This is a genomic window from Pseudomonas sp. IT-P258, from assembly GCF_949767825.1.
Classification (GTDB): Bacteria; Pseudomonadota; Gammaproteobacteria; order Pseudomonadales; family Pseudomonadaceae; genus Aquipseudomonas; species Aquipseudomonas monachiensis.
Genome location: NZ_CATKPU010000013.1, coordinates 168,711 through 226,381, shown reverse-complemented (window position 1 = coordinate 226,381; position 57,671 = coordinate 168,711). Strand labels below are relative to the sequence as shown.

Here is a 57,671-nt window from a genome sequence, read left to right as displayed (position 1 = left end):
TGGCTGCATATGAGCTGCCATGGCCCATGCATTGAATACTTCCGAGCCATGGGTACGCGCGGCGATCTTGGGGAGCCCGGTGGTGCCGCCCGTGCAGATGTAGGAGGAGCACTCATCCTGGCGGATTTGCCGTCCACTCTTGAGGTGTGTGTGCGGCTGAGTATTCATCAGCGATTGCCAATCGTGGATCGCGATACCCTTGTGCAAGTCTCGCTCCTTCAGTGCCACGGCCTTTAGAGCCCCACGCACAGGTTCGGCGACATAGGGCTCCATGCTGACCCAAACGACAGACCTGACCGTAGGCAACTGATCCAGCTGCGAAGCCAGTTTGGGCCAAAGATCGCTGCCCGCCGTCGGCGCGAGCGTCACCACCACGGATGCCTTCGCGGCATTCATCAAGCCGGCCATCTGCCTGGCCTCGAGCAGAGGATTGATCGCCATGACGATGCCCGCCGCCTCCCCGCCCCATATCGTGAAATGGGTTTCCGGAAGATTAGGCAAGACAAAGGCAAGCACCTCGCCCGGTTTTATGCCCAGGTCATCGAAGGCATTCGCTGCGCGGGTGATATCCCCGAAGAGCTGGGAGTAGTTCCACTTGTAGGTGCGCCTGAAATCCGCGGCATCGGCGAAGAAGCTGAGCGCCGGTGCCTGGGGGGAGCACCGGGCCGCCTGTCGCAGTGCTTCATAAGTACTGGAAGCCAGGCCACGTGCCGACAGCGGGACTTGTTCGAGGCTTTCAATGTCACTCAGGGTCTGCACAACCATCAGGCTTCCCCCACGACTCGGTTGCGTTGCACGCCGAGGTCGATCACGCCATCAGCACTGCGAATGCGCGCCTCGACTACGTCGCCGGGCTTGAGATATTGCGTCCGACCTTCCTGCGCCTTGAGGAAAAGCTTCCACTTGGTCGCTTCTGGCATCAGGGCCGCAATGCGCTGTTTGGCAGGCGACGGTACCGTCAGAGCGCAGCCGGCAGGCGTACCGGTGGCGATCAAGTCTCCAGCGGCGAAATCTTGCAGGGCGCAAAGTTCGGTAAGGGTTTCAGCGGGGCCATAAACCAGGTTGGCCGTGCTGTCGTTCTGTCGCACCTGGTCGTTGACGGTCAGGCGCAGTTGCAGCTCCTTCAGGTAATGAATGCTCGTGGCATCCAGTAGGCAGAGGTACGGGCCGACCGGACCGAAAGTGCGGAAGCTCTTGCCCTTGTAGAACTGCATCTGGGGAATCTGAATGTCACGAGCCGAGTAGTCATTGACGATGACGACGCCTGCAATGAACTCATGCAGATTGGCGTCGGTGACAGCAACAGCGCCGGTAATCGCGCGTTTCATCACCAGCCCCAATTCAATTTCGTAGTCGAGGAAGCGCACAGTGCGCGGCTTGATCAGGTCGCTGTCAGCCGCCACCAGGCAACTCGTCGCCTTGGTGAAGATCATGTTGAATTTCTTCGCATCCGGGTCCATGCCCGACTCGATCATGTGCTGACGGTAATTGGCGCCCTGGCAGACGAACTGCTGGTTACGGGTCACCGGCGACAGCAGTTTCACTTCGCCCTCGGCAAGCTCCGTACCTTTCAATTGAGCGAGGTCGTCGATACTGTTCTGGCGAATGAAATCACCGGTGGTTTCAAAAGCACCGGGAACCACCGTGATACGGCCCTGGCGTAGCACGCCCCAGTGGATACCGTTCTGAAATTCGAAGCGGACTACGTGTACAGCAGACATTGAAGGTACTCCTGGAGCGGCGTTTGTCCCGGGCTCGGCGGCACGAGAACTGAGGTTTTGTTCTGAGGGTGGGCTGGCGATGCTGTAGATCAACGAGCCGCCGGCGATCAAGGCGCCGGCCTTGAGCACGTCTCGCCGGCCATACCTTGTTGCATTGCCCGACATGGCGGCTTTACCCAAACATCCGCATGAGCGTTATCAACTTACGAATGGTTATGTCCGGGCTGCGTCGCAGGTTACGGATCAGCACACGCAATTTGGCCAAACTCATCTTGGGTTTTGTAAAACTCTTGGGCATGCGCTGCCCCCACTGCGCCATTGCCTCGGGACTCACCGGATGTATGCCTGTAGGCTGCCTGGCCGTAAAAATATCCCCGTCGCAGTAATGCTCGTGCTTATCACCCCAAGGGTCTTGCCAGTAATCGAAGATCTGACTGCCCAGGATGTGCCGACCGATTCCCCATGAATGCTCCCACCCCCGCTCTCGCAGGACGCGCTGCCCCATGCCCACCGCGTCGGCATCGACGACCTCATAGGCGCTATGGCTATAGGTCGCCATGAACCCTTGCGCGATCGCGAGCGTATGGTGATCCGCTGGCGTTTCACCAAGATCAAGGCGCATGAAGGCGACGATGGGGGCGCCATCGGGAAGTACTTGAACATCGCTGGGAATAAACCCGAAATGCTGCGTATACCAGGCACAGGTCGCCTGGTAGTCAGCCACTTCGATCACGATGTGGCCAAGCCTGAGCACTTCAGGGGGGGCAATCGGCGGACGCTGCGTGGCGTTGATCCGCGGTTGCTCGTGCGCCAGATTCCAGGCAAGCGGTGCCCGGTGTGCCAGCGTTTTACCTGCTGTCTGGTCGCAAACAGCTTCCACAATGAACCCGGAAGGATCGGTCAGTCTGACGTAATACCCACCACCTGGATGTTCCGATTTCTCGACCAACGACGCGCCTGGGATTCGCGCCAGTTTTTCCAGGTCCTTGAGCGACTGGACTGCCAGTCCGAAGCCGACAAAACGTGCCTGTTCTGCACGATGGACACGGTAACAGTATGCAGTGGGGTCGGTGGCGCGCAGGTAAAGCGTATCGGCGTCCTGCTGACTGACCGTCAGGCCGAAGTCCGTCAGGAAACGCGCCGCCTCGTTCAAGTCCGGCCGTTGAAAGATCAGGTGAGTCAGATCCCGGGCCTTCACCGTCGGTTGCGGATGCCGGGCAGGTTGTAGTGTCGCTAACCGGGGCATTTCATTTTTGTGGGTCATTGTTCTTGTTTTCCGGGTTTTTAGAGCAAAGCCGTCCCCGCACCCCTGAAAATCAGGGGTGTCTGGTTGGGTCAGTTAACTAACTCAGTCGAGGGAAGGAAGTGCTGGCAACTCTGTGGTCGCCAGCGCACGAGCCTCCTCTGGTGATACACCCAATGCCCGCAGCACCAGCTCGGCCGTGTCAGAGCCCGATTCGCGCCACGTTCTGTGCCCTTCCAGTACCAGGAAAATCGAGCCGAGGACGCTGCTCGATATCAGCGTCAGTACAGAGAGCAATTGCGCCTTCTCAAACGTGTACCGCCCACTGGACAGTCCGCTCAGAAGATCCGTCGTCGCTTGGCTGCTGAACATTTCGCGCAACGAAGAATTGCTCATGGCGAATTTGTGGATGAACGCCCCCCACTGGGAGTCCTCGTGAGCCCGACGAATAAACAATCGAATGCCATTGGCAAGACGCTGAGCCGGATCGGTGAGGGAATTGAAGCTCTTGTTGACGCGCTCATGCATCTCCTTCGCGAGATGACTGGCGACCGCCTCGAACAGGCTTTCCATGTTGTCGATGTTGCTATAGACCGTTCCGCGCGCCACTCCGGCCTCTTGGGCGAGGTCGAGAATGTTCACTTGTGAGGTGCCTCTTTCAGCGAACAGGCGAAAGGCAGCTTGATGAATACGGCGCTGTGTTGGATTCAGGGATTCCACGGTTCTCTCTCCAGGATTACCTCATGGAGCAATTGAACACCTGTGTTCAGTATGAGTCAACCCTGTTTTTCTGAACCAGCTCCGATCACTACCATGCGAAGCGTTTTATCCCTCGTATTAACCTGGTTTATGAGGGGTTCGGTAAGGTCTATGGAGGGGATTCGGATTTCTCCACACTGAAATTATTGAACGAGCGCGTTCAATATAATTCTCAGCAAGGCCGTCAAACCGGCCCCATGTAAACCTTGGCGGGCCGAGATGACATCGGTACTAGGGTAGCGGTTTGCTGGCGATTCTCTTGGCCCTGGCAGGTGTTACACCCAGAGCCAGGAGAATCATCTCGGCGACCCGCTGGTCGTGCTCCGCCACTGCACGTCCTTCGACAACCGAGCGCATGGCTCCGGTTGTGCACGATACGACCATGTCCAGGGCAATGCCTTCGTTCTCGTAGGCGAAAATGCCCTCGCGCAGACCTTCACGCAGGTCGCCCAGCACATGGTCAGCCAAACGCGAGCGCATCGCCTGATCGAAATTGATGATGCGCAGCAGTGCGTTGGCCCATTCGTAGTCTTCGGCGGCCCGGCATACGAACATGCGCACACCTATCGAAAGCCGCCGTGCACCGCAGTGCACGTCCGAACTCAGGGCGGAAATGGCATCGGAGAACTCACTCGCCATGGCGATGCCAACCGCCTCGAGTACTTCGTCGCGCGTTCGAAAATAGTTGTAGATGGTGCCGTTGGATACCGCGGCTTCCGAGGCGACATCAAGCAGTGCAATCTCCCCCACCTCCTTGCGTGCGACAAGACGCAATGCCGCATCCACCAGGCCGCGACGGGTGCGTTCACGCTTCTTGTGGCCCCGAGTGAGAGGCTCTTGCTCAGTTACTTCTGAAGGAAAAGTGGGGGAAGGCATCTTCAGGCTCTTAATCGAGGGGGCTCGTTTATGGTAATGGAAGCGCTATCGGCTGTGGCGTCGGCGCTAGCCAACAGGCCCATACAATCTCGAACGAGACTGCCCGCCTCTACGCCTGGGGCGTGGTGCATGATGATACGGTCGGGGCGAACCGCAACCAGCGTGCCTTTGGCAGCCAGTGGCAGGATGTCATGGTTCAGGTCTTCGATGAAGTCGCAACCGCCGCCGGAGCGCTGGCCGCAGGGTCCGATCTGCAAGAAGTGACCGCCCATTTTGTCCCAGGCAACGACCTCGGCAGCGGTCAGCAGTGACAACGGGTCAACACCGAACCCAACCAGGGTCAGGTTGGCTCCAAGAGCATCGTCGCTCAGTTGGATCTGCTGTTGCATGTTGCGAACCCAGGCTTGGGGAAACAGACTGCCACGAACCAGCTTGTCGCCACGACGATGCTGAACGAACAGCCCCTGTTTGAAAATGTTCTTTGGCTTTATGTCCAACTGCTCGAAGTACTTTCTGGTAGCGGGAGTCAACGCCAGCGTACGCATCAGGCCGTGAATGAAGAAAGCTGCGACCTTGTTTCTCGGCATCACCATGCGGCCCATGAGTTTCGCCAGGTTGATCATCGCCTGGGCATGGGGGCGACGCTCCAGGTCATAGGTTTCGAGCACTGAAGGCGCGGCTTGGCCGCGAAGGACCCAGGCCAGTTTCCAGGCAAGATTGGCCGCATCGCGCAGTCCCGCTACGAGACCTTGCCCGACAAATGGGGGGGTGATGTGGGCTGCATCTCCCGCGAGAAAGATGCGTCCCTTGCTGAATCTGTTGCAGCAGCGCGCGTGGAACCGATACACCGCCTTTCGCTCGATTTCCAGCTCCTGCGGATTGATCCATGGCGCGATCAGTCGGGCTATGCTTTCGGGGCTTTCCAGCTCCTCCCGGGATTCGCCTGGTTGCAGCATGAACTCCCAACGCTCCCTTCCGCCGGGAGCGGGCATGTGCGGCGTTGGACGCCGTGGATCACAGATAAACTCAACGTGATCAATGGCTGACGTATGCCGGTTCCTGGCATCGACAATCAGCCAATCCTCACCATAGGTCTGCCCTTCGAATTCCTGGCCAATCAGTGACCTGACCCTGGAGCTTGCACCATCCACACCTACCAGGTATTGGGCGCGAACGGGAAACGCCTGGCCATCATCGCCCCGTACGGTGGCGACGACACAATCTGATTCCTCGACCAGGTTCTCGAGCTCGAACCCTCCCAGACTGGTCACTGTCTTCAGCCGGGAAACCTGGCTGCGCATCGCGTGTTCGAGGTCGGGTTGATAGAAAGTCACCAGTTTGGGATGGCCGTCGATGCACCCCGCAGTATTGGCCCGACCGAATTGCCCGAGGACCGGGGAGTGCATCCTCACTTCAGGGATAGCGATCTTCTCAAAAGCGTCTTCCGACAATCCGGCCAGTTGCAGGATGCGCAGCGCCTCGTTGTCCAGGGCAATGGCGCGGGGCATCAGCAGGACCTCATGGGTCTTGTCCACTACCAGTGTCTTTACCCCATAGCGGCCGAGCAGCGCCGCGATTGTCGCCCCTACCGGACCGTTACCGACGACCAGCACATCGACAGCGGTGGGAGGCAGTTCGGTACCTTTATTGTTGTTGTTCATCTCGAGCCCTTGTTGTGATTGAAGTCGTGAGACATGGAGATCTCATCGTCAGGCAAGGGTGAAGGTAAGTAATATTGAGATATTTTTCAATATTGATATTTTTGTCATTTATTTTCCGGGATCATTACCGCACCACGATGAGGCAATGCGGGGCTGTGCCGAAGGCCAGTTTCCGACCGGTGAGGCTTGGCTTCTGAGCCGATCAGCGTTGTTATTGGAGTGACCACGTGCCATGCCTCACGAGGGCACACCCATGTTTTAGACTTCAGGAATCCAACGTGGCGCGTCCGCAGTCCCATCCGAACCCAGTCCAGCTCTGTTTCGTCGATTTCGAGCTCGACGAGGCCAACGCCTGCTTGTTGCGTAACGGAGAAACCGTGGCGCTGGCGCCAACACCCTTCACTCTGCTGTGCGTACTTGCGCGCCAGCCTGGATCGCTGGTGACCAAAGATGCCTTGCTTGATGCCGTATGGGGGCATCGGTTCGTCAGTGATTCAGTGCTGAAGACGGCCATCAGCGATCTGCGCAAGGTGCTGGGCGACGACCCCAGGCAGCCTCGCTTCATTGAGACAGTGTCGAGACGCGGCTATCGCTTCATCGCCACGCCCTCCCCTGCACCATCGATGCCATCGGCACCCGCGACGGTGTCAGCGGCGGATACATATCCATCGCCGCCATTCATTGGTCGCACCGACAAGCTCTCAAGACTGCAACAGGCGTGGGAGCGCGCTTACAACGGGCAACGTGCAGTGGTCTGGCTTGCCGGAGAACCGGGGATTGGCAAGACCACGTTGATCGAGCACTTCCTCGCCAGCCTTGTCGGCATCGCCTGCGCACGCGGTCATTGCGTGGAGCACCACGGCACCGGCGAACCGTACCTGCCGGTGCTGGAGGCATTGGCCGATCTGTGCCGCAGTGACCCCGCCCTGCCGGCGCTGCTGCGCGCCGTGGCGCCGACCTGGTTGCTGCAGCTGCCGTGGCTGAGTACCGCGCAAGAGCGAGACGCGTTGCGGCGCGAGCTTGCCGGCATCGGTCCGGACCGCATGTTGCGGGAAATGGGTGAACTGCTCGACCGCTACACCGAGCAGCGGCCACTGTTGCTGATAACCGAAGACCTGCACTGGAGCGATCGGGCGACGGTCCAACTCATCGACTATGTGGCACGACGACGTGGCCGCTCGCGGCTTATGTGGCTGGCGAGCTTCCGCGTCGCCGAGGTGGTGGCGCTCGATCATCCGCTCAACTCGTTGCGCCACGAACTGCGCCTGCAACGTTTGTGCGAGGAAGTGGTGCTCGATCCATTCTCGGAAACCGAAGTCGCTGACTATGTCGCGCTGCGTTCGACCTCTCTGGCCCGCGATGAAGCCTTCGTGCGTGCCCTGCACGAGCGTACCGACGGTGTACCGCTGTTCGTGTCGTCAGTCATCAGTGAAGTGATGGACACCACGGACGACGACGCCACCATCGAGGCCCGGCTGGCGGGGATGGCGGTTCCCGAAAACCTCGCGGCGATCATTGATCACTACATCACCAGGCTCGGGCCGGAGCAGCATGCGCTGCTCTCGGCGGCGGCGGTATGCGGAGTCGAATTCCGGGTTGAGACGGTTTCGCTGGCCCTCGAACGCGACCTCGCTTCTGTGGCCCACACCTGCGAGGAACTGGTGCGCGAGCAGGTGTGGCTCACGCGGTCACGGGCCGCCGTACCTGAGGAGACGGTGGAGCTACCCTACTCGTTTCGACATGCCCTCTTCCGCCAGGTACTGTACGAACGCACGCCGCGCTCATTGCGCACCCACCTCCATCGCCAGGTTGGCACTGCCCTCGAACGCGAGCGCATGGCCAGCGTGCCGGTTGCTGCCTCGGAACTGGCGACGCACTTCGACCGGGCCCGGCAGCCGATGATCGCGCTGCGCTATTACGCCGAGGCCGCAGAAGCCGCGCTGCTGCACTTCAGCCCGGACTTGTGCATCGGCCTCACTGAACGCGCATTGGTCCTGCTGCGGCAGGCACCAGAAGGGATGGAGCGCGATGCGCTCGAAATTACCCTGGCCACACTGCGGGGGGTGTCGGCTTTCCACACGTTTGGTGTCGGCAGCGAAGCCAGGAACGCGTTCGAACGCGCCTACACGCTGTTAACGAATGTACCCGAGCATCCAATGCGCGGTCGCCTGCTGCACGGATTCGGCTATCTGCTCGGTCTGCGCGGCGACTATGCGTTGGCGCTGGAGGTGGCGGAACGCGCCGAAGCCCTCTCGAGCGAGGCGCACGATCCAGTGCTCATGCTGGTGGCGTGCATCGTGCAGGGCGAGGTGCACCATCTCCAGGGTCGCACGCAGACAACCCGCCGTTGGCTGGAGCGCGCCCTCGCGATCGCCGAGCCGCTGGACATCGGGACGAACGAGGTCTTTGCGGTCGATCCTCAGGTCATGCTGCACGGTATGCTGGCCATAGAACTCGTGCGTTCTGGCCTGATTGAGCAAGGCCGGGCCCATATGCAGCAAGCCTGGACCCGCGCGCAAGCGCTTCGCCAGCCTATGACGTGGCTGGTCGCTGCCTGGCAGGAGGTGCTGATCGAGGTGCGGCTGGGGAACCATCCGCGTGTGGCCGCGCTGGCTGACGACATGCAGAAGTTGGTCGATGAGTATTCGCTCGCACTGGGGCGAACGGCTTGCCGCTGGTGGCGCGGCTGGGCCGACGCGCGCAACGGTGCACCGCGCGACGGCTACCATCGCATCCGTGAGGCCTATGAAGAACACACCGGGCTTGGAATGCGCTCCGGTGCCAGCGAGGTGCTCGGCTACGCCGCCGAAGCGTTGCTGCTGGCGGGTGATTGCGACGCTGCGCAAGCCGAGCTAGAGGAAGCACTACACGTTGGGGAAGAGCTGGGCGAGCGCGTGTACCTGCCGCAACTGTTGCTGCTGGAGGCATCGATTGCGCGGATGCAGGATCGGCTTGATGCGGGCAGCAACGCGGTGCGGCGTGCGGTTGAGGAGGCTCGCGCCCAGGAAGCACCGTGGCTGGAGCTGCAGGCGCTGGTAGAGCTGTGTGAGCAATACGACGCCACAACCGAGGACCGCCAGGCCCTGGCGGAGCTGCTTGACCAGTTGCCCGAAACGCAGGGAACCGAGCTGGTGAAACGTGCGCGCTCGCTGCTTCAGGCGGCAAAGTCTGGTTGAAGAGCCAAGGGCACAGACTTGTGGGAGCGCCACGCTCCCGACCGAAGTCTGACCTTTCGCTTACGACTCGTCCCAGGGGACGGCCTACGCTGTCGTCGAACTTTCTTGCCCCCTGGTCTGTGATGAGTCTGAACCCTGAATCCAAGTACCCCAATCGTCGCTCGTACGTCCTGAAGCTGCGCAGCGATGCCACGCCCGGCGCCCTCGTGGGCCGCCTCGAAAACCTGGTCACCGGACGTCAGCGCGAGTTTTCGTCTGCCGAAGAGTTGCTGGAGTCGATCGACTCGGACCTCACGTCGGCGGCCGGTGAGCGCGCGGCCGATGCCGTCGGCGAGTGACGCCTCCACCATGAACGAGCGCTCGACATGGCGACCGAACGGCGACCCTTCGCTGACGACTTCGCGCACCCCGGGCCCTACGCTGATGCCATCTCGAATCCACACGAGTCCAATGCGATGCCGCGACTTCCAGCTTCCTTTCCACTGCCCCTCCTCACCGCCCGGACAACTTTGAAGCGGGCCGAGCGCCCGGCCGGGCTCGTCGTTGCGGCCGCCCTTGCCACTTCGATCGCCCTCACCCTGGCCGGATGCTCCACGCCGGTCGTCAAGCCGTCGGTCGACCTGCCGAGCAACTTCGCTGCGAGCACGGCCTCCGAAATGGAGCCCGAGGCGGCATGGTGGGAGGTCTACCACGACCCGGTCCTGACGGATCTGGTGCACCGGGCAGCGCGCGAGAATCGCGACGTCAAGATTGCCGCCGAGCGCCTGCGCGCCGCGCGTGCCGGCGAAACCGTCAGTCAGTCCTGGCTGCTCCCGAGCGTCGGTGCATCCGTCTCCGGCAGCGATCGCAGCAGCGGCTACAACTCGGCCACGAAACAGGGTTATCCGGATACCAGGACCACCAGTGTGGGTCTGGACGTCTCTTGGGAACTCGACCTGAGCGGCCGACTGCGAGCCGGTGCAGCGGCGGCTGACGCCGATGCGCTGGCCGCGGAACACAGCATGCGTGGAGTGCGCCTGCTGGTGATGAGCGACGTGGTCAGCAACTACTTCACCCTGGTCGGTGCGCAGCGCCAGGTCGCGACGCTTCGCGCAATCTCGGCGATGCAGGACGAGACGCTGCGCCTGGTCACCGCACGTCAACAGGTCGGGCTGGCATCCGCTTTCGACGTCGAACGCGCGCAGACCGACGCCTTGTCGGCGCGGGCACAGATTCCGCCGCTGGAAACCCAAGCGGCGGTGGCGCGTCACCGTATCGCAGTGCTGACCGCAGACCAGTCTTTCAACACCACAAATATCCAGCCTTCAAGCGGTGATTTGATCGACGTGCCCGCGGCCAAGCCCGGTCAGCCCGCCGAGTTGCTGCAACGCCGACCTGACGTACTGGCGCTGATGGCACAACTCGACGCCGCCAATGCTCGTCGCCAGCAAGCGAAAGCTGAGTGGTTCCCGCAGCTCTTTCTCGGCGCTTCCTTCGGCCGCCAGGGTCTCAACCTGAACGGTGCCGATCTCGGCGCTGCGCGCTTCACCAACGTCGCGGGCCTGCTGGCGATGCCGCTCTTCAACGCCGGGCGCACGCAAGCGATCAACGAAGCGGCCGAAAGTGCTCAACAAGAGGCGCTGCTGCGCGCGGAAGACGGCATCGTACGGGCGCTCGAGGATGTGGAAAACGCCCTCGTCACGCTTGCGCAGGAACGCCGCCGGTCAGGGTCGCTGCAATTGGCCGCCGCGTCCTCCGAGGCTGCGCAGAACCGCGCCCAGTCGCTCTATAACCGCGGGCAAATCGACCTGTTGCCACTGCTGGACTCTCAGCGGGCGCGCCTGGCGGCACGCTTGAACTCCAACGAAAGCAACACCCGACTGCTGCTCGACAGCGTGCAGCTCTACAAGGCACTGGGCGGGGGCTGGCAGGTGTTCGAACAACCCTCCAACCCAACCGCATCCGCCGAAGCCGACCGGCCACCACTTTCCTGAGAATCTGTCGTTTTCCAAAGAGGAACCGTCTTGAAACATTCCCTTACTACGGCCGGCGTTTTGGCCGTCGCAGCCATGCTTTGCGCGTGCAGCCCGGATCAGCCGTCCGTGCAGGCCCCACGACCGGTACGTACTGTTGAAATCAGCTACGACAATGCCCGCGAAAGCAATCGCCTCGTGGGCACCGTGCAGTCACGGCATGAAGTCGATCAAGCTTTCCGCGTGGGCGGCAAGGTAGCCCAGCGCAAGGTCGATGTAGGTCAATTTGTGCGCGAAGGCGACGTACTGGCTGTGCTGGACGACAGCGACTACCGCCTCGCTGAGCAAGCGTCGCAACAGCAGTGGGCAGTTGCCGTCGAGCAGACTCGTCAGGCCGATTCGGACCACCAACGCCTTACCGCGCTAAAGGCTGACGGCTCGGTCAGTGCGGCCGACGACGAGCGTGCACATACAAATGCCCAAACCGCGCATGCGACCGCCGAGGCCGAGGCGCGAAAGCTCGAACTCGCGCGCAACCGGCTCAAGTACACCGTGCTGCGCGCCTCGCGCAGCGGCGTCATCACGGCGGTGCGCTTCGAGGCAGGCCAGGTCGTGGCGGAGGGCCAATCGGTGGTCTCGATTGCGAATCCGGATGAATCCGAGATCGTCATCGACGTGCCCGAGGATCAACTGGCCGTCTTCAAGGATGCGCAGTTCAAGGCCTCGCTGGCCAGTGCGCCGAACGAGGTCTTCGATGTCACGCTGCGCGAGCTGTCGCCGCAGGCTGCGGCGCAGACGCGCACCTATCGCGCGCGGCTTAAGCCAATGCAGGCGCTGCCGCTGGGCGCCACCGCCACGGTGATGGCCGAGCGAGTCATGACAAGTGTCTCTGTGGCGGCAGTGCCAGCCACTGCATTGACGCAGAGCGGCGGCCAGCCGGCGCTGTGGGTGGTCACGCCTGAGGGCAAGAATCCGGTCGGCATCGTCGAACTGGAGCGTGTGGCGGTGTGGGGCTACCGCAATGACGAGGTGCTCGTCTCCGGGCCGCAGACCGGCGTTTTGGTCGTCACCGCCGGCGTCCAGAAGATGGCATCCGGCTTGAAGGTCGCGATCCCCGGCACAGAGATCATTGACGCGAACACCACGCAGCAGGCCGCCCGATGAACAACCTGAACCTCACCGACTGGGCGCTGCGCCATCGCGCCATCGTCCTGTTCATGCTCCTCATTGTCGCGGTGGCCGGTGCCTTCAGTTTCACCAGGCTCGGTCAACTCGAGGATCCGAACTTTTCCGTGCCCTCCATGACCGCCATGGTCATCTGGCCGGGTGCCACCGCCCAGCAGTTGCAGGATCAGGTCCTCAACCGCATGGAGAAGAAATTCGAGCAGATCGACAACTTCGAGAAAGTGGTCACCTACGCGCGGCAAGGCTACGCAGGCATGACACTCACCGTGCGCGGCGGCACCTCCAGGGCTGACCAGCACGAGGCCTGGTACCAGGCGCGCAAGAAACTCAACGATCTTAGCCTTGAGATGCCTGACGGCGTGATCGGCCCGATCCTGAACGACGAGTACGGCGACGTGTACGGCCTGATGTACGCCGTCAAGGGCGACGGCGTCGGCCACGCCGATCTGTCGGACGCGGCCGAGGACATCAAGCGCCAGATGCTGAAAGTGCCGATGGTCAAGAAGATCGATGTCATCGGCAAGCAGGCCAAGCGTGTCTACGTCGAGTTCTCGCACGAACGCCTGGCCGCGCTGGGCATCACACCGCTGGCCATCGCCGAAAGCCTCAAGAGCCAGAACGCCATGGCGCCGGCAGGCCAGATCGACACCCGCGGTGACCGCGTCCTGGTGCGCGTAAGCGGCCAGTTCGCCAGCGATGAGGCTATCCGCAACGTACCCATCGCCGCGGGCGGCCGGCTGATCAAGCTCGGCGACATTGCGACCGTCACGCGCGGTTTCGAGGATCCGCCGACCTACACGGTACGCCACAACGGCCAGCCAGTGCTGATGCTCGGTATCACGATGACCAGCGACGGCAACATCGTGGACCTTGGCAAGGCGATGGACACGGCAGTTGCCAGGATCCAGTCGGAACTTGCGCACGGCGTTGAGCTGGAGCTCGTGGCCGACCAACCCACCACGGTGAAGGACGCAATTCACGACTTCGCGCACGCGCTGGCCGAGGCGCTGATCATTGTGATCGCGGTGAGCCTGGCCAGCCTGGGCTGGCGCGCCGGCCTCGTTGTCGCGACCACGGTGCCGCTGGTGCTGGGCGGCGTGGCGCTGGTGATGCTGGCGATGGGCTGGAACCTCGAACGCATCTCGCTCGGATCGTTGATTATCGCCTTGGGACTACTGGTGGATGACGCCATCATCGCCATCGAGATGATGGTGGCGAAGATGGAAACCGGCATGGACCGCGTTAAGGCAGCCGCCTTCTCCTATCAGTCAACTGCCATGCCGCGCCTGACCGGCGCACTCATCACCGTTGTGGGCTTCCTGCCGATCGGCCTCTCGAAGTCCACCACCGGCGAGTACGCGGGCGGCATTTTCTGGATCGTCGGCGCCGCGGTGCTGTTTTCGTGGATCTGCTCCGGCATCTTCACGCCGTACCTGGCGGTCAAGATGCTGCCCAACGACTTGGGCAAGCACCAGCATGGTGATCCGTACGACACGAAGTTCTACCGCAGCCTGCGCCGCCTGATCGACACCGCTATCGAGCGCCGCTGGGTGGTCATTGGTGCGACGTTTGGCGCGCTGGTGCTTGCTCTGGCCTGTATCAAGCTAGTGCCGCAGCAATTCTTCCCCAACAGTTCGCGCCCTGAACTGGTCATTGACCTGCGCGTCAAGGAAGGCGCCTCGTTCGCCGCGACGACCGAGCAGGTCAAGCACATGGAGGAGATTCTGGCGAAAGACGAGGACGTGCGTTTCCATACCGCCTACACCGGCGCCGGCGCACCGCGCTTCTATCTCTCGCTCAACCCCGAGCTGCCGAATCCGGGCTTTGCCCAGTTCGTTGTGATGACCAAGGACCTGGATGCACGTGAACGGGTACGTGAGAGGCTGGTGACCTCGGTTGACCGACAATTCCCGCAGGCGTGGGTGCGCGTGACCCGCCTCGAGTTGGGGCCGCCTGTCGGCTACCCGGTGCAGTTCCGCGTTGTAGGCCCCGATACCCAAGTGGTGCGCCAGATTGCCCGCGACGTGGAGAAGGTGGTTGGGGCCAACCCTAAGGTGCGCGACCTCCAGCTTGACTGGAACGACCCGGTGCGCACGCTGAAAGTGGAGCTCGATCAGGACAAGGCGAGCGCGCTTGGCCTCACGCCGACCGATGTGTCGCTGGCGACCCAGACCGTGCTGAACGGCGCAACCCTGTCGCAGTTGCGTGAGCGCGAGGACCTCATCGACATCGTGGCCCGTGCCGTGCCTGAGGAGCGCTTGAGCCTCGACACACTCAAAGACATCAATCTCTACACGCGACATGGCACGGTTGTGCCGCTGTCGCAAGTCGCACAGGTGCGCTCTGAACTGGAAGAGCCAGTGCTGTGGCGCCGTAACCGCGATATGGCGATCACGGTGCGTGCCGATGTGAGAGATGGCGAGCAAGGTGTTTCGGTGACGCAGGAAATCCAGCCATTGCTCAAGGATATCGAAGCGAAGCTACCGTCGGGCTACCGCATCGACGTGGGCGGTGCGGTGGAGGAAAGTAACAAGGCCAACAAGGCGCTGCTGGCTGTGGCCCCGCTGATGATGATCACCATTCTTCTACTGTTGATGCTGCAACTGCAGAACTTCTCCCGCATGTGGATGGTGGTGCTGACCGCGCCGCTGGGCTTGATCGGTGTAGTGCCGGCGTTGCTGGTGTTCCAGTCGCCGCTGGGTTTCGTCGCGATCCTGGGCATCATCGCACTGGGTGGCATGATCATGCGCAACGCAGTGATCCTGATCGACCAGGTGCAAATCGAGATCGCCGAAGGGCGTGAGCCGTGGAATGCTGTTCTGGATGCTGCCATTCACCGGGCCCGTCCAGTGATGCTGACGGCGCTGGCTACCGTCCTCGCCATGATCCCGCTAACGCGCAGTGTGTTTTGGGGGCCGATGGCAATAGCGATCATGGGCGGCCTGACTGTGGCGACGCTGCTGACGATTTTCTTCGTCCCGGCGTTGTACGCCGCGTGGTTCAAGGTGGGCCGCCAGACGGCCGCTGGCACCCGACAGGTGATGGGGGATGCCGCGCTCGCTTCTGAGGAATGAGTGCCGTGGCACTGTGCTCCCGACCTCACCGCTATTGGAAAGGCTTGCCCAGCGCCGTTTCTGAAAAAACCGAGGTCTGCCGCGAGGCTCTGCGAACGTTACGCTGTTTCGCCCCCTCGCGGCTCACAGGAAATGCTGATGGCCAAAGGAGCTGCTTACGACAGACTGCTATAGGCTGTGGATTCAACCGGTCGATGCAACAGCCTGGCTAACACGCTGACCGGCAACAGCGCGGACAACACCGCCGAGTTCACTATTCAGCTCATCGGGGTTACCGATGTACGTATCAGCGATGCTGAACGCTTCCTCTTCTCCATGTGCAACCTACTTGACAGAGCCCATACTCTCAGTAGTATCGTTTTGATATCATCCAGACCTGGGGACCGCATGAGGAGTAACAGCCGAAAAAATTGCTGCTGATCCATTCTGAACAATGAGGTCAGGGTAGTCAGGCGCAGTGGAATGGCGTCAAAAAGCCCCTACGGCACCAACGTACGGGGCATTTTATTTTCCAAAGCCAATGTGGAAGTCGGGTCGACTTACGCCCCCAACTTGCCATCAGCCATCTGTGAACAGGTGTAGTGATTCCCCCTGGTTTCGTAGATACATCTAATAGTCAACTATTGATCGAACTTGGCTAGTTGCCAGTGTCGACTTTGGATTGTAACCACGCAAGTGGAGCAGGATTGAGAATAGCGCGCCGATTTTTAAACCAAGCAAGATTTTAACATGAGCACGTACGAGGATGGGTTGCACCTCGAGTTACTGCTTGGAGTTTAGCCTGTGGCAGAAGCGCCGCTTTTTTGGCAGTAAAGAAAGGAGAGTCTAAATGGCAACAGTTAATGGAAGGACGGTAACCGGGACCACCATCTATGGAACCACCGGCTATGATATTATTTATGGCGCCAACATCGCCGAAGTTATTTATGGCGGAACGGGTGACGATACCATTTATGGCAATGATGGTAACGATACGATCTATGGTGGCAGTGGGTCGGACGCCCTGAATGGCGGCAACGGCAACGATATCCTGGACGCGGGCACTAGCAGTAATAGCGTCCTTACAGGCGACGCAGGGGCAGATACTTTCGTCATAAATCGTGGAGCCAGTTATATAGGGCAAACCATCACGGATTTTGACGTGTCCGCAGATCGGCTGGATCTTCGTCAGGTCGGCATCTCCGACATCGAGACGCTTAATCGCCTGTTTGAAGTCAATTACGATGACAAGCTTTTATTTACAATCAATACTAACGGTTATTATTCGACGACCACGCTGAACAATCTTTGGGCCACCGGGATCGAGGAGTTGGACGCGTCCAATGTGCTTCTCAATACGACCGTCCAAGACGATACGCTGACCGCAACCTCAAGGAGCGATCTGTTCGCAGGGTTGGGTAATGACAGGCTTACAGGTTCCTCGTCCAGCGACCGCCTTTTTGGCGAAGGCGGCAATGACACCCTCTTCGGCATGGCTGGGAATGACCTTTTGGTCGGTGGTGCCGGCAACGATACCCTGAGCGGTGGCGCTGATGGAGATGTGCTCGAAGGCGGTAGTGGCAACGATATCCTGAACGGTGGCACTGGGAGCGATCAGCTCATCGGCGGGGCTGGTAGCGACGTATTCATCGCTCAGCGGGGGAGCAATTACTACGACTCGACCCGAGTCATCGATTTCAGTCTCGCGGAACAGGACAAGCTCGATGTCCGCACGCTCGGGATCAGTGATATCGATAGCCTCAAGCGCTTGGTCGAGGCGGTGGACGGCAAAGGTGGCGATGTCATCACAAATTGGAACGGCGGCTACTCGGCTGAGCTGGCGCTCACGGGAGTATCGGTCGCCAACCTGACAACGACCAACCTGCTCCTCAATATGAGCACGGCCAACTCTAATCAGTTCGCCACCGACAGAAGCGATTTGTTCGGTGGCCTTGGCAACAACCGTCTCGTTGGCTCCTCGTCCAGCGACCGCCTGTTCGGCGAAGGCGGCGCTGACACCCTGGAGGGAGGCAATGGTTACGACCTACTGGTGGGTGGCAGCGGTAACGATAGTTTGTTCGGTGGCAATGGTAACGACACACTGGAGGGCGGCATTGGCGACGACAAGCTCGATGGTGGCGACAACTATGACATCCTCAAGGGTGGCGTCGGTAACGATACTCTGAATGGCGGCCTGGGAGATGACGTGTTATCGGGCGGCACCGGTAATGACTTGCTGATCAGCAGTCTTGGCGACGACTTTCTGGACGGCGGTGAGGGCATCGATACCCTGTCCTACGCAGCAGAGGGATTGGCGCTCAACGTCGATCTCAACCTCACGGGCGAGCAGCGTGTCCTGGCATCCCGTTACGAGGATGATCGAATTCTCAATATCGAAAACGTTATTGGTGGTTACGCGAACGATCGCCTGGTGGGCAATGCCTATAACAACAGCCTCGATGGAGGCAACGGTGACGATACACTCAGTGGTGGACTTGGTAATGACGTCCTGCGTGGTGCGGCTGGCAATGACACCATAAATGGGGGCGGCGGCGTGGACACGGCTACCTACGAGGGGGCAGCCTCTGCGGTCAAGGTCGACCTCAACATTAAGACTGCCTCCCAGAATACACTCGGTGCAGGTGTCGATCGCCTCCTCTCCATCGAAAATCTCACCGGATCCAGCTACGCCGATACGCTGAAAGGCGATGCGGCAGCCAACGTGTTAACGGGCGGACTAGGCAAGGACACCCTCATCGGCGGCGCTGGCAGCGATATTTTCGACTTCAATTCGTTGTTGGAAATGGGGACGATCAGCTCCACCTGGGATGTCATCAGCGACTTCGTGCGGGGCAGCGACAAGATTGACCTGTCGACGCTTGATGCCAACACGGCGACGACCACCAATGAAGCCTTCACCTCGATCATCGGCAGTACCGCAGCCTTCAGTGCGGCCGGCCAGTTGAAAGTTTCAGCGGGCGTGCTCTACGGCAATACCGATGCCGACAGCGCCGCCGAGTTCGCCATCCAGATAGTCGGTCTCAACAGCGCGACCACGGCGGACTTTATACTTTAACTTGCGGATCTGGCATCTGACAGAGTGACGCGTCGCGAGTCACCCTTGATTTTGCAGACGTATCTGACGCTCTCCTTCTGGCCGATTGCAGCCCTTGGCGACAGGCAGCAATCGGCCAAAAGCGGTCTTTCACGACGGCCATTTAAGACGTGCGGACGACCCATCAATGCCAGAGCTCACGATTGTTCCAGTAAGGCAAACCATCTATTGATAGTGCACCCAAAAATGTTTTGGTCACTTCAACATCACGAGTACCCGGAAATATCAGCTTACGCCTCCGCTTACATCCGGTGATGTTCCAGCAAGAAGTCCACGAACAATCGCACCCGCGCCGGCATTGCCGCCCCGCCGACGAACACCGCATGAATCGGTTCCTGGTCCCCCGGGGTTCCAGGCTTCCAACAGCGGAATCAGGTCGCCGCGCTGCAGATCCTCGCTCACGCTGAACTCACCGATACGTGCAATGCCCGCACCTACTCGCGCGAGTTGTGCCAGCGCTTCACCACTGCTGCATTCGATGTTGCCGCTGACCTTCAGGGAAAACTCTTTTCCATCGCGGATGAACGGCCAGTTGGGTTCGGCACGCCGAAAGTTGAAGCGCAGGCAGTTGTGCTGTAGCAGGTCTTCCGGTTCCTGGGGGATGCCGTGGCTCTGCAGATACTCGGGCGATGCCACCACTACCTGGCCGGTGTCGCCGATCCTGCGCGCGGTCAGCGGGCTGTCGGGCAGATGGCCAAAGCGGACCGCGACGTCGGCCTGCCCGCCGAGAATGTCGACCACTTCGTCGCCGAGGGTGAGGTCGACGACGATGTTCGGGTAACGGGCGCTGAATGCTGCGACCAAAGGAACGATGGCCAGCCGCCCATGGCCAAGGGCGGCACTGACCCGCAATCGCCCCCTGGGTACGCCCTGGTCGGCGATGGCTTCTTCGACCTCGTCCATGTCGGCCAGGATACGCCGGGCGCCGCGCAGGAACGCTTCGCCCTCGGCAGTGAAGGTGATCGCTCGGGTGGTGCGCAACAGCAGGCGGGTGCCAAGACGTTGCTCGGTACGCGCGATGATCCGACTGACTGCCGAGGGTGTCAGGCCCAGTGCACGCGCGGCGGCCGACAGGCTGCCTTCCTGCGCCACGGTGATGAACACGCTCATTTCACCTGACCTGCCGTTGAAATCCACTTGTGCCTCCTGCGCAAAGGTGATTGCCAAAAATGCTATCTACCACCTGAAAAGACTGGATCGTAGCATTAGCGGCATAGATAAGGAGCCTTCCATGCGTATCAATCCACCACTTGTCGCGCTCGCCATCGGTGCCTTTGGCATCGGCGTAACAGAATTCGCCCCCATGGGCATGTTGCCGGGTATCGCTGCGGATCTGGGCGTTTCCATTCCCGCCGCCGGTTTGCTGGTCAGTGCTTATGCGCTGGGCGTATTGCTCGGCGCACCGCTGATGACCCTGACCACCGGCAGGATTCCCCGGCGCTATCTGCTGATCGGGCTCATGGCGATTTTCACCCTGGGCAATCTGATGTCAGCCCTGGCCACCGATTACTACAGCCTCATGGTCGCCAGGGTGGTGACCTCACTGAACCATGGTGCATTTTTTGGCGTTGGCTCCATCGTCGCCGCCAGCGTGGTCGCCCCGCAGAAACGTGCCGGGGCGGTTGCGGCGATGTTCATGGGCCTGACCCTGGCGACCATCGGCGGTGTGCCGCTGGCCGCCTGGTTTGGTGAACTGTTCGGTTGGCGCACCGCTTTCTGGGGAATTACCGGCCTCGGCGTGGTGACCATGGCCGCATTGTGGTTCGCCCTGCCTAACCTGAAGACGCCGCAAAGCGTCGGTGTAATGGCCGAAATTCGGGTACTGGGGCGTGGTCCGGTACTGGGCGCGTTGGCCCTGACCGTAGTCGGATCGAGCGCAATGTTTACCGTCTTCACCTACATCGCGCCGATCCTCAGCAGCGAGACCCATGCGTCCACCGCCTACATCACCGCCATGCTGGTGCTGTTCGGTGTGGGGTTGACGCTGGGCAACATGTGGGGCGGCAAGGCCGCCGACCGCTCGATAGATCGCACCCTGATCGTTTCGCTGAGCGTGCTGATTCTCGTCTTGCTGGCGTTTACCGTTCTGATGCGTTGGCCGCTGCCGGCCGCCGTTGCCATCCTGATATGGGGTATCGCCAGCTTCGCCCTGGTGCCGCCGCTACAGATGCGCGTCATGGAAGCAGCGAAGGACGCGCCCAATCTTGCCTCTGCGGTGAACATTGGCGCCTTCAATTTTGGCAACGCGATTGGCGCAGCACTGGGCGGAGCGGTGATCAACGCCGGTCTGGGTTATCCGGCGATTTCCCTGGCCGGAGCGGCGATGGCTGCTCTGGGGCTGCTGATGGTGTTGGCTTATGCCTGGCGTTCCAGAACGATTGAAGCGGCAGTGGTATGACGAAGATGAGGGGGAGTGGTTCGTTACGATCGATGAGTGGCGGCAATCGGTCAATTTTAGCCTTTGCTGACCGGCAGCTTTGGGTCGGTAGCTGCCCCTCATCAGAGGCAGCAATCGGCCAGCTGGAGTCATTCAAACAAGACCGCCCGGTGGGGGCACTTGCTTCTGATCAGAGGAAGTAAGCCCCCAATGTAGCCGCAGCAACGAGCCAAACCAATACAACGATCACTGCAGAAAACCTGTTCACTGGCCGCTTGAGATGACTTTTCTCCCACTCACTCGCTTTGAGTTGACAGTCCTCGAGCACCTGCGTGGGCATCAGCCGAATAGCGAGCAGAATGCCAAGCGGCAAAATGATCACGTCGTCCAGGTATCCAAGCACAGGAATGAAATCAGGAATGAGGTCGATTGGGCTCAGCGCATACGCCACGACAAAAACCGAAATCCATTTGGGTAACCAGGGTGTTTGTGGATGCCGATAGCAAAACCAGAGAACCATGGTTTGCCGTTTCAGCTTTCTGGCCCAGCCACGTAAACGATCAAGTACGCGTTTCATGTCGTAATTGTCAGCCCCTACGCAGGACGCTTCCCAAGCGTCGCTCAGAAAGGTCTGAGAACCTTGGCGAGCCTGTTTTTCGAGCTCCGGATTTACCGCGTGCCATGTTCATGGAACACCATTCTCCGGCGATGAATCGGGCTTGGCAATCCAGCCGACATAGGTGAGCCAGAGACCGATCAGCACGCCGATGCCAAAGCCGATTTGCACCAGCCACTGCATCCTCGCCGATACAGCCACGCCACGTTCAATCAGTTGCGGCGCGGCCAGGAGTACAACACCGCGAAGCGCCAGGAACCAGCCGAACAGGGAAATCACAAACGCTGCGGCGCTCGACCAATATTGATGGAACGCGATGATCGGCAGGCCACCGGACAACAGTAGAGCGCCGGCAAACCACACGGTGAGCGGACTCGCGAAGAAGTCGGCCGCCAGTGGCCCCATGTCTGGCGCCCGTACGGCGATGATGCCGGGCACGATGACCAGCCAAGGCCCGATGACGCGTGCGAACGCGCGCGTGCGCGCTCTGGATTGTGCTGTGGCGGACATGAGAGTTCCCTCAATCACCTTCGCTCGGTGGTCAGGGGAACTCTAGACTCCATTTGCGGGCCTATCGAATATGGCTAGCAAAATGGAAAAGACAGCAGCTCCCCGGCAGCCGAAGGCGATGTCACGGCGCACGGCCATCACTTATGCAATCGGCCTGCCGCTTGCGCTGCTGGTGTTGATCTTCCTGCCGGCCGGCACCATCGCCTGGCGACCTGGATGGGTATTGCTGTTCGTTCTGATATTGGCTTTTGGCGCGTCAGGCCTTGTCCTGGCGTGGGTCAACCCTGTGATCTATCGCGCGCGCAGCCGGATTCAGCCGGGCACGAAAAGCTGGGACAAATCACTACTGGCGTTCATATTGCCGGCGATGACTGCCGTCCTGCCGGTCGCGGCGCTCGATGCCGGGCGTTTCCATTGGTCGCAGGTACCGGCCTGGTGGGTGCCAGGCGGCTACATCGCTGTGCTGGCGGGCATCGCGGTGACGGGCTGGGCGCAGGCGGTGAACCCCTTCTTCGAGCCAGGTGTGCGCATCCAGGCCGAGCGGCATCAGCGCGTGATCGATAGCGGCCCTTACCGTTTCGTGCGTCACCCCGGGTACATCGCCGCACTGTTCCTGTTCATTGGCATGGCCCTGGCACTGGGCTCGTTCTGGGCACTGGTGCCCGCTGCGCTGGCGTCGGCGTTACTCGTCTTGCGCACCGCATGGGAAGACCGGTTGTTACGGTCCGAGCTTGCGGGTTATGACGACTATGCCCGTCGAGTACGGTGGAGATTGGTCCCCGGCCTCTGGTGAAGACCAGGGTCAGATAGTGGTTGCCGAACGGCTGGAGGGGAACACGCCAAGGTTGGCACCCCTTCACGGCTTCGTTCGCCGGGCTGGCAAAAACAACGCTTTTGCTCGCCTGTAACGTTCATGGTCAGGTCGAGGAGAACAGCATGAAATCCCCAATCATTGGGCTGCGAGTGGCCGGCACCGTCTACGCACTGATGGCCTTGGCACAACTGGGGCGCATGATCATTCGCCCCGAGGTGCTCGTTAATGGGTATCCCATGCCGCTGTGGCCAAGCGTGCTCGCCTTCTTGTTGCTCGCGGTTTTGAGCGTCTGGATGTGGTCGCTTACACTGTCACAAAAACCGCAGCGTTCATGAGTCAACCGGTCGTGGGAGGCAGCTTCCGGCCAAAAATGGCCGGTGGTCGTTGCATTACGATTGTCGCCTGCGTTTGGCTAAGCTTAATAAATCAGGGCGAACTGAAACCTTGAGTGATAGCGGCCATCAACGGATCTGGATCGGCCTCAAGGCGGCACTCCCAAGGGAGACGACTATGTACGCAGTTATAAGAACCTACCTGGGTACTGGAGCAAAGGAGCTTTTCGGGCTGTTGGAACAGCGTAATGCCGACGTCGAAGCGACCCTGCGGACAGTACCTGGCCTCGTCAGCTACACACTGTTGAATACGGGTGATGGTGGCACGTCGGTGACTGTTTGCACGGACAAGGCCGGCAGCGATGCGAGCCTGAAAGTCGCGCGTGAATGGATTCAGAAAAATGCATCGAATATTCACTCGAACCCACCGATCGTAACGGAAGGTCCGGTCATTGTGCAGATCAACTAGCGTCCGGTCCGCATGATGGTGAGTGCTATACTTTTTTTCAGATTGCACGAGGTGTGCAACGTTCCCCCCCACAGTACAGCTACCGACTGCTGCCGGACATCGGAGGTCTACAGCAAACCCGAAACGGGAGGTGTGGCATGAATCGACACTATTACATCAGTGACAATCTCAACGATCTTGAAAACGTTGAATATGAACTGGAAGCCAGCGGCATCAATTCCGAACAGATCCATGTACTCAGTGAAAAAGTTGCTGATGTAGAAGAACATCACCTCCACGAGATCAGTTCGCTAATGGAACAGGATGCTGTTCATTCTGGTGAGATTGGTGCGGTGATCGGCGTGCCACTCGCGGCACTTGTCCTGGGCGGCGCCTATTGGATGGGCTGGACCGAATCCCCCGCAGGCTGGATGCCCTTTATTTTCCTTGCCATTGTTGTATTGGGCTTCTGCATCTGGGAAGGCGGCTTTTTTGGGTTCCAGGTGCCGAACACTCACTTCCGCAATTTCAAACAGGCAGTAAAAGAAGGTAAACATATCTTCTTCGTGGATGTTGAACCGAATCAGGAATCGGTACTGGACCAGGTAATCAAACAGCATCCGAAGCTGAAGATTGCCGGCACCGGAACTGCAGCCCCCCACTGGACAGTGGCCTGGCAGCACAAATGGCATCAGTTCAAGCGAGTGATATCGGGTTAGCCAGGAGACTCAAGGCCATCCGACAGCTGCTTACTGGCCAAAGAAAATGACCCGGCTGAGGAAAACATAGTCTGCCTCGGTGGCCATCAGCCCGATGAGCACCAGTAAACACAAGGGTGGCACCAGTATGGCGTAGACCATGGCCAGGCGCTCCCATGCCATATGCATGAAGATGGAGACAATCAATCCTGCCTTCAACAACATGAACGTGATAATCAGGGACCAGCGAAGGTAACCATGGAAGTGGAAATAGTCGACCAGGTACGACAGCGTGCTGAGGACGAACAGCAGCCCCCAGATCTTAAGGTACAAACTGATCGGATGTTGCTGACCCTGAGCATGTGCCATCACCCGTGCTCCTCTACCATAAATAGAAGAATGCAAAAATAAATACCCACACCAGATCCACGAAGTGCCAGTAAAGCCCGGCTATCTCGACGTTCTGATAATTTCCGGAGCGCTCATAATCTCCGCGCCATACTTTCAGCGCCACAATGCTGAGATAGAGAGCGCCGATCGATACATGCAGTCCGTGAAAACCGGTAATCATGAAAAAGCTGGCGCCAAATTGCGCCGCTCCCATGGGGTTGCCCCAGGGGCGCACCCCTTCTGCGATGAGTTTGCTCCATTCAAATGCCTGCATGCCGACGAAAGTCACCCCCAGGGCAGCGGTCGCCAGCATCAGGGCCGTGGTTTTCGCGCGGTTACGGCGATAGGCGAAATTGACGGCCATGGCCATGGTACCGCTGCTGCTGATCAGCACAAAGGTCATGATGGCAATCAGGATGAGCGGAATTTCCTTGCCACCGATCGTCAACGCGAACACCTCACTGGGGTTCGGCCAGGCGCTGGTGATGGTCATGCGTACCGACATGTAGCCGGTCAGGAAACAGGTGAATATAAACGTGTCGCTGAGCAGGAATATCCACATCATCGCCTTGCCCCAGGGCACCTGCTTGAAGGCCTCCTTATCCGAGGCCCAGTCGCTGGCGATGCCCTGCCATCCCGGTGCAGGGGGCGAGCCTGGCGGATTGGATAAACTGGTCTCGGCTTGGGCTTGGGCTTGTGAGTGCAATGCCATGGCTGTTCACCTCAGGCCGCAGAATCTGGCGATGGCTTCATAGGTTTGCGGCGTGCTGGCCAGCAGCGCGAATAGCACGAACCAAAGGCCCAGCAAGTAATGCCAATAGATGGCACAGAGCTCTACGCTGGCGCCAAGTTGCGCCAGTGGCACATGACGCAAGAATCTGGCGACGATCCAGCACCATGCGATCAGCCCGCCCAGCAGGTGGAGCCCATGCAGGCCCGTCAACAGGTAGAAGAAACTGTTGGCCGGATTGCTGGCGACAAAGTAGCCCCAGGCGACAAATTGCTGCCAGACCCAGAATTGCCCCGCCAGAAAGGCAATGGCAAAGACACCCCCCAACGCAAAACCAATGACCGTTGCGCCCAGCCGAGCCTTGCGGGCGGCCATGCGCGAGCACTGCAGTGCGATGCAACTGATTACCAGAAAAGCCGAATTCAGCCAGAGCGGCCGGAGATTGCCTAACGGCGCCAAAGGCTCTGTCAGGGGTAGCCAGTCGACCATTTGAGAACGGGCGACAAAGGCGATCAGGAAAAGGAAGAATAACGAACTCACCACCACCAGAAACAAGCGCAGGCCTACCCTTGCGGTTTGCCGTCTAACGGCATCCTCGGCGGCCTGATTACCCTCAGGGTCGCGGCTCCAACTGCCGCCGGGGTCAGCGCCGCCGGCGTTTCTCAATAGCAGCCTGTTCATGTCTTGATGTCCGCCCTGGTTCCGGCACTGAACTGCCGCATGTGCTCCAACTCCTCGGCGGAGACCGTTTGCGGCACGAAATCCTGCTCTATCCCCGGCACGCTGTAGTCATAGGCCCAGCGATGCACGACCGGCAATTTTTCTCCCCAGTTACCGTGTTTCGGCGGGGTGTCCGGCGTTTGCCATTCCAGGCTGGCCGAACCCCAGGGATTACTGCCTGCCGGCTTGCCCTTGAATGCACTCCAGGCCATGTTGAACAGGAACAGCAACTGGGAAACGCCGACAGTCAACGCGACCACCGTAATGAAGGCATTCAAGTCTTGCGCGGACTGCGGGATGAACGCGTAGTTTTCATAGGCGTAGTAGCGACGTGGCATGCCCTGGAATCCCAGGTAGTGCATGGGGAAAAAGATGGCGTAGGTACCCAGAAAAGTAATCCAGAAATGCAGCTTGCCCAGGGTGTCGTTCCACATGCGCCCGGTGACTTTCGGGAACCAGTGATAAATGCCGCCGAACACCACCAGTACCGGTGCAACGCCCATGACCATATGAAAATGGGCCACGACGAAATAGGTGTCCGAGAGCGGGATGTCCACGATCACATTGCCGAGAAACAATCCGGTCAGGCCGCCGACCAGGAAGGTGATGATAAAGGCCAGGGCAAACAGCATCGGCACGGTCAAATGGATGTCGCCGCGCCACAGGGTCAGTACCCAGTTATAGACTTTCAGCGCGGTCGGCACCGCGATGATCAAGGTGGTGACGGCGAAGAAAAAACCAAAGTACGGGTTCATTCCGCTGACGTACATGTGGTGTGCCCAGACCACAAAGCTGAGTACGCCAATCGCAATAATGGCCCACACCATCATTCGGTAGCCGAAGATGTTTTTACGCGCATGGGTACTGATCAAGTCGGAGACCAGGCCAAACGCCGGAAGAGCAACGATGTAGACCTCCGGGTGGCCGAAGAACCAGAACAGGTGCTGGAACAATATCGGGCTGCCACCCTGGTGATCGAGCTGCTGCCCCAGCGAGATCATCGCCGGCATGAAGAAGCTGGTGCCCAACAGCTTGTCGAACAGCATCATGACCGCACTGACAAATAACGCCGGGAAGGCCAGCAAGGCCATGATCGAGGCCATGAAGATGCCCCATACTGAGAGCGGCATGCGAAACAGGGTCATGCCGTGCGTGCGCGCCTGCAACACCGTGGTGACGTAGTTCAAGCCGCCCATGGTGGCCGCGACAATGAAAATCGCCAGTGAGACGAGCATCAGGACAATGCCCCACTCGACCCCCGGTGTCCCCTGGGTAATGGACTGAGGCGGATAAAGCGTCCAGCCGGAACCTGTGGGGCCGCCGGGGACAAAAAAACTGCTGAGCAACACAACTACCGCCACCAGGTAAAACCAGTAGCTGAGCATGTTGACGTAGGGGAAGACCATGTCGCGGGCGCCCACCATCAGCGGGATCAGATAGTTGCCGAAGCCCCCCAGAAACAAGGCCGTGAGCAAGTAAATGACCATGATCATGCCGTGCATGGTCATCGCCTGATAGTAAGTACTGGCGTCCATGAACGCCAAACTGCCGGGGAAGCCTATCTGCATGCGCATCAAGCCGGACAACACCAGAGCGATAAGACCCACGAAGATGGCCGTCAACGAATATTGAATGGCTATGACCTTGTGGTCCTGACTCCAGATGTATTTGGTCAGGAAACTTTTGGGCTCGTGCAGTGCTTCTGTTTCGGCTTGCTCCGCATAGGCCATCACGTCATCCTCCTGCCGAAGTTTCAGTGTATTGCTGGCTGCTTTACGGCGACTTCCCTGGCTGCGCGTTGTTCGCATCAGCGTCAGCATTCGCTTTGGATTTGATGAAAGCGATCAGTGCATTGAGCTCCTCGTCACTCGCAGCCAAGGTTGGCATGACGGCGGCATAGCCCTTGACGATTTTGGCATTGGGATGAAGAACCGAATCCTTGAGATAGTCCTCATCGACCTTTACGCTCGTATCGTCGGCAAGGGTTTCCGTCTTGCCATACAGGCCCTGCCAGCCGGGGCCGACGCCCTTGTTGCCATCGACACTATGGCAGGCCAGACAGCCGAGCGACCCGGCCAGCCGCTGCCCCTGCGCCACCAGGTCTTCACCCGGGCTCGACGCTTCGCCGGTCGAAGGTTCACCGTCTTGCCCCGCAGCACCCAGTGATTTGATCAGGGCGATGACGGCACCCAGTTCATCGTCCTTGAGAGTATAGGCCACCATGACCGGCGGGTAGCCCTGTACCAGTCGGGCCTTCGGATCGAGAATCGACTCTTTCAGGTAGGCCTCGTCGACCTGCACACTGGTGCCATCGGCAAGCTGTTCCGTACGGCCGTACAGCCCCTTCCATCCCGGGCCGAGACTGGCACCGCCATCCTGGCTATGGCAGGCCTTGCAGCCGAGTTGCTCGACCAACTGCCGGCCTTTTTCCAGCACGCTGTCTCGACCGGGTTTGGCAGTTGCCGTCAATGTCTGCGCAAACGTCGGTTGGCCTTTGAGCCATTGATCGAAGACGCCCTGCTCTTCCACGATCATATGGCCGCGCATGTTGTAATGACCTACGCCACAGAATTCAGCGCAAAGGACTTCGTACTTTCCGGTTTTAGTTGGCGTAAACCAAAAGTACGACACCATTCCCGGCACCATATCCATCTTGCTGCGAATTTGCGGTACATAGAAATCGTGCAGGACATCTTTAGCCCGCAACAAGACTTTCACCGGCCGATCGAGCGGAAGGCGAACTTCATTATTCATGACCAGCACATCGTCCTGCCCCGCAGGATCCTTGGGATCAACGCCGAGGGGATTGGCGGAGTCGACAAACTTGATATCCGACTTGCCCAACTTCCCGTCCTGGCCGGGAAAACGAAAGGCCCACTGCCACTGCTGGGCGACCACTTCAAGGTCGTAAGCCTCTTTCGGCACCCGGATGAAATCGTTGTAGACAACCAGGCCTGGGGCCAACATCCCGGCGATACCTACCGAAGTGATGATAATCAACCACAGTTCCAGCTTTTTATTTTCTGGCTGGTAGGCCGCCCTGGCACCCTCCTTGTGCCGATACCGCATCACCGCGACCGCCATGAATACCGTGATGGCAATGAAAAATATGCCGCTGATGATCAGCGTGATGAACAGGGTGGTGTCTATGGACCCCCAGTTGGAAGCTGCCGGTGTCGCATGCCAAGGCGCAAGTATGTGGAATAGCACTGATGCAATAACGATTAGTATCAGGACAATTGCTATTACCATTTCCTCTTCATCCTATTCCTGTTGTTCATTGGGTATGCAAAAGCATCGCCGCTGACTTCCAAGCAGGGCAGGCAAATGCCACCCGTCCGGGCGGCAAAGTCAGTAAGAAGTATAGAGCCCATCGGATGTACCGTGAGGTTGGCAGGCGAGGCCCGGCGACCGGCTATACTGAATTTCTGATGACGGACAGCAGGGGCGGCCAGAAGCGGGTCAGAAAATCGAACCCTGCCCTTGTACAGTCATCCAACTTAAGTAATGGCATCGTGCAGCAACGATAGCTACAGATTCCAGCAATCCACATGGGAGGTTTCGTCATGAGTGTCCTGACGATCGAAGGCTGGTGCAAAACCAGCGGCGCCCAAAAATCCACCCCGATGGGGGAGATCCATTTCAACGTCGACGGCCCCTTGCACCTCCGTCTGGAGGAGGCCGAAGAGCGCTTGCAGAAAACCCACGAACAGCAAGCCATGGTCGATGTCGATATGGACTCGATGGAGTTAATCATGCCCGAGGGATACGCCCCCTTGTCCGACTGCCAGATGCGTGTCTATCTGCAACACGAACGCGGACAGTTCCATCTGGTTGGACACCGAGCGAGTGACGGCAGCCTGATCTACACCAACGCAGTGTTGATTGATCAACTGCTTGAGTAGCGGTTACGTGATTCCCGGTATCGGAGTTTCTCCGCGGGATAATGTGCGGTACCGAAAACTCACGGGGCTTTTAAACACAATTCAGTGTGTTGCTTCGACCGGTTGAAACCCCAGACAGAAGCGGCCCTTCCCGTCCCGTTAAATCCACCTCGCCTCAGGGGCAAGTAGCCCCTGGCAAAAGCGATCGGTGAAACAGGGCCGCGACTCTCTCCATAAATGGGGTACTACACCCACCCGACCAGGTGTTTGCCACCAAAATTGAGGGATATTCCCCCCCTTCCCCGTTCTCTCGCTTGAAGACCTCGCAATCAGCCTGTTAATTCATTTGAGTTTTTTCTTCGCCCTATTGAAATGGCTCATTAGTTGCACCACCCCTGATACCCGCAACAGCTGTCGTCCCGGACATCACGGAGGCGGCGGGGCTCGCCGGATCAGGCATGACGCGAGGGGTGAAAAAATGAATCGAGCGACACCACCATGCAGTTCCATCGCCTTGTTGCCCAGGTCCAGCCTGTGGTGCGTATTCCACGCAAACGTGAGGACGGGTGATGGCTTCCACTAATAGATCAATCGCTCGAATCACCAAGCGACCAATGGCCCTTTATAAGCAGCTCGCTGAGTTAGGCCTGATGTTTATTGCGTTGGCGATGACGCTGGCGTTGTCCGTTGTACTGGCGATGGAGTTCACCCTTGGAGTGTTTTGACAAGTTATTGCCCCTACGACGAGCGCCCGTTTTACCAGGCACCCATGTAAATGAAGCGACTATGGGAGGTGTGTCATGTGGAATCAGCCTCTGATGATGGTGGCGATCTACTTTGCCATCACCCTCTGCTTCGGCTGGTTGTGGTCCGCAGCTACCTTGTATTGGTTTTGACCCAATGGAAAAAATGAGTCACCACCTGATTTTATAAACACACATGGCCGGCAGCCATGCGTCGGCCAGGTGGAAACCGAAGGTCAAGCGGTCAAATGGCCCATGGGGGCGCAGGGGAAAACTTTGACTCGATCCATTGTTTGAACGCGACAACCACCGCGCCCGGAAACCTGGCCGATGGCCTGACCAGATAGACCCCACCGGCGGAATCCAATTGCCAGTCCGGAAGGACCTGCAACAGCCTCCCGGCAGCAATATCGCGACTCATCAACCAGTCACCTGCCCCCAATATTCCGGCATCGGCGCGGGCCGCTGCCAGTAATGAATCGCTGTCATTGGCCGTCAGGTTTCCTTTGGGAGAAACCGTCTGCAACTCATTGCCGCGATGGAGTCTCCACTGGGGAAAAGACGCCAGGCCGCTGAAGCGAAGGCAGTTGTGCCGGATCAGGTCCTGTGGCGTTTCGGGCATGCCGTGTTGCCTGATGTAAGCAGGCGAGGCACAGAGTATCCGGCGATGGTCACTCAGTTTCCTGGCGATCAACCGGCTGTCTTCCAACTCTCCGATTCGGATCGCCGCATCAAAACCTTCATCGATGATGTCGACCAGACGCTCGCTGTAGTCTGCGAGGATCGAGACATGCGGATGAGCCTCGAGAAACTCCGGCAGCATCGGGCCAAGCCAACGCCTGCCCATGGCTGCCGGCAATGCAAGGCGCAAAGTACCGCGGATTTCGCTGGCGCACTCGGACGCCTGCTGCTGCGCTTCATTCAGCAATTCGATGGCTGAGCGAAGGCGCTGCTCCAGCCTGGCACCTGTTTCAGTAATTCGAACCTGGCGGGTGGAGCGCTCCACGAGCCGAACGCCAAGGCGCTTTTCCATTGCGGCGAGGCGTTTCGAGACGACGGTTGGGTGTCGCTGCAATAGCCGGCCAGCCCCGACAAATGAGCCTTGCGAGGCCACGGCCAGAAACGCAGCGATTTCATCACTGTGCTGATTGTTCAGAACATCAAGATTCATGGTTTTAGAATGATCGCCCCCGATGAACGCCCCGACTCCAGGTCGGCATGCGCCAATGCTGCGTCCGCCAGAGAGTAGCTTGCCCGGACCGAAGGTTTGATAATACCCGCACCGATGGCCGCCAACACATCCTGCGCTCGTTCCTGGTACTCGGAGGCACTCGCGGTATGGGCTGCCAACGAAGGACGTGTGAGGAACAGCGAGCCTTTGGCATTGAGTGTCGACAACTCCACGGCTGACGGCGCACCTGATGAAGCGCCAAACGACACCATCAGCCCCCGTGGTCGCAAGCAATCCAGGGATGCCTGGAAAGAAACACGCCCTATCGGGTCATAGACGACGTCGACCATTTTACCGTCGGTGATTCGAGCGACCTGGGAGGCCAGGCTGGCAGCATCGAACACCAGGACTTCATTGCACCCCGACGCCAGGGCTTTCTCGACACTGGCCTGCTTTGAAACCACGCCAATCACGGTGGCACCCAAGTGCTTGGCCCACGGCACCATGATTTCCCCCAGCCCTCCCGCCACACCGTAGAGCACAATGGTGGTGCCGGGCCCTACGGGATAGGTGGCTTTCAACAGGTACTGCGCAGTGATGCCCTTGAACATGACGGCTGCGGCATCTTCAAATGACAGCGAATCCGGAATTTTGACCAGCCGCTCCGCCGGATAAAGCCGGGCCGAAGCGTAGGAGCCGATCGGACCGGTGGCATAAGCCACGCGATCCCCTGTTCGTACGTTGCTGACACCCGCGCCCACAGCGGCAACACGCCCCGCGCCTTCCAGCCCCAGCCCGGACGGCAAGGGAATGGGCACCGCTCCCTTGCGCTGGGTAACGTCGAGAAAGTTGACACCCACAGCCTCTTGCTCAAGCCATACCTCGCCCTGGCCTGGTGATTGTTCGCTCAGTGCCTCCAGGTTCAGTACTTCAGGGTTGCCGAACTGGTTAAACCGGATCGCAGATACCATGGTCATTTCTCCATCAGTCAGAAGCCGTAATCAAATGAGTGGGCTCAGTGTGAGAACTGATCTGCTGATGAACAAGACTGGAAAATTGCAGGACATTAATGCACTGATTGCAGCAATGTAACCACCGATAGCGGGCTATGCTCTGGGGACATCAACGCCAGTCGGGCTGGGTCTGGTTCTGCGACATGTCGGCGCAGCAGATCCAGTTCACAACGGTAATCAATTCTCCGGTCGGTTCGACAACGCTTCATTCATGCCATGAAGGGAAACATGACTTGGCGTTTCTATTTTTCAGTTGACTGAGCACGACTAAATCGTGGAGTGAACCCACCATGACCCTGGACCGTAAACTGTTTGTTGGCGTCGCACTGACATACCTGCTGCTCAGCGGTTGCACCTCCCAAGTCACTGAACGCGAGCAATATTCGGGCTTCCTGTCCAACTACAACAACCTGCAAGAAGTGACCACCGCCACGGGTGGGAAGGCAATGCGCTGGGTGAGCCCGTCGTGGAACCCGAATGCGTATGACACCATCGCGTTCAGAACGCTGGAGTTTTATCCCTCGCCCAAACCCAACGAACAGGTCAATCAACAAACGCTGGCCGACTTGCAGGACTTCATGTCCAGGAAGGCCAAAATCGTACTGGGCCAGAAATACCAGAGGGTGTCTAACGCCGCCGCCGCACCAGCCAGGTCACGCCCCCTGATTCTTCGTGCGGCAATCACTGGCGTCAGCGCCTCGAACGAAGGCATGAAGTGGTATGAAGTGATGCCGATTGCGGCCGTTGTCGGAGCGACACAGGCAGCTACCGGTCACCGGGATCAAGACACTAATCTATTCATTGAAGCCGAGTTCATTGACGCAAGAACCAATCAAACAATGGCCAAAGTGGTGCGTAAGGTATTCGGCAACCCGTTAGAGAACGAAAGTCAGAAAATCACCACCAAGGACTTTAAAGACGCTATCGAAAAACTGAATACCGATCTCTGGACGTTCATCCACAGCTGACCGCGAATAAACTTTCAGCTTCTTTCTCCCCTTGCGCCCTGCCAGCCGATGCGCGCCCCTGTATATGTTAAGGCGGCGATCCGACTTGCCCGCGAACACGACGACACACTGGCCGCTTTGGGCCGGCAGTTGACGTTGATGACAGGCAACAATCGGCCAACAGCGGCCTCTGACCACCGTGGGGAGTATAATTTCACCACGGTGGATTATTCCCCCCTTGGAATTTAACTAAGTCACTCGTAACTGATGATTCCGAGTTGCTTTGCCATAAACAGTTCGTTCCGCTCAACGATCTCCTCGATCACTTTCCCCTCTTTGTTAAACCGAAAATACGTCAGAGCGGTCCAAGTCAAGCTCTTGCCTTCTACGTTAAAGCCGTGCCATGTATTCGAGCCAGTAGCACAGTGCGTCAACGCGACTACAACAACGTCATCCGTGACAACTTCCTTGCTGAACGTAGTTTCAATTGTCTTATATCGTTCGAGAACATTTTCGCTCAAGGCTCGCTTAAAGTTTTCCAAACCACCTATCGGAGCATCGCAGTCCGGTCGATGCACAACCACATTGACATCGAAATACTCGGAAACCCGCTCAACATCCTTACCATCCACGCAGTATTTAAAGTAGTTCTTCACCGTATCTAGATTTTTGACACCCATACGACACTTACTCCTCTCAGATTGATAACAAGCAATACATCCCAAAGCTTTATAAAAGGCCGCCCCGCTCAAAAGGAGCCGTATACCAGAAGCGTTACATCAATTCGAATAAGACCTTTTGCACACTTCACGAGTGATTAACTGGAACGACCCAGCGCGCCAGGTACATTCTAGGAGGGGTTATGGTATTCGTAAATCTAGAATATATTAGACCTGATATCGAATATTGGAATACCACATGAGTCTGGAACGGTTGGAAAAATGGGCAACAGTCAGGCATTTCCGCCTGGCGATTGCATTGTTTGAATATGGCAGTGTTTTGCACGCCTCACGCTCGCTGAACCTCTCACAGCCTACAGCGAGCAAGCTACTACAGGATCTGGAAGAGGCTGTAGGGGCTCAGCTCTACACCCGAAATCGTAGGGGGGTTACGCCTACGGAGCTTGGTCGGGACTTTGTACAGCGCAGCCGGATGATCCTTGCCCAACTGGATCATGTATCCCAAGCAATCGACGCGCTTGGAAAAGGGCATGCCGGGCGTGTTGCTATAGGAAGCGTGTTAACAGGGTCAAGTTATCTTGTGCCAGCAGCCATCGCACGACTCTGGGCAAGCCGACCAAGCATCCGCATCAAAATCATCGATGGTGTAAGCGGAGAACTAATACCTCGGCTCATCTCGGGCGAATTGGACTTCTTGATTGGGAGACTTTCCGATGTCAGCTCAAGCGTCGTTGTCGCTCAGGAGGCACTTATTAGCGAAAACGCGGTCATCGTTGCGCGCCGTGACCACCCTCTTGCCCAGCAAACAGAGGTTAAACTGGAAGAGCTCGCGCGCGAAGCATGGATACTGCCCCCAATAGAAACTACTTTACGGAAGCAGTTCGATAATATCTTTCATCGAAATGACATCAATCCACCACATGCAACGATAGAAACCGCATCATTCTTTAATATACTTTGGTTATTAAAGCAGACCGATTTTCTTGGGATATTACCACAATCAGTTATTTCTGACCCAGCACACAGTAAGGAACTAATCCGCCTCCCGGCTTTTGAACCTCTAATTCTGGAACAAATTGGTGTTTCCCGACTAGCAGACGCTACATTGTCACCTGCCGCTTCCGCTTTATTGGACTCACTAAGAGAGATTATGCACAACACCCAAAAAATGGGCGGATACCTTCCGTGAGAGAAGGAGTTCTAATCGTTGCAATAGCCCATCGAATTGACGGGCAGCCTTGAGAACAGGCAGCAATCGGCCAGAAGGAAACATTCGTTTGCGTCGGGATGCCCCCTATCCAGTCGTCAGGCATTAAGCACTGTCGAGATGGTCGCGTATGAACTCGATGAACCGCTGGGTCTTCGCAGGAAGCAGCGGTTTTTCGGTCAGTGCGTAGACCGAGGTGCCAGTGCGACTACGACCAGATGTGCCACATCCTCGAAGGCAGCCTGCGCCTGACCGATGCGGACGGCGTGGCGAAGACCTTCGGGCCTGCGCCTCGCCTGGGAACGCCGCCACCCCATACGTCAACGCAAGTTCCAAAGCCGGTTACAAGGGGTATAACTATCAGAACAAAAGGCGGGTCACGCAGAATGGGCCCTCCGAAGGTAGCGCCCGGGCCAGGTGCCCCAGGCCCGATCGGCGCCTGCGGCGCGGAGCGATGTGATGAGATCCAGAACATGGCGATGGGCTCGCAAGAGCCTTCTTGGCTGCATCGAGCTGGCCTTGCTGGTCGCTCCTCTGTGCGCCAGCGCCATGTTCAAGTGCCAAGCCAGGGACGGCGCCATCAGCTACACCAGCCAAGCCATCGCCAGCGCCCGTTGCACTCGCCTCAATGGCATGGCGGGCGCCGGTGTCGGCGCCAAGGCAATGGCCCTGCCACGGGTTGTGCGGGACGACGACTCAGGCGCGGTGCGGATTCGGGTGTTCACCTTCATCCACAAGGGTACTCGTCAATATGTGAGCCGGCGCCCCGTCGGTATCTCCGCACGGGTCGATGTCCTTGAGCTCTATTACATCAAGGGCTGCTATCTGTGCATGGCGCCGAAGGATTTCAAGGTCGCCTCACTGCGCCTGGACACCCTTTCCTATCGGCGGGAGATCGAAGCCGCTTCGGGTCATTATGGTGTCGACAGGGCGCTGGTCCGCGCAGTGATACATGCCGAATCGGCGTTTCGCCCCAACGCCATTTCCGAAGCCGGCGCCCAGGGGCTGATGCAGTTGATGCCCGCCACCGCCCAGCGCTTCGCCGTGGACGATCCGTTCGACGCACGACAGAACATTCGTGGCGGCGTGCGCTACCTGGCCTGGCTGCTCAAGCGCTTCAACGGCAACCAGGTGCTGGCTTTGGCAGGTTACAACGCCGGCGAAGCGTCCGTGGTCGAGTACAACGGGGTGCCTCCCTACGCCGAGACGCAATCCTACGTCACCCTCGTGCAATCCTTGACCGAACGCTATCGCAACCATCGCTAGGTAAGTATCGACAAGCTGATTTTCGTCCCGCATGTAGCTTGTAGTCTCAGCCCTCGACTAGCTGGGTCAATATCTCCAGAAAACTGGAGTTACGAGTACCAACACAGTCAGGATTTCCAACCTTCCTAGAAGCATTCCAACCGTGAGCAGCCATTTGGCGGCATCCGGTAATGATGAGAAATTACCGGCCGGCCCAATGATTGTGCCAAGACCCGGTCCGACGTTACACACCGCCGTAGCGGCACCGCTCAACGCGGTTGTCCAATCAAGCCCAATGAGAGCCAGGCCCAAAGCGATGGCGGCAATCGTGATGGTGAAGAAAAACGAGAAGGTCAAAAGCGAGCGCACGATCTCCTCATCGATGGGATGGCCGTTGTATTTTTTCTGAATCACGGCTCGAGGATGGATCAACTGCTTCAAGCTGCTGACCAGTAGAGCGCCAGCCACCTGAAAACGGAAGATTTTAAGACCGCCTGCCGTTGAGCCGGAACAGCCACCGACGAAGGTCAGATAGAAAAACAGCAAGACAGCGAAGCTGCCCCACAAGGTGTAGTCGCCAACCGCAATTCCGGTGGTCGTGACGACCGAGGTCACATTGACCGCCACGATACGAAACGCATCCCACCATCCGTAATCGCTGTGAAAACATAACCAGGTACCCACGGCCAGCGATGTGACGAGCAAGAATCCAATGAATCCGCGGACCTGGTGGTCCTTGATCAGCGCACGCCGATTGCCCCGCAATGTCGCGACGTACAAGGTGAACGGCAGGCTGCCCAGAATCATGATGACTACCGCCACCCAGTGAATCGCTGGTTGCGTCCAATGCCCAAGGGAAGCGTCCGAAGTTGAGAACCCTCCGGTAGAGATTAACGACATTGCATGGTTGACCGCTTCAAATGGTGTCATTCCAGCGAGCCAGAGCGCCAGAGCTCCAAACCCGGTAAGCCCCAGATAGAGCAAAAGAATGTACTTGGCTGCCACATGGGAACGCGGTGTCACTTTCTCCGACCAATCGGAGGACTCTGTCTGGAACAGACGCATGCCGCCTACTCGCAACAGTGGAAGGATCGCCACAGCCATGCCGATAAAACCGATGCCGCCCAACCAATGCAGCATGGAGCGCCATATCAACAAGCCGGGAGATGAGGTATCCAGACCGGTGAGTACCGTCGAACCAGTGGTTGTGATGCCAGACATCGTTTCGAAGAATGCGTCGGTGTAGCTGATTTGGCTAATGAACACCATTGGTAACGCTGCGAAGGTGCACACGACAACCCAGCTTCCGGTAGTCAGCAAGTACATGTCCCTGGGACGAAGTTGGCCAGTATCCGGGCGTCCCCGCACGATCAACAGGAGGCCACAGACGAAGGTAATCAAACTCGACCAGAGAAAGGCCGACAGATCGTCGCTACGCTCATAGGCCACCAGTGTGATCATGGGAATAGCCATGCTTATGGCCAGCGTGATCAGAAAAATGCCCAGGATGAAGCCGATAAGCCGAATTGCTGCGAGGGACATGACAATAGCGTTCCAAATTAACACCGCGCAGTATTAGATACCCAACCTGAAGCCCCCGTAAATTTTGCGTAAAGCTTCTACGGGCAACCCCATAGGCTGCGTGCGTGAACGGGCTATATCGGGTCGAGTTCTGCCGGTCAGGACAGGCAGAAACCGGCCAGAAGCACTCGCTGACGACTGAGCCGATCACCCCTAGCGTCCGTTCAGGGCACAGTAGTCATTTCAGATGGCCACGCTGGTTTACCGGCCCGGTATGACATGAAAGTCCCGGTCTAGTGCTGGTTTTTAGATTATGTGCGGGACTCGGAAGGAATGAGGAGGACCAGATCAGTATCGCCTACGTCGACACCACCTTGTGACAGCAAAGTAGTAACTTGGCCTCGGTGATGAGTCTGATGGTTGAAGAAATGCGTGACCAAGCCATAAAAACTCTTGTCAGCGGGGGTTCCTTTCATGCTCGTGTAATTGAGGGTGTAATCTAAATCCGACTCTGTAATCGAGCGAGACCACTCGACAATTACCTGATCGAGCCAAACGCGATGCGTCGAAAGTTCTCGGATATTTGAGAGCAGTAACTGGTCGAGGCTTTGGGCGGCAGGGAGCTGTCGAATCGGCTCCAGAGCCAAGTGATTCGCCGGGTGCTTGGCAAATCGCTTTAGCCAGATAGTGTCCCCGGCCACCAGGTGGTTCAACGTCCCGAGAATAGAACCAAAGAATGCTTTCCTATCCACGGACAGCTCTTCATCTGTCAGACTTCTGGCCGCCTCATAAACCTTTACGTTCATCCAATCGTTATAGATCGCCATCAGGCAGATATGGTTGGTGCGGCCCATCGTGTTCATCCTTTGAGTGAATACTAGACAAGCGTTCCACGCTCATCTGGGGGCCATTCTAGAGCAAGGCTTTTTGAATCGCGCCTGATTTCGTAGACACGTGACCGGCTGCTTTGGGTCGTTTTCTGCCGGTCACCACTGGCAGAGAACGGCCAGGAGCAGGCAGTGACGTATAACCATGAAACCAGTAACGTTCCACTCAGTTTCAATAACAGCTCTCAGACCAACAAATCGACGGTCTGCAACATGCGCCGATAAGGAGATTGCGTATGCCCCATCTCCAGGTGAATGGTTTCGATCAGACACTCCAGAAACCGCTCGGCCGCCGGCCGCAGGGGCTGCCCGCTTCGGCTGATGGCGCCCACCGAGGCACTGCCGACCGGCTCGCGCAGAGGCAAGGTGCACAAGCCTTCGCGCTGAGCACATATCTCCACCAGCGGCCAGGGAAAGATGCTTAACATGTCGGTTTCACGCAGCAAGCTCAAGATGATCGAGAGCGAATGGGCGAAATGCACATGCCCCTGCGTCGAAATCGTTCCATCTTGTTGCGAGGCCAGTATCCAGTCAGCCGACGCCAGGTCCTCCATGGTCCTGCTGTTCGACAGCGGGTGTTGGTGACGGGCGACCACCGCACAATCGGCCGTGAACAGCGGCAGATAGGTCAGGTCGGTGCTGGAAGACCGGGTATCAAGCCGTCCGATAAACAGATCGACGCTCGCATCCCGCAGCAACGGACACGCGACTGATGAAAGCCCCTCATGCAATTCAAGTTGTACCTTTGGAAACAGCTGGCGAAAACGCACGACGGCTTTTGGCATGAGCGTCATCGCCAACCAGGGTGTCACGGCGACCGACAAGCACCCCACCAGTTCCCCCTTGCAATCAGGCAATACCTGACGGGCACAGACCATCTGTGCCACCAGCAGACGTGCCTGAATCAACAGCTTCTTGCCGAGCTCGGTAAACACAATCCCTGAGGTATTGCGGATCAGCAATTGTGTGGCGGTGTCTGCCTCCAGCTTCTGGATGGCCTTGGTGACCGCTGCCGGCGAAGTGTCGAGTCTTTTTGCAGCGCCGCGGATACTGCCCGCGTCGGCTACCGCCACGAGTGCATTGAGTTGATAGAACTTCATAGTGTCCGCCGGTGTTAACCCAGGGTTGCCTTGTTAACTTTCGATTGCCTGTCAGCTGCTGCCTTGGCCCACTACTCTCGGACCAACACCAACTGAGCTTCGAACCTCAGCAAAAGACCGTACCAGAAAAAGCCCAGGCACTTTGATGAAACGCATGATGCCGTAAGCCATCGTCGATTGTGGCCCTTGCGACAGATTGGTTTCTCCTCTTGATCACCAAGGAAAAACACTGCCAATGACACAATCCATCACGCTGTTAAAAGAGATTGAGCAGGAAATGCGCGAACTGCGCCACCAGATCCATGCCAACCCTGAACTCGGGTATCAGGAGGTCGAGACGAGTGAGCTGGTAGCCGAACGTTTGATCAAGTGGGGTTATGACGTGACGCGCGGCTTCGCCGAAACCGCGGTCATCGCCACGCTGAAAAAAGGCACCGGTTCGCGTGTGATCGGCATACGGGCTGACATGGACGCACTGCCTATTCTGGAAAAGACCGGGCTGCCCTATGCCAGCCGGATACCGGGCAAGATGCACGCGTGTGGCCATGACGGGCATACGGTCATGCTCCTCGCCGCCGCCTACGCCCTCGCCCATGGCCATCCGTTCGATGGCACCATCCGCCTGATTTTCCAGCCGGCCGAAGAAGGTCTGGCCGGCGCCCGACGAATGATTCAGGAAGGCGTGTTGCAACAGTTCCCCTGCGATGCAGTGTTCGCTGCACACAACATGCCTGGCTACCCAGTCGGAAAACTCGGGTTCCGGGCCGGCCCCTTCATGGCCTCTGCCGATCAGGTCAATGTCACGATTCACGGAAAAGGCGGTCATGGCGCGATGCCGCATCTGAGCGTCGACCCCGTGGTGGTCTGCGCAAGCATCATCATGGCTTTGCAGACAATCGTCTCGCGTAACATTTCACCTCAGGAAATGAGCGTTATCACAGTCGGGTCCATTAACGCAGGCAAGGCGTCCAACGTGATCCCGGACAGCGCGCACATGCTGATTTCCGTCCGCTCACTGAACAACGCCGTCCGGGACCGCCTGGAGAGCCAGATAAAACACCTCATTCACGCCCAGGCGCAGGCATTCGGCGCGACCGCCGACATCGACTACAGTGCCGATTACCCTCTGCTGGTAAATGACGAAGAAATGACCCGGTTTGCCAGTCAGGTGGCCATCGACTGGCTCGGTGAGGACGAGGTGATGAACGACATCGTGCCCTTCAATGGCAGCGAGGATTTCGCCTACTTCCTGCAGCAATGCCCTGGCAGCTATCTGATCATCGGCAATGGCGACGGTGAAAAGAGCTGCATGGCTCACGACCCTCGCTACGACTTCAATGACGACATCCTGATTCGGGGCGCTGGCTATTGGGTCAAGTTGACTGAGGCCTTCTTGCCACTCAACGCTTGAGCAAAGACCTGTCAGAACGAGAAAACCAATAAAAACGAGGTCATCATGCAACTACGCAAACTTCAATACATCACCCTGCTGTTCGGGCTGATCATCACCCCGTTATCTCAGGCAGAACCGGTAATCAAGTTCGGCGTCGACCCTAGCTACCCGCCTTTCGAGCAAAAGCAGCCAGATGGCTCATTGAGTGGTTTCGATATCGATCTGGGCAATGCCCTTTGTGCCGAGTTGCGGGTCAAGTGTGTTTGGGTCGAGCAGCCCTTCGACAGCATGATCCCGGCGTTGAAGGCGAAAAAATTTGACGCCATCCTGTCTGCATTCAGCGCCACCGAGCCACGTCGCCAGCAGGTCGATTTCAGCCATAAGATCTACACCGCGCCGTCTTCTCTCGTTGCCAGAAAAGACTCCGGATTGCTGCCGACGGCAGAATCATTGAAGGGCAAGTCGGTCGGGGTGGTTCAAGGCTCGCTGCACGAAAGTTATGCCAAGTCGCAATGGGGCCGCCAAGGCATCAGTATCCTTTCCTACCAAACCCAGGACCAGGTGTTTTCAGACCTCATCAACGGACGCCTGGATGCATCGTTCCAGGCCTCGGTACAAGCCGACATCGGATTACTGCAAAAGCCTCAGGGCCAGGGCTTTGCCTTCGCCGGTGAGCCCATCACCGACAAAAGCATCATTGGCGATGGCGTCGCTATCGGTGTCCGAAAAAACGAGCCTGATCTCAGAGAGCAGTTGAACACGGCCATTGCCAGAATTCGCCAATCAGGCCAATACGACCAGATCGCGAAGCAGTACTTCAACTTCGATATTTACGGCGATTGAGGCAATCCCCATGAACGAAATGACACAACGCGGTGAATCTCGTTATGCCATCCCCGTCAGCGACGAGACTGTACGTGCCTTTCAAACTGATGGTGCGGTGTGCATCCGTAATGCGTTTACTGCGCAGCAAATCAGCGAACTGACGCTAGGCATCGAGCGCAACCTTGCCCATCCCAGCCCTCGCGCAAAAGTGGCGAGCAGCCCTACGGATCCGGGATGGTTCTTCGAGGACTTTTGTAACTGGCAAGAGAATGCATACTATCGCGACTTCATCTTCAACTCCGCCATCGCCCCCATCGCGGCCACCCTGCTGAACAGCCTACAGGTGCGCCTGCACCATGATCACTTGCTGGTGAAAGAGCCCAATACGCGCCAACGCACACCTTGGCACCAGGACCAGCCTTACTACAACATCACGGGTTCGGACACCGTGAGTTTCTGGATTCCTGTTGACCCCGTGCCCAGGGAATCGACCCTCGAATTCATCGCCGGCTCACACAAAGGCCCCTGGTTGATGCCCCGGTCCTTCATGGACAGCCAGGCCAAATGGTTTTCCGAGGGAACACTGGGCGAGCTACCGGATATTGAAAGCCATCGCGAGGACTTTCCCATTCTGGGATGGACGTTGTCGCCAGGGGACATGGTGTGTTTCAACATGTTGACCTTGCATGCCTCTGCTGGCGTGGGCGGGCATAACCGTCGTCGCGCGTTTTCAGTGAGGGTCATAGGCGATGATGTGCGGCATGCGCCGAGACCTTGGGCCACCTCACCCGACTTTCCTGGGCTTAAAGATGCTCTGGCATCAGGTGAACCTATGGAACACGAGCTTTTTCCGACACTCTGGCATCGAGAAAGTAGAATGTCCGAGTGATAGATTGACGATGCAGGATGGCTCAGAAAAAGCAGATGATGGGTACGGGTCAGTTGTTTCACGGAACGGGAAAACCGGGTCATGTGCCCGGTTAACCAAGGTATGTGGTTTCCTCTTACAATCTCGACATCTTGCGATATGTTTTGGATGCCTGGATCGCTACCATTTCAAAGGAAGACACTTCTGACCGTCTGCAATGGGTCGATTCTGTTGAAAACAGTCGACCCGCCCCGGCTAGCCATGCATCGAGCGGTGAAAGCGCATTTTTTGCACGCAGCTACGTCAAATCTGAATCTTGGACCTTCTGCGCAAAACACAGATTTCAATCTCAGACGCGCACTTTCCTGCAATGGAAACCGAAGCCGACTTTTTCAACAGAATCGGTCGAAAACGTTCGCTCGTGAGCGGCTGCTTCTGGCCGAACTCTGCCAAAAGCAGACGTATTGACACTTGTTACTCTCATTGGAAGTTGTCAACCGACCACGACGCTGGGAAGCTACAGTGACGTTTACCATAAGGACATGCTGAAAATGAACGCGCGAAAAATTTTAATCACAGGTGCTGCGGGCCGAATCGGCAGCGCTTTTTGGAAAGCGTATTACGATAAATCAGATTTGCGTTTAGCCGACATAGATGTATCAACACTTCCGCAATCGGCACAACGTTTCGCTCTCGACATCAGCGTTCAAGCCAGTTGCCTTGAAGCTTGCGAAGGCATACATACAGTGATTCATCTAGCTGCTGACCCTCGCCCAGACGCCGATTTCATGACCTCCCTGCTCCCTGTGAATATTGTGGGCACCTACAACATGCTATTCGCCGCAAAGGCTCAAGGCTGCGAGCGCTTTATATTTGCGAGCAGCGCTCAGGCTATCGAAGGTTATCCAGAGGATGTCCAGATACATGAATGTATGGCACCTAAGCCAGGCAATCTATACGGGGTCAGCAAAGCGTTCGGGGAAGCTCTGGCTTCGATGTATGCAAACGATGGTCAAATGACAACAATCGCAGTCCGTATTGCAAACGTAGCTATATTTCACCAAGGGGAAAACCACAGTCACAGGGATGTAGCTGCTTTTATTAGTGTCAGGGATGTTGTTGCACTACTTAAAAATTGCGTCGAGGCCGAGCTGAGCGGATTTCATGTTATCCACGGGGTCTCAGATAACAGATATAAGCGACTTTCTATCGAGAAGACCAGAAAAGTTGTGGGATACGCCCCCCTTGATGATGGATTTGAGATTCTGGAAGGACACGCTCAACCTGACTGAACTACTTCATTATCAGCTGTCTCTTCGACTGTCCGCTTCGGGTCGAAAGTGACCACTCTGCGACAGGGAGTCTCCCGGGCCATCAAGCTACAAAATCAAGTGCGATTCAGATAGCCCTGACGGGATTGGAAATTCTTTTTTGCACCTGCGTCCTGGACAGGTTTTGCTCGATGATGGTCAAGATGACCGCGCAGCAGATGAGCTAATGCGCGTATACATGGGAGCTGGCCCAGAGATTTTCGCTGCGGAAGACGCCCGCTACCTGACTTTTCGCAAAACACGTGCTGATCTTGACACACCATAACTATTAGCCCACCTGTTTTACGTCCAGGGTCCCTAGACACCCTGACGTGAGCGCCATGGGACGAATGCGGCCATCCGGCAAACGGTCATTCAACGTAGACAAAACCAGGGGCGATTCAGAAGATGTCCCGACCAACCTCGCTCACCCCGCAGCCCTGCCATACTGTTCAACATGACCAGTGCAACTTTCCGCTTCTTTGATGAGCTCAACGATTTCCTGCCGGCCGAACGGCGGCGGCAACCCTTCACCTGCCAGTGCGCGCAAGGGGCGACGGTCAAGCACATGATCGAGGCGCTCGGGGTGCCGCACACCGAGGTCGAACTGGTGCTGCTCAACGGCGAGTCGGTGGGCCTGGAGCGGGTGATCCTCGACAGTGACCGGCTGGCGGTGTATCCCAAGTTCGAAGCGCTGGACATCAGCCCCCTGCTGAAAATTCGTGCGCAACCTTTAAGGGTGCTGCGTTTCGTCGCGGATGCGCACCTTGGCGGGCTGGCCAGCCTGCTGCGCATGAGCGGCTTCGACACCCTCTACGACAATGGCTTCGAGGATGGCGAGATCGCCGAGATCGCTGCGCAACAAGGACGCATCGTGCTGACCCGCGACCGCGAACTGCTCAAGCGGCGAATCATCAGCCACGGCTGTTATGTGCATGCCCTGAAACCCTCGCTGCAGTTGCGCGAATTGTACGAGCGCCTCGACCTGGCGCGTAGTGCGCGGCCATTCAGCCTGTGCCTTCATTGCAACCTGCCGCTGCACGAGATCAGCCTGGAACTGGCCCGGACGCAGGTGCCGCCACGCATCGGCGCCCTCTATTCGCACTTCCTGCGCTGCGACGCCTGCCAGCGGGTTTACTGGGAGGGTTCGCACTGGCGCGGTATGTGTGCATTGCTGGCACCGCTGCTGAACCGATAACCGCCAGCCCTTGGCGGAAATAAAATAACAAAATTGCCATGTGCTCCCTTCGTACCTTCTTGCGTCGCACTGTTCATTGCCCGTTCCCGTACGTCTGGAGTTTTCCCAATGCCCTCGCCTCATTCCTTGCCCGCTGCGCTGCTGGGCCTGGCCCTTGTTTGTCCGGCCATGACCGAGGCGCAGGGCCTGGAGCTGGGCCAAGTGCTGATTGGCGCCGAGGACCAGAGCGATGAAGACCTGGGAATCGAGGACGCCAGGGCCCGGCTGGCCCAGGTGCCCGGAGGCACCAACGTGGTCGACATGCGCCGTCCGTTGCAGGGCCGCGTGGCCAGCAACCAGGATGTGCTGGCTTACCAGCCGGGGATCTATGCCCAGTCGGCGGGTAACGAAGGGGTGAAGATCTCCATCCGCGGGTCGGGCATCAACCGTGCCCCGGGCGCCCACGCCTCGGGGCTGTACACCCTGCTCGACGGTCTGCCGCTGACCGGTCCCGGCGGCACGCCCTATGAATTGCTGGAACCGCTGTGGCTCGACCATGTGGAAGTGCTGCGCGGCGCCAACGGGTTCGACCGGGGCGCCCTGGCCCTGGGCGGAGCCATCGATTACGTCAGCCATACCGGCTACGACGCGCCGAAGTTGCAGGTACGCTACGCAACGGGCAGTCACGGCTATCAGCAGCGTCAGGTCAGCTCCGGACAGGTGCTGGGTGACTTCGATTACTACGTGGCCATGACCGACGCCAACGCCGACGGCTACCAGGACCACACGGCCAGTGAGAGCCAGGGGGTCATCGCCAACTTCGGTTACCGCTTCAACCCCAACCTGCAAACGCGCTTCTACCTGCGCCACCGCCAGACCGACAACGACCTCGCGGGACGGGTGACCAAGCACTCCATCGAACACGACCCACGGGCGGCCAACCCGGCCTACGTGGCGCGGGATGACCGCCGCGACGAGCCGGGCAGCACCTTTATCGGCAACAAGACCACTTGGTACATCGATGACGATTCGAGTATCCAGACCGGCCTTGTCTACCACGACTACCCCATGGACTTGCGCGAGGGCCCCAACCGCCTGAAGGTGGCGTACACCGATGTCAGCGGCACGTTCGACTACAAGCGTCGCGACACGCTCTGGGGGCTGGAAAGCCAAAGCACCCTGGGCCTGCGAATGACCAAACACCTGCCCAACGCCGGTGCCAGCGAGTTCGTGCGCATCCCCACCGGCAATACCGCCGGTTATGCACCGGGCACGCTGATCCGCAACTTCACCTACCAGGGCTCGGACACGGTCCTGCATGCCGGCAATGACCTGGAGATCGCCGACGACCTGTGGCTGACCACCGGCCTCGCCGCGATCTACACCCGCCGTGAAAGCGATGTCACCTACCCGCTGGAAGGTGGCAAGACCAGCCTGCACGACTGGGACTACGCCCCACGCTTGGGCCTGCGCTACCAACTGGCACCGGACCTGCAACTGTTCGGCAATCTCAGCCGCTCGGTCGAGGCACCGCACCCGTGGTCGCTGATCTATAGCTCGAACATCCGATTCCCCGCAGGCAGCGGCGTCGCCACGGGCGCCCAGCGCCAACCGGTCACGCTGCAAAACCAGACCGCCACCACCCTGGAAATCGGCGGTCGCGGGGACAGCACGCTGGGGCAATGGAGCCTGGCCTGGTACTACGCCCAGGTGCGCCACGAACTTCTTTCGGTGCTGCCGGACGCCAACGCCACCACGCCCTACGAACTCAACGCCAGCCCCACCGTGCACCAGGGTGTGGAAGCCAGCCTGCTGAGCCCCCTCTGGTCGCCCGACGATGGCGGCCAGTTGAGCCTGCGCCAGAGCTATACCTTCAGTGACTTCCACTACCGCGACGATGAACGCTTCGGCGACAACCGCCTGCCGGGCCTGCCGATGCACTATTACCAGGGCGAACTGCGCTACGACTGGCCACAAGGCTTTTTCGCCACGGTCAACACGCAATGGGTGTCCAAAGTGGCAGTCGATTACGCCAACAGCTACTACGCCGATCCCTACGCCCTATTCGGCGCGACGCTGGGCTACAACGCACCCAAGGGTGACTGGCAGACCTGGCTGGACCTGCGCAACCTGACCGACAAGCACTATGCCGCCACGGTCACGCCGGGCTACGACGACAAAGGGCTGGACGCGGCACGCTCCACCCCCGGCGAAGGCATGGCGATGTACCTCGGGGTGTCGTGGAGCCTGCTCTGAGGCCGCTTGCCTGTCTTCGCAAACGTACGCAATCGCACGCGACGACTAAGCTTTTGTAACGCCACTTCGTCTCTCAAGGAGCTATCCATGAGCGCCGCCCTGTCCGAACTCGATGCCGCCCTGCCCGGCCTGACCCGCAAGATCCGCGTGCTGGATGCCCTGTCCTGGCCGGACGGCGTCGAGGAAGACTTCCTGGCGAAATGGCGCGGCGGGCGGGCCGAGTTACCCAGGGTCGAGTTGCAGCCCCGCGACCACAGCGCCGACATCGCCGCCCTGGAAACTTTTATCGGCCATTGCGATGTGGGGCATCCGGCCGGGAATTACCTGGCCATGACCGCCCGTAGCTATGCCACGGCCGGGCACATGCTGGGGGCCATTGGCACTCCCGCCTTTACCCAATATTCGTCAGCGCTGTACCGGCGTCCGGACTTCTATTACACACGCCTGCAACTGAGCATGCTCGATGCGGCCCGGTTCTTCCTCAAGACCACCGACGCCCTGCTGGGCGGTGCGCGGATTCCACCCTGCCCGGCCGAGATCCCGGCCAAGGCGTTCGCCGCCTGGATTCAACCGGAGCTTGACCGCTTCTTCGGCGCCGGACAGATCACAGTCGTGCTCGATCCGAACCTGGCCGCCAAGGCTATCGCCGGATCGAGCCGCATCCGCCTGCGGGCCAGCGCGCTGTTCTCGGAACTGGACAAGCATCAGCTGTTGCAACACGAAGCCTTCGTGCATGTCGCCACGGCACAGAACGGCGCGCGCCAGCCCAACCTCACAAGCCTGGGCCTGGGAGCGCCCCGCACCACCCAGACCCAGGAAGGCATTGCCACCCTGGCCGAACTGTTCACCGGCAGCATGGACATCAACCGCCTGCGTCGCCTGGCCCTGCGCGTGCTCGCCGTCCAGCAGGCACTGGAGGGTGCCGACTTCATCCAGGTGTTCGAAGGTTTTCTGGCGGCCGGGCAGACAGAAGAGGAATCCTTCCGCTCGACCCAAAGGGTATTGCGCGGCACCGACCTGCGGGGTGGTTCGGCGTTCACCAAGGATGCCGCTTACCTGACCGGCTTGCTCGGTGTCCACACCCTGCTGCGTATCGCAATTCGCGATAACCGGCCGGAACTGGTGGGGCATCTGTTTGCCGGGCGCCTCAGCCTGGGTGACACCGTGCGCCTGGCGCCCCTGTTCGATTCCGGCTGGCTCAAGGGGCCGGTCTATCTTCCTGCCTGGGCCACCGACCTGCGCCTGCTGGCCGCCAACCTGGCCTTCTCGGCGTTCATCGCCCAGATCAAGCTGGATGTGCTGGACCTGGATGTGTTCATGGCATTCGCCGAAGAACACGAAAGCGATGCCAGCGCCCAGTGATCGACGCGCAATTTTACAGGCAGCCTTGACTCTCCAAATCAACTGCTACCATTAGGAAGCGGTGTCGAGGCCAGGCTCTGTGGCTTGCAAAGTCGGCTTCACCTGCCAGGGATTGGTCCACCCACTTCAAGCCTGCCTGACCCCATGGGGGGTGCAATGCACAATCCATTACTTTACGCGTTGTCGGCTGTACTGTTCTTGAGCGGATCGTCCTGCCTGGCACTGGATACGAATGGGACCGCCGCCACACCGACAGCCGCCGCTGCCCCCGCTCCGGCAAGCGCGACCACGGCAGCGCCCGCCGCCCCGGTGGCCAAGGATCCGGTGTTTACCCAGGAACAGCTGGATCAGATGCTGGCGCCCATTGCGCTTTACCCGGACCCACTGTTTGCACAGGTGCTGATGGCCTCCACCTACCCCGGGGAAGTCGGCGAGGCGGTCAGTTGGTCCAAGGCGCACCCCGACGCCAAGGGTGACGATGCGGTCAGACAGGTGGCGAACCAGCCCTGGGATCCGAGCGTGCAGGCGCTGGTCGCCTTCCCGCAGGTTCTGGTAATGCTGGGGCAGGACCCCGTCTGGGTCCAGCGCCTGGGTGATGCCTTCCTGGCGCAGCCCGACGATCTCATGGAAAGCGCCCAACGCTTGCGTCGCCAGGCACAGGCCGCCGGCAATCTGCAGAGCAACCAGTATCAGAACGTGACGATCCAGAATGTCGCGCCGTCGGCACCGGCGACCACGAACGCGGCACCGGCCCCTGAAGCGGCCCCGGCCAGCAACTCCACCATCATCATTCAGCCTGCCGATCCGCAGGTGGTGTACGTCCCCACCTATAACCCGACAACCACCTACGGCACCTGGGCCTACCCGGCATCGCCGCCCGCGTACTATCCACCGCCACCGGCCTATTACCCCGGTCAGGCGCTGATGGCCGGACTCGCGTTTGGCGCCGGTGTGGCGATCGTTGGATCCTTGTGGGGTGAATGTGACTGGGGCAATAACGACGTCGACATCGACGTCAATCGCTACAACAACATCAATGCCAACAACCGGATCAACAACAACAAATGGCAGCACAACCCGGTGCATCGCAATGGCGTGCCCTATCGGGACAATGCGAGCCGCGCACAGTACGGTCGCCAACTCAATGGTGCCAATCAGCGGGAAGCCTATCGCGGAGACAATGCCCAACGCGCCCAGGCCCGTGAAAATGCCCGCACCTCAATGGACAAGCACGGTATCGAACGACCTGCCACCAGCAACCGCGAAGCCCGTGATCAAACGCGCAAACTCCAGTCCGCAACTGCGGGCGGCGATCGACGGCAGGCCGGTGCAGACAGGCCCAAGGCAGCGGACAGAAGCCAGGGCACGACCAGAAACACCCGGGAGAACCAGCAGCCCAGGAGAGAGACCCAGCAGGCCAGGAACCAGAGTTCCCAGTTGAATCAGCGCCGGGAAGGCTCCGCGCAGACGCGGCAAGCGACGAACAAACGGCCCGCCGCCAGTGCCGGCAGTGCCCGCAACAATGCGTTCGCCGGCGCACGGTCACCGTCCCAGGCCAACGTCCAGGCCAATCGAGGCCGGGCCAGCCAGGCATCCGCCCAACGCCCCAGTGCCTCGCGATCAGCCGGTCACCAGGTCAGCCGGCCGTCCAATCCACCAGCGCGTCAAAGGGGGGGCCGCCGTTGAAAAACCATCCTCGATTGAAGGGACTCACGGGCTTGCTCCCTCATGTCCTGGTTATAGCCGCCGGCTTGTTGTGGTCGTGCATGGCGACGGCACAGCAGGCCTTTCCAACCCCGGAAAAGGCCGCCGAAGCCTTCGTCGAGGCACTGGGCACGGAGCACTCCGACCAGGTACGCCTGACCGAACTGCTAGGCAGCGACTGGCACAGCTACATCCCCCGCGAAGGCGTGCAGCGCGAAGATGTGGATGCATTTTTGCAGCAATACCGCGAGCAACACCACATTGAAAACACCAGCGATCGCAAGGCCATCCTGGCGGTTGGCAGCAACAACTGGACACTGCCCATCCCCATGACCAAAGCCGCGGACGGTTGGCGCTTCGACATGAAGGCCGGCAGTGCCGAGATCCGTGCTCGTCAAATCGGCCGCAATGAACTTGCCGCGGTGCAATCGGTGCTGGCCTATCACGATGCCCAGATGGACTATGCGTCAGTGGATCGGGACCATGACGGCGCACTCGAGTATGCGCAGAAAATCTTCAGCACCCCCGGCAAGCACGACGGACTCTATTGGGCCGAAGACGACAGCGACCAGATCAGCCCGTTGGGGCCATCGTTCGGCAAAGCCATTGCCGATGAAGAGTGGCACGGCTACCGCTTCCGCATCCTTAATGGCCAGGGTCCTTCGGCACCTGGCGGCGCCTACAGTTACCTCATCGGTGACAAGATGAGCCGGGGCTTTGCGCTGATCGCCTGGCCGGTGAAGTACTACGACACCGGCGTGATGAGTTTCATGATCAGTCATGAAGGCCAGGTGTTCGAGAAAGACCTGGGGCCCGAGAGTGAAAAACTGGCTCTGGCGATGAAGCGCTTTGATCCGGATGACAGCTGGAAAGAGGTGGCTGAGGACCAGGAGTAGCAGGCGCGACCTGCTGCAAGCCTTCAGAACGGCTCAAGGCAGTTATCTGATCGACAGGACGAATCGGTCTTCGCCCCCCGTGTTGTCGTTACAGGAGGGTTGCTCAAGCTTGAATCCGCACCGATCCAGAACTTTTCTGGAACCGGCATTCTCCCTGAAAGCATACGCAACCAGTTGCACCAGTCCCCAGCGCATCCGTGCCTCCTGGATCAGGTGTCTCAACGCCAGTGTTGCCAGCCCCTGGCCGCATACGCGCTGATCAATCCGATAGCCCACCTGCGCAGAACCCGTCGATGAATCGATGCTTTTCAGATTGGCTCGACCGACGATTCTCTGACTGCAATCCTCGATGACAAAGGGGTGCCAGGCACCGATGGCGAAATCGGACAAATAGCTTTCGATATGATCGGCGACACCCTGCAACGAGTAAAAAGCAGGATCGCGCGCATCGATATGGGATTCGAACCATTCACGGTTGTGGATTTCGAAAGCCAGCAACGCTTGAGCGTCAGTCATTTTCAGCTCGCGTACGCTAAACGATTCCATTCACCACCTCTCCTTTGTCTTGTGCCGAATTGGCTCGAGTCTATCCCATACCTGAACATCCTGGCCGGACCGAGCCTTACCTTCTCAGTCAGAGCGGCTTGCATAAAACATATGGAAAATCGTATATTCGAATAACCATATGTATCGAGCCACGCCAATGCTCAATCCTGCCGCCGTATTCAAATGCCTGTCCGACGAAACCCGCGCCCGGGCCACCTTGCTCATCACCCGTGAAGGCGAGTTATGCGTGTGTGAGCTGGTCTGCGCCCTGGACGACAGCCAACCCAAGATTTCCCGCCATCTTGCCCAGCTTCGCGGCTGCGGCCTGCTTCTCGACCGCCGCCAGGGACAGTGGGTGTATTACCGACTGAACCCCGAACTGCCCGCGTGGGTTCGCGACGTTCTCGAGACAACCTTGCTGGCAAACGCCGACTGGCTTGCGAACGACAGTACTCGCCTTGCCGCGATGGGCGACCGTCCGCTCAACACTTCCGCCTGCTGCTAACCCTTCATTCATCGAGACTGTGCATGTTTACTGCGTTTACCATTTTCCTGCTCACCATGGTGTTGGTCATCTGGCAACCCAGGGGCCTGGGCGTCGGCTGGAGCGCCTCCCTGGGGGCCGTCCTGGCGCTGCTGGCAGGCGTCGTGACGCTGGGCGATATCCCACTGGTGTGGGGCATTGTCTGGAACGCCACCGCGACCTTCATCTCGCTCATCATCATCAGTCTGCTGCTCGATGAGGCCGGGTTTTTCCAATGGGCGGCATTGCATGTGGCGCGCTGGGCCAAGGGTGACGGGCGGCGGCTGTTCATCTTCACGATACTGCTGGGGGCCGGCGTATCCGCCCTGTTTGCCAACGACGGTGCCGCCCTGATCCTGACCCCCATCGTCGTTTCAATACTGCTCGCACTGCGCTTTTCGCCAGCCTCTACCCTGGCGTTCGTCATGGCGGCCGGTTTCATTGCCGACACGGCGAGCTTGCCCCTGGTGGTGTCCAACCTCGTCAACATCGTTTCGGCCGACTACTTCAACCTGGGCTTCAGCGAATACGCCGCCATCATGGTGCCGGTCAACTTCGTTGCCGTGGCGACCACGCTCGTGGTGCTGTACTGGTTTTTCCGGCGTGACATTCCCAGGCACTACGCTCTCGATGACGTGATGGATCCGCGACGCGCCGTGCGTGATCCCCTGACCTTCCGCGTCGGCTGGATTGTCCTGGCGCTGCTGCTGATCGGGCTGTTTGCCCTGGAACCCTTGGGCATTCCCATCAGCGCCATCTCAGCGGTCTGTGCCGCGATGCTGTTCGCCGTGGCGGCGCGTGGGCATGTGATTTCAACGCGACGGGTACTGCGTGAAGCGCCCTGGCAGGTCGTGATCTTTTCACTGGGCATGTACCTGGTGGTGTACGGGCTGAAAAACGCCGGACTGACCACCTACATGACCATGGCCCTGAACTACTTGGCCGAATTCGGTATCTGGGGCGCCGCGCTCGGCACTGGCCTGCTCACGGCCTTGCTGTCATCGGGCATGAACAACATGCCCACGGTGCTGGTGGGTGCCCTGTCGATCCAGGCCAGCGACGCCACCGGTGTGGTGCGCGAGGCCATGATCTACGCCAATGTCATCGGTTCCGACCTGGGCCCCAAGATCACCCCTATCGGCAGCCTGGCCACCCTGCTCTGGCTGCATGTCCTGGAGCGCAAGGGCATCCGCATTACCTGGGGTTACTACTTCAAGGTCGGCGTGGTCCTGACCCTGCCGATCCTGTTCATCACCTTGTCTGCCCTGGCCCTGCGCCTGAGCGTCTAGCCTTGTGCGACTGCAAAGAGGAATCACCATGCGCGTTCTGTTTATGTGTACCGCCAATAGCTGTCGCAGCATCCTGTCCGAAGCCATGTTCAACCATCTCGCCCCCGAAGGTTTTGAGGCGGTCAGTGCCGGCAGCTTCCCCAAGGGCCAGGTGTTGCCCCGCAGCCTGAGCACGTTGCAAGAGGCCGGCATCGCCATCGACGGTTTGAGCAGCAAAGGCAATGAGGCGTTCGAAGCCAACCCGCCGGACATCGTCATCACGGTCTGCGACAAGGCCGCCGGTGAGGCGTGCCCCGTGTACTTCGGGCCGGCGCTGAAAGCTCATTGGGGCCTGGAAGACCCATCGGACATCAAGGGCGATGAAGCGACGGTATCGGCGGCGTTCCACTCAACCCTGGCGCACATCGAAACGCGTTGCCGGGCATTGCTCGACCTGCCTTTTGCACAACTTGACCGCGATGCGCTGAAGCGGGAACTCGACCGCATCGGCACGCTTTGACCGGAGCCCCCATGACCCATCCCCTGCCCAATCTCGACACGTCACTGACCCAGCCCATCGCCGGACGCGACGACCAGCACAAGCCACGCATCCTGCTGCTGTACGGCTCGACTCGTGCACGGTCGTTCAGTCGCCTGCTGGTCGAGGAAGCGGCCCGGTTGCTCGAACACTTCGGCGCCGAGACTCGGATCTTCAACCCATCAGGCCTGCCGCTTCCGGACGACGCGCCCTCCGATCACCCGAAAGTCCAGGAACTGCTCGAACTGATGCAATGGTCCGAAGGCCAGGTCTGGTGTTCGCCAGAGCGCCACGGCTCCATGTCTGCAGTGTTCAAGGCGCAAATCGACTGGGTGCCGTTGGCGTTGGGCGCCGTTCGCCCGACCCAGGGGAAAACCCTCGCGGTCATGCAGGTCTGCGGCGGTTCCCAGTCCTTCAATGTGGTGAATCAGCTTCGTGTGCTGGGCCGCTGGATGCGCATGTTCACCATCCCCAATCAATCTTCCGTGCCAAAGGCTTTTCTGGAGTTTGACGACGCCAATCGCATGAAACCCTCGTCGTTGTACGACAGGGTGGTGGACGTCATGGAGGAACTGGTGAAATTTACCCTGCTGCTACGGGATCGCCCCGATCTGGTAGACCGCTACTCGGAACGCAAAGAGTCCGCAGAGGAACTGACTCAGCGCGTGAATCAGCGGTCGATCTGACTGTAGAAATGTTCCCCCAGGCCCGATAACCGAAAAAAGTCGCAAACCCCACGACGTTTCAGGGCTTGCGACTCTTTACTGCTATGCCTGCGGTGTTCATTGCCGAACGTGCAGGCTTAGTTCTCTACCTCGACCGCGTCGAAATCCGGCTCGTCCGGGGCATCCGGGGCGTCCGCCATATCTTCCCTGGCGTCCTTCGCCACGGCCTTGGCGGCCTCTCTGGCTGCCTTCGCCTCGGCTTTGGCGGTGTCCCTCGCGGCATCCGCGGTAGCCCGGGCAGCATCCCTGGCGGCATCTGCGTCGGCCTTGGCCGCGTCCCTCGCTGCATCTGCAGCGGCACGGGCAGCGTCCCTGGCGGCGTCTGCGTCTTCGTCCGCCAAGCCAGCAGCTTTTGCGGCATCCCGGGCTGCATCAGCTTCAGCCCTGGCGGCGTCCCGGGCGGCATCCGCAGTCGCTTTTGCCGCATCACGGGCTGCATCCGCAGTCGCTCTGGCCGCGTCACGGGCTGCCTTGGCATCAGCCTTGGCAGCGTCCCGGGCTGCATCGGCGGCATCGTTGTCTGCATCGTGATCAGCGTCGTCAGCGTCGTTGTCATGGGCATTGCCCGGGCCTTTGTTCCCGGCTACACCACCATGGTCAGCGTCGCCGCGCCCCGGACCTCCATGACCGTCACCGTCATGGCCGGCAGCGCCATGATCGCCACCCTTGGCTCCATCACCGCCAGCACCGTGACCGCCTCCACCGTCACCACCTCCATCACCGCCGTGGCCACCACCTCCAGCGCCGCCACCGCCACCGTGACCTCCACCGCCTCCACCGCTGCCGCCATCCTTGGCATACACGCTGGAGAAACTACCGATGTAGTCGGGCACCAGGACAGTCGATGCCGACAGGACTCCACCGATGGCCAGAGCCAATAAACATTTCTTGAGCAGCATGATGCACCTCCGCATGGAGTTGCGTACTCATCTCCGTATCGAACGCAATGTCCAGTGAGTTCCCGGCCGCCCATTGGAGCAGCCGGCCAACCGGCACGGCCATCAATCTTCAGCATTATCGAGCTGCTGCGGTATCCGCACGATCCCTGAAAGCCAGCTGGCATCGTTGCGTGGGAAACATTCCCACATTTTTTTTGGATAAGTACTTTCAGCCCGAGTTCAAAAAAACAGCTTCAGGGGCTGACGCATGGGTTGAGCAACCACTTCAACCCGACTCATTGGAGCATCGCCACGCCGCAAACTGATATGATTATTTTCAGATATCTTGCATATAGAATTTTATTGTGTCATTTATAGCCTCGCCGATCACAGGACTGATCCATCGCGCCAACCCGGATGGCGGGCACCCGTTCCCCCAAATGCCCTCCAGGAGTCAACAATATGAACAAGACAGAACTTCTAGGTGCTCTGGCGCTGTGCGCCTTCAGCTTCCTGGCACATGCCGACGAAGACAGCCTGCGTATCGGTATCGAAGCCGCCTACCCGCCCTTCTCCTTCAAGACACCCGAAGGCAACGTCAGCGGGTTCGACTACGACATCGGCAACG

The 57,671-nt window shown here is 58.9% G+C and carries 51 protein-coding genes and 1 pseudogene (2 of these 52 cut by a window edge); 30 read left to right on the top strand and 22 right to left on the bottom strand.

Going from position 1 to position 57,671, the window contains the following annotated elements; all coding sequences use genetic code 11:
• The 6 genes from ACM6G4_RS03520 to ACM6G4_RS03495 all read right to left on the bottom strand — a co-directional run.
• On the bottom strand, nt 1-765 hold the beginning of the coding sequence (locus ACM6G4_RS03520; RefSeq protein ID WP_414913066.1) for an acyl-CoA synthetase. The gene continues 1,137 nt to the left of window position 1, outside the view; 765 of the gene's 1,902 nt are visible here — the first part of the coding sequence; its start codon is at nt 763-765; its stop codon lies off the left edge, out of view.
• Entirely contained in the window at nt 765-1,721 is a 957-nt protein-coding gene (locus ACM6G4_RS03515; protein WP_223542094.1) for a fumarylacetoacetate hydrolase family protein, read from the bottom strand. Before ACM6G4_RS03515 ends, ACM6G4_RS03520 begins: the two co-directional genes overlap by 1 nt.
• 172 nt (nt 1,722-1,893) lie before the next feature.
• On the bottom strand, nt 1,894-2,985 hold the full coding sequence (locus ACM6G4_RS03510; RefSeq protein ID WP_223542093.1) for a VOC family protein: 1,092 nt from the start codon (nt 2,983-2,985) through the stop codon (nt 1,894-1,896).
• An 84-nt stretch (nt 2,986-3,069) separates the two neighbouring features.
• Entirely contained in the window at nt 3,070-3,684 is a 615-nt protein-coding gene (locus ACM6G4_RS03505) for a TetR/AcrR family transcriptional regulator (RefSeq protein ID WP_223542092.1), read from the bottom strand.
• A 270-nt stretch (nt 3,685-3,954) separates the two neighbouring features.
• The gene (locus ACM6G4_RS03500) at nt 3,955-4,599 is read right to left on the bottom strand and encodes a TetR/AcrR family transcriptional regulator (RefSeq protein ID WP_223542091.1); all 645 of its coding nucleotides are present in this window, start codon (nt 4,597-4,599) and stop codon (nt 3,955-3,957) included.
• A 2-nt stretch (nt 4,600-4,601) separates the two neighbouring features.
• The gene (locus ACM6G4_RS03495; RefSeq protein ID WP_414913065.1) at nt 4,602-6,260 is read right to left on the bottom strand and encodes a bifunctional 3-(3-hydroxy-phenyl)propionate/3-hydroxycinnamic acid hydroxylase; all 1,659 of its coding nucleotides are present in this window, start codon (nt 6,258-6,260) and stop codon (nt 4,602-4,604) included.
• Nucleotides 6,261-6,538: 278 nt separating this feature from the next.
• Between ACM6G4_RS03495 and ACM6G4_RS03490 the strand changes: the two genes are divergently transcribed.
• From ACM6G4_RS03490 to ACM6G4_RS03465, 6 genes are all read left to right on the top strand, one after another.
• Nucleotides 6,539-9,436, top strand: coding sequence for an AAA family ATPase (locus ACM6G4_RS03490; RefSeq protein ID WP_414913064.1), 2,898 nt, complete (start codon nt 6,539-6,541; stop codon nt 9,434-9,436).
• A gap of 122 nt (nt 9,437-9,558) precedes the next feature.
• The gene (locus ACM6G4_RS03485; RefSeq protein WP_414913063.1) at nt 9,559-9,774 is read left to right on the top strand and encodes a hypothetical protein; all 216 of its coding nucleotides are present in this window, start codon (nt 9,559-9,561) and stop codon (nt 9,772-9,774) included.
• A 117-nt stretch (nt 9,775-9,891) separates the two neighbouring features.
• On the top strand, nt 9,892-11,409 hold the full coding sequence (locus ACM6G4_RS03480; protein ID WP_414913070.1) for a TolC family protein: 1,518 nt from the start codon (nt 9,892-9,894) through the stop codon (nt 11,407-11,409).
• Nucleotides 11,410-11,439: 30 nt separating this feature from the next.
• The gene (locus ACM6G4_RS03475) at nt 11,440-12,552 is read left to right on the top strand and encodes an efflux RND transporter periplasmic adaptor subunit (RefSeq protein ID WP_414913062.1); all 1,113 of its coding nucleotides are present in this window, start codon (nt 11,440-11,442) and stop codon (nt 12,550-12,552) included.
• On the top strand, nt 12,549-15,647 hold the full coding sequence (locus tag ACM6G4_RS03470; protein ID WP_414913061.1) for an efflux RND transporter permease subunit: 3,099 nt from the start codon (nt 12,549-12,551) through the stop codon (nt 15,645-15,647). The genes ACM6G4_RS03475 and ACM6G4_RS03470 overlap by 4 nt, the downstream gene beginning before the upstream one ends.
• An 829-nt stretch (nt 15,648-16,476) precedes the next feature.
• Nucleotides 16,477-18,702, top strand: a complete 2,226-nt coding sequence (locus ACM6G4_RS03465; protein WP_414913060.1) for a hypothetical protein — start codon at nt 16,477-16,479, stop codon at nt 18,700-18,702.
• 281 nt (nt 18,703-18,983) lie between these two features.
• On the opposite strand, the pseudogene ACM6G4_RS03460 reads toward ACM6G4_RS03465, so the two are convergent.
• Nucleotides 18,984-19,878, bottom strand: a pseudogene (locus ACM6G4_RS03460) (LysR family transcriptional regulator).
• Between the two features lie 94 nt (nt 19,879-19,972).
• Here ACM6G4_RS03460 and ACM6G4_RS03455 point away from each other — a divergent pair.
• A complete protein-coding gene (locus tag ACM6G4_RS03455; protein WP_414913059.1) occupies nt 19,973-21,139 on the top strand; it encodes an MFS transporter in 1,167 nt (388 codons plus the stop codon).
• Between the two features lie 169 nt (nt 21,140-21,308).
• On the opposite strand, the gene ACM6G4_RS03450 is transcribed toward ACM6G4_RS03455, so the two are convergent.
• Together ACM6G4_RS03450 and ACM6G4_RS03445 are read right to left on the bottom strand one after the other, a co-directional pair.
• Complete coding sequence (locus tag ACM6G4_RS03450) at nt 21,309-21,695, bottom strand: YkvA family protein (RefSeq protein WP_414913058.1); 387 nt, start codon at nt 21,693-21,695, stop codon at nt 21,309-21,311.
• A gap of 108 nt (nt 21,696-21,803) precedes the next feature.
• Nucleotides 21,804-22,244 (bottom strand): hypothetical protein, encoded by a 441-nt coding sequence (locus tag ACM6G4_RS03445; RefSeq protein WP_223542265.1) that lies wholly within the window; start codon nt 22,242-22,244, stop codon nt 21,804-21,806.
• A 118-nt stretch (nt 22,245-22,362) separates the two neighbouring features.
• Between ACM6G4_RS03445 and ACM6G4_RS03440 the strand changes: the two genes are divergently transcribed.
• The 4 genes from ACM6G4_RS03440 (at nt 22,363) to ACM6G4_RS03425 (ending at nt 24,557) form a co-directional block, all read left to right on the top strand.
• Nucleotides 22,363-23,037, top strand: coding sequence for a methyltransferase family protein (locus ACM6G4_RS03440; RefSeq protein ID WP_409079325.1), 675 nt, complete (start codon nt 22,363-22,365; stop codon nt 23,035-23,037).
• A 143-nt stretch (nt 23,038-23,180) separates the two neighbouring features.
• Complete coding sequence (locus tag ACM6G4_RS03435) at nt 23,181-23,393, top strand: hypothetical protein (protein ID WP_223542267.1); 213 nt, start codon at nt 23,181-23,183, stop codon at nt 23,391-23,393.
• Between the two features lie 175 nt (nt 23,394-23,568).
• Nucleotides 23,569-23,859, top strand: a complete 291-nt coding sequence (locus tag ACM6G4_RS03430) for a hypothetical protein (RefSeq protein ID WP_056722915.1) — start codon at nt 23,569-23,571, stop codon at nt 23,857-23,859.
• A 137-nt stretch (nt 23,860-23,996) separates the two neighbouring features.
• On the top strand, nt 23,997-24,557 hold the full coding sequence (locus ACM6G4_RS03425) for a hypothetical protein (RefSeq protein ID WP_056722916.1): 561 nt from the start codon (nt 23,997-23,999) through the stop codon (nt 24,555-24,557).
• 30 nt (nt 24,558-24,587) lie between these two features.
• Here ACM6G4_RS03425 and ACM6G4_RS03420 read toward each other — a convergent pair whose 3' ends face one another.
• From ACM6G4_RS03420 to ACM6G4_RS03400, 5 genes are read right to left on the bottom strand one after another with little or no spacing between them, the layout of a single operon-like run.
• Nucleotides 24,588-24,905, bottom strand: a complete 318-nt coding sequence (locus ACM6G4_RS03420) for a cytochrome C oxidase subunit IV family protein (RefSeq protein ID WP_008053359.1) — start codon at nt 24,903-24,905, stop codon at nt 24,588-24,590.
• A 13-nt stretch (nt 24,906-24,918) separates the two neighbouring features.
• Nucleotides 24,919-25,638, bottom strand: a complete 720-nt coding sequence (locus ACM6G4_RS03415) for a heme-copper oxidase subunit III family protein (protein ID WP_056722917.1) — start codon at nt 25,636-25,638, stop codon at nt 24,919-24,921.
• A gap of 6 nt (nt 25,639-25,644) precedes the next feature.
• On the bottom strand, nt 25,645-26,337 hold the full coding sequence (locus ACM6G4_RS03410; RefSeq protein ID WP_056722919.1) for a cytochrome c oxidase subunit 3: 693 nt from the start codon (nt 26,335-26,337) through the stop codon (nt 25,645-25,647).
• Entirely contained in the window at nt 26,334-28,106 is a 1,773-nt protein-coding gene (ctaD, locus tag ACM6G4_RS03405) for a cytochrome c oxidase subunit I (RefSeq protein ID WP_223542271.1), read from the bottom strand. Before ctaD ends, ACM6G4_RS03410 begins: the two co-directional genes overlap by 4 nt.
• A 43-nt stretch (nt 28,107-28,149) precedes the next feature.
• Entirely contained in the window at nt 28,150-29,628 is a 1,479-nt protein-coding gene (locus ACM6G4_RS03400) for a c-type cytochrome (RefSeq protein WP_056722927.1), read from the bottom strand.
• A gap of 314 nt (nt 29,629-29,942) precedes the next feature.
• Here ACM6G4_RS03400 and ACM6G4_RS03395 point away from each other — a divergent pair, with 314 nt between their 5' ends.
• Together ACM6G4_RS03395 and ACM6G4_RS03390 are read left to right on the top strand one after the other, a co-directional pair.
• Nucleotides 29,943-30,281: a hypothetical protein gene (locus tag ACM6G4_RS03395; protein ID WP_414913057.1), complete on the top strand. Its 339-nt coding sequence runs from the start codon at nt 29,943-29,945 to the stop codon at nt 30,279-30,281.
• Between the two features lie 548 nt (nt 30,282-30,829).
• On the top strand, nt 30,830-30,985 hold the full coding sequence (locus tag ACM6G4_RS03390; protein WP_414913056.1) for a hypothetical protein: 156 nt from the start codon (nt 30,830-30,832) through the stop codon (nt 30,983-30,985).
• A gap of 262 nt (nt 30,986-31,247) precedes the next feature.
• On the opposite strand, the gene ACM6G4_RS03385 is transcribed toward ACM6G4_RS03390, so the two are convergent.
• Together ACM6G4_RS03385 and ACM6G4_RS03380 are read right to left on the bottom strand one after the other, a co-directional pair.
• Nucleotides 31,248-32,174 carry a LysR family transcriptional regulator gene (locus ACM6G4_RS03385; RefSeq protein WP_414913055.1) on the bottom strand — a complete coding sequence of 309 codons (927 nt, stop codon included), beginning with the start codon at nt 32,172-32,174 and terminating at the stop codon, nt 31,248-31,250.
• Nucleotides 32,171-33,145: a quinone oxidoreductase family protein gene (locus ACM6G4_RS03380; protein ID WP_414913054.1), complete on the bottom strand. Its 975-nt coding sequence runs from the start codon at nt 33,143-33,145 to the stop codon at nt 32,171-32,173. The genes ACM6G4_RS03385 and ACM6G4_RS03380 overlap by 4 nt, the downstream gene beginning before the upstream one ends.
• 332 nt (nt 33,146-33,477) lie before the next feature.
• On the opposite strand from ACM6G4_RS03380, the gene ACM6G4_RS03375 reads away from it, so the two are divergent.
• On the top strand, nt 33,478-34,155 hold the full coding sequence (locus ACM6G4_RS03375) for a DUF3313 domain-containing protein (RefSeq protein WP_414913053.1): 678 nt from the start codon (nt 33,478-33,480) through the stop codon (nt 34,153-34,155).
• Between the two features lie 233 nt (nt 34,156-34,388).
• Here ACM6G4_RS03375 and ACM6G4_RS03370 read toward each other — a convergent pair whose 3' ends face one another.
• A complete protein-coding gene (locus ACM6G4_RS03370; protein ID WP_223542269.1) occupies nt 34,389-34,814 on the bottom strand; it encodes an ester cyclase in 426 nt (141 codons plus the stop codon).
• A gap of 238 nt (nt 34,815-35,052) precedes the next feature.
• Between ACM6G4_RS03370 and ACM6G4_RS03365 the strand changes: the two genes are divergently transcribed.
• The gene (locus tag ACM6G4_RS03365; RefSeq protein WP_414913052.1) at nt 35,053-36,003 is read left to right on the top strand and encodes a LysR family transcriptional regulator; all 951 of its coding nucleotides are present in this window, start codon (nt 35,053-35,055) and stop codon (nt 36,001-36,003) included.
• Between the two features lie 477 nt (nt 36,004-36,480).
• Nucleotides 36,481-37,287: a lytic transglycosylase domain-containing protein gene (locus ACM6G4_RS03360; protein ID WP_056727392.1), complete on the top strand. Its 807-nt coding sequence runs from the start codon at nt 36,481-36,483 to the stop codon at nt 37,285-37,287.
• A gap of 66 nt (nt 37,288-37,353) precedes the next feature.
• Here ACM6G4_RS03360 and ACM6G4_RS03355 read toward each other — a convergent pair whose 3' ends face one another.
• The 3 genes from ACM6G4_RS03355 to ACM6G4_RS03345 form a co-directional block, all read right to left on the bottom strand.
• Entirely contained in the window at nt 37,354-38,808 is a 1,455-nt protein-coding gene (locus ACM6G4_RS03355) for a TrkH family potassium uptake protein (protein ID WP_414913051.1), read from the bottom strand.
• A gap of 290 nt (nt 38,809-39,098) precedes the next feature.
• Complete coding sequence (locus tag ACM6G4_RS03350) at nt 39,099-39,641, bottom strand: DinB family protein (protein ID WP_223542264.1); 543 nt, start codon at nt 39,639-39,641, stop codon at nt 39,099-39,101.
• 218 nt (nt 39,642-39,859) lie between these two features.
• Nucleotides 39,860-40,774, bottom strand: a complete 915-nt coding sequence (locus ACM6G4_RS03345; RefSeq protein ID WP_223541877.1) for a LysR family transcriptional regulator — start codon at nt 40,772-40,774, stop codon at nt 39,860-39,862.
• 235 nt (nt 40,775-41,009) lie between these two features.
• Between ACM6G4_RS03345 and ACM6G4_RS03340 the strand changes: the two genes are divergently transcribed.
• The 9 genes from ACM6G4_RS03340 (at nt 41,010) to ACM6G4_RS03300 (ending at nt 52,565) form a co-directional block, all read left to right on the top strand.
• A complete protein-coding gene (locus ACM6G4_RS03340; protein ID WP_414913050.1) occupies nt 41,010-42,185 on the top strand; it encodes a M20 aminoacylase family protein in 1,176 nt (391 codons plus the stop codon).
• Between the two features lie 45 nt (nt 42,186-42,230).
• A complete protein-coding gene (locus ACM6G4_RS03335) occupies nt 42,231-43,010 on the top strand; it encodes an ABC transporter substrate-binding protein (protein WP_414913049.1) in 780 nt (259 codons plus the stop codon).
• 10 nt (nt 43,011-43,020) lie between these two features.
• Complete coding sequence (locus ACM6G4_RS03330; protein ID WP_414913048.1) at nt 43,021-43,881, top strand: phytanoyl-CoA dioxygenase family protein; 861 nt, start codon at nt 43,021-43,023, stop codon at nt 43,879-43,881.
• 530 nt (nt 43,882-44,411) lie between these two features.
• A complete protein-coding gene (locus tag ACM6G4_RS03325; protein WP_056722938.1) occupies nt 44,412-45,152 on the top strand; it encodes an NAD-dependent epimerase/dehydratase family protein in 741 nt (246 codons plus the stop codon).
• A gap of 475 nt (nt 45,153-45,627) precedes the next feature.
• Nucleotides 45,628-46,368, top strand: coding sequence for a Mut7-C RNAse domain-containing protein (locus ACM6G4_RS03320; protein WP_056722940.1), 741 nt, complete (start codon nt 45,628-45,630; stop codon nt 46,366-46,368).
• Between the two features lie 108 nt (nt 46,369-46,476).
• A complete protein-coding gene (locus tag ACM6G4_RS03315) occupies nt 46,477-48,603 on the top strand; it encodes a TonB-dependent receptor family protein (RefSeq protein WP_414913047.1) in 2,127 nt (708 codons plus the stop codon).
• 87 nt (nt 48,604-48,690) lie between these two features.
• Nucleotides 48,691-49,965, top strand: a complete 1,275-nt coding sequence (locus ACM6G4_RS03310; protein ID WP_414913046.1) for a tyrosine/phenylalanine carboxypeptidase domain-containing protein — start codon at nt 48,691-48,693, stop codon at nt 49,963-49,965.
• A gap of 156 nt (nt 49,966-50,121) precedes the next feature.
• The gene (locus tag ACM6G4_RS03305; RefSeq protein ID WP_056722949.1) at nt 50,122-51,651 is read left to right on the top strand and encodes a DUF3300 domain-containing protein; all 1,530 of its coding nucleotides are present in this window, start codon (nt 50,122-50,124) and stop codon (nt 51,649-51,651) included.
• An 80-nt stretch (nt 51,652-51,731) separates the two neighbouring features.
• Nucleotides 51,732-52,565 (top strand): DUF2950 domain-containing protein, encoded by an 834-nt coding sequence (locus ACM6G4_RS03300; protein ID WP_414913045.1) that lies wholly within the window; start codon nt 51,732-51,734, stop codon nt 52,563-52,565.
• 42 nt (nt 52,566-52,607) lie between these two features.
• Here ACM6G4_RS03300 and ACM6G4_RS03295 read toward each other — a convergent pair whose 3' ends face one another.
• Nucleotides 52,608-53,111 (bottom strand): GNAT family N-acetyltransferase, encoded by a 504-nt coding sequence (locus ACM6G4_RS03295; protein ID WP_414913044.1) that lies wholly within the window; start codon nt 53,109-53,111, stop codon nt 52,608-52,610.
• 157 nt (nt 53,112-53,268) lie between these two features.
• Here ACM6G4_RS03295 and ACM6G4_RS03290 point away from each other — a divergent pair, with 157 nt between their 5' ends.
• From ACM6G4_RS03290 to arsH, 4 genes are read left to right on the top strand one after another with little or no spacing between them, the layout of a single operon-like run.
• Nucleotides 53,269-53,616, top strand: coding sequence for a metalloregulator ArsR/SmtB family transcription factor (locus tag ACM6G4_RS03290; RefSeq protein WP_056722953.1), 348 nt, complete (start codon nt 53,269-53,271; stop codon nt 53,614-53,616).
• 23 nt (nt 53,617-53,639) lie between these two features.
• Nucleotides 53,640-54,923 carry an arsenic transporter gene (locus ACM6G4_RS03285; protein WP_414913043.1) on the top strand — a complete coding sequence of 428 codons (1,284 nt, stop codon included), beginning with the start codon at nt 53,640-53,642 and terminating at the stop codon, nt 54,921-54,923.
• Between the two features lie 28 nt (nt 54,924-54,951).
• Nucleotides 54,952-55,422, top strand: coding sequence for an arsenate reductase ArsC (locus ACM6G4_RS03280; RefSeq protein WP_056722955.1), 471 nt, complete (start codon nt 54,952-54,954; stop codon nt 55,420-55,422).
• 11 nt (nt 55,423-55,433) lie between these two features.
• Nucleotides 55,434-56,126 carry an arsenical resistance protein ArsH gene (gene arsH / locus ACM6G4_RS03275; protein ID WP_056722956.1) on the top strand — a complete coding sequence of 231 codons (693 nt, stop codon included), beginning with the start codon at nt 55,434-55,436 and terminating at the stop codon, nt 56,124-56,126.
• Between the two features lie 116 nt (nt 56,127-56,242).
• Here arsH and ACM6G4_RS03270 read toward each other — a convergent pair whose 3' ends face one another.
• Complete coding sequence (locus ACM6G4_RS03270) at nt 56,243-57,064, bottom strand: hypothetical protein (RefSeq protein ID WP_414913042.1); 822 nt, start codon at nt 57,062-57,064, stop codon at nt 56,243-56,245.
• Nucleotides 57,065-57,505: 441 nt separating this feature from the next.
• On the opposite strand from ACM6G4_RS03270, the gene ACM6G4_RS03265 reads away from it, so the two are divergent.
• A protein-coding gene (locus ACM6G4_RS03265) for an ABC transporter substrate-binding protein (RefSeq protein ID WP_414913041.1) crosses the window boundary here: on the top strand, nt 57,506-57,671 show its 5' end (the start). Its footprint extends 611 nt past the window's final position; the window shows 166 of its 777 coding nt (coding positions 1-166); the start codon lies at nt 57,506-57,508; its stop codon lies beyond the right edge, outside the window.

Coding starts and splice junctions, on each gene's coding strand:
- ACM6G4_RS03440 (WP_409079325.1), top strand. CDS start 22,363: ATGTCACGGCGCACGGCCATCACTTATGCAATCGGCCTGCCGCTTGCG.
- ACM6G4_RS03320 (WP_056722940.1), top strand. CDS start 45,628: ATGACCAGTGCAACTTTCCGCTTCTTTGATGAGCTCAACGATTTCCTG.
- arsH (WP_056722956.1), top strand. CDS start 55,434: ATGACCCATCCCCTGCCCAATCTCGACACGTCACTGACCCAGCCCATC.
- ACM6G4_RS03400 (WP_056722927.1), bottom strand. CDS start 29,628: ATGGTAATAGCAATTGTCCTGATACTAATCGTTATTGCATCAGTGCTA.
- ACM6G4_RS03345 (WP_223541877.1), bottom strand. CDS start 40,774: ATGAAGTTCTATCAACTCAATGCACTCGTGGCGGTAGCCGACGCGGGC.
- ACM6G4_RS03480 (WP_414913070.1), top strand. CDS start 9,892: ATGCCGCGACTTCCAGCTTCCTTTCCACTGCCCCTCCTCACCGCCCGG.
- ACM6G4_RS03330 (WP_414913048.1), top strand. CDS start 43,021: ATGAACGAAATGACACAACGCGGTGAATCTCGTTATGCCATCCCCGTC.
- ACM6G4_RS03380 (WP_414913054.1), bottom strand. CDS start 33,145: ATGGTATCTGCGATCCGGTTTAACCAGTTCGGCAACCCTGAAGTACTG.
- ACM6G4_RS03285 (WP_414913043.1), top strand. CDS start 53,640: ATGTTTACTGCGTTTACCATTTTCCTGCTCACCATGGTGTTGGTCATC.
- ACM6G4_RS03435 (WP_223542267.1), top strand. CDS start 23,181: ATGAAATCCCCAATCATTGGGCTGCGAGTGGCCGGCACCGTCTACGCA.
- ACM6G4_RS03410 (WP_056722919.1), bottom strand. CDS start 26,337: ATGAACAGGCTGCTATTGAGAAACGCCGGCGGCGCTGACCCCGGCGGC.
- ACM6G4_RS03375 (WP_414913053.1), top strand. CDS start 33,478: ATGACCCTGGACCGTAAACTGTTTGTTGGCGTCGCACTGACATACCTG.
- ACM6G4_RS03420 (WP_008053359.1), bottom strand. CDS start 24,905: ATGGCACATGCTCAGGGTCAGCAACATCCGATCAGTTTGTACCTTAAG.
- ACM6G4_RS03350 (WP_223542264.1), bottom strand. CDS start 39,641: ATGGGCCGCACCAACCATATCTGCCTGATGGCGATCTATAACGATTGG.
- ACM6G4_RS03290 (WP_056722953.1), top strand. CDS start 53,269: ATGCTCAATCCTGCCGCCGTATTCAAATGCCTGTCCGACGAAACCCGC.
- ACM6G4_RS03415 (WP_056722917.1), bottom strand. CDS start 25,638: ATGGCATTGCACTCACAAGCCCAAGCCCAAGCCGAGACCAGTTTATCC.
- ACM6G4_RS03295 (WP_414913044.1), bottom strand. CDS start 53,111: ATGGAATCGTTTAGCGTACGCGAGCTGAAAATGACTGACGCTCAAGCG.
- ACM6G4_RS03390 (WP_414913056.1), top strand. CDS start 30,830: ATGGCTTCCACTAATAGATCAATCGCTCGAATCACCAAGCGACCAATG.
- ACM6G4_RS03495 (WP_414913065.1), bottom strand. CDS start 6,260: ATGAACAACAACAATAAAGGTACCGAACTGCCTCCCACCGCTGTCGAT.
- ACM6G4_RS03515 (WP_223542094.1), bottom strand. CDS start 1,721: ATGTCTGCTGTACACGTAGTCCGCTTCGAATTTCAGAACGGTATCCAC.
- ACM6G4_RS03340 (WP_414913050.1), top strand. CDS start 41,010: ATGACACAATCCATCACGCTGTTAAAAGAGATTGAGCAGGAAATGCGC.
- ACM6G4_RS03325 (WP_056722938.1), top strand. CDS start 44,412: ATGAACGCGCGAAAAATTTTAATCACAGGTGCTGCGGGCCGAATCGGC.
- ACM6G4_RS03430 (WP_056722915.1), top strand. CDS start 23,569: ATGTACGCAGTTATAAGAACCTACCTGGGTACTGGAGCAAAGGAGCTT.
- ACM6G4_RS03365 (WP_414913052.1), top strand. CDS start 35,053: ATGAGTCTGGAACGGTTGGAAAAATGGGCAACAGTCAGGCATTTCCGC.
- ACM6G4_RS03485 (WP_414913063.1), top strand. CDS start 9,559: ATGAGTCTGAACCCTGAATCCAAGTACCCCAATCGTCGCTCGTACGTC.
- ACM6G4_RS03470 (WP_414913061.1), top strand. CDS start 12,549: ATGAACAACCTGAACCTCACCGACTGGGCGCTGCGCCATCGCGCCATC.
- ACM6G4_RS03305 (WP_056722949.1), top strand. CDS start 50,122: ATGCACAATCCATTACTTTACGCGTTGTCGGCTGTACTGTTCTTGAGC.
- ACM6G4_RS03395 (WP_414913057.1), top strand. CDS start 29,943: ATGAGTGTCCTGACGATCGAAGGCTGGTGCAAAACCAGCGGCGCCCAA.
- ACM6G4_RS03445 (WP_223542265.1), bottom strand. CDS start 22,244: ATGTCCGCCACAGCACAATCCAGAGCGCGCACGCGCGCGTTCGCACGC.
- ACM6G4_RS03355 (WP_414913051.1), bottom strand. CDS start 38,808: ATGTCCCTCGCAGCAATTCGGCTTATCGGCTTCATCCTGGGCATTTTT.
- ACM6G4_RS03335 (WP_414913049.1), top strand. CDS start 42,231: ATGCAACTACGCAAACTTCAATACATCACCCTGCTGTTCGGGCTGATC.
- ACM6G4_RS03425 (WP_056722916.1), top strand. CDS start 23,997: ATGAATCGACACTATTACATCAGTGACAATCTCAACGATCTTGAAAAC.
- ACM6G4_RS03465 (WP_414913060.1), top strand. CDS start 16,477: ATGGCAACAGTTAATGGAAGGACGGTAACCGGGACCACCATCTATGGA.
- ACM6G4_RS03385 (WP_414913055.1), bottom strand. CDS start 32,174: ATGAATCTTGATGTTCTGAACAATCAGCACAGTGATGAAATCGCTGCG.
- ctaD (WP_223542271.1), bottom strand. CDS start 28,106: ATGGCCTATGCGGAGCAAGCCGAAACAGAAGCACTGCACGAGCCCAAA.
- ACM6G4_RS03280 (WP_056722955.1), top strand. CDS start 54,952: ATGCGCGTTCTGTTTATGTGTACCGCCAATAGCTGTCGCAGCATCCTG.
- ACM6G4_RS03500 (WP_223542091.1), bottom strand. CDS start 4,599: ATGCCTTCCCCCACTTTTCCTTCAGAAGTAACTGAGCAAGAGCCTCTC.
- ACM6G4_RS03510 (WP_223542093.1), bottom strand. CDS start 2,985: ATGACCCACAAAAATGAAATGCCCCGGTTAGCGACACTACAACCTGCC.
- ACM6G4_RS03450 (WP_414913058.1), bottom strand. CDS start 21,695: ATGAAACGCGTACTTGATCGTTTACGTGGCTGGGCCAGAAAGCTGAAA.
- ACM6G4_RS03370 (WP_223542269.1), bottom strand. CDS start 34,814: ATGGGTGTCAAAAATCTAGATACGGTGAAGAACTACTTTAAATACTGC.
- ACM6G4_RS03270 (WP_414913042.1), bottom strand. CDS start 57,064: ATGCTGCTCAAGAAATGTTTATTGGCTCTGGCCATCGGTGGAGTCCTG.
- ACM6G4_RS03455 (WP_414913059.1), top strand. CDS start 19,973: ATGCGTATCAATCCACCACTTGTCGCGCTCGCCATCGGTGCCTTTGGC.
- ACM6G4_RS03310 (WP_414913046.1), top strand. CDS start 48,691: ATGAGCGCCGCCCTGTCCGAACTCGATGCCGCCCTGCCCGGCCTGACC.
- ACM6G4_RS03360 (WP_056727392.1), top strand. CDS start 36,481: ATGAGATCCAGAACATGGCGATGGGCTCGCAAGAGCCTTCTTGGCTGC.
- ACM6G4_RS03315 (WP_414913047.1), top strand. CDS start 46,477: ATGCCCTCGCCTCATTCCTTGCCCGCTGCGCTGCTGGGCCTGGCCCTT.
- ACM6G4_RS03300 (WP_414913045.1), top strand. CDS start 51,732: ATGGCGACGGCACAGCAGGCCTTTCCAACCCCGGAAAAGGCCGCCGAA.